The following is a 55,189-nucleotide window of genomic DNA, read 5'->3' as shown; positions in this document are numbered from 1 at the left end:
CGTCCGTGCGCCAGCCGCTCGAGGACGTGGCGGTCGAGATCGTGCGCAACCTGCGCGCGCTGCTGTCGCACCAGCCGGTGGAGACCCGGGGCGTGCTCCTCGAGCCGACGCTGGCGATCCGCGAGTCGAGCCAGCCGGCCGGGCCGGTCGTCGCTCAGTAGCGGCGCCACCAGAGGTTGACCGCGTAGTCGACCTCGGTCCCGGAGTGCGAGGCGAGCGCGTCCTCGGCCGCCTCGGGCGGCAGCTCGATGCGGACGACGGACTCGAGGTCCTCGCGCGAGGCGAAGGACCAGCCCATGTCGATCGGGCGCCGCTGCCAGCCGTGCATCGACCAGAAGCGCTCGACCGCGTCGGGGTCGACCTCGGGGAAGCCGCGGCGGAACCACCGGCCGAAGGTGGACCGGGTCGGGTCGTTGTCGATCACGAACGCCGTGCCCCCGCGGCGTACGACCCGGTCGAGCTCACGGAGCCCGGGCTCGCTGCCGGGGCCGAAGAAGTAGGCCCAGCGGGCGTGCACGACGTCGACGGACGCGTCGGGCAGGGGCAGGGCCTGCGCACCGCCCTCGAGGACGCGGACGTGGGGGAGCGAGCGCGTACGACGACGGGCGAGCGCGACCAGGGGCGGGTGCGGCTCCACGCCGACCACCTGCGCCGCCGTCCGGGCCCACAGCGGGAGGTGGAAGCCGCTGCCGCACCCGACGTCGAGGAGGGTGCGCCCGGCCCAGTCGCCGATCTCGCGCATCGCGGTGGCGATGCGGTCGTGGGGGTCGGCGGCGCGGTTCTCGAGCTCGTAGAGCTCGGGGGTGTTCCAGATGTTCGGGGAGGGCCGGACGCTCGATCTCGACGCGCCCGTCACGGCCTCGTCCCTCGGCCGTGGGGCTTGCTCGACCTGGCCGAGCGCACGCGACGAGCTCGTTCCTCGCTCGCCGCTGCTCGTCTCAAATGCGGACGAGCCCGTTGGGGGTCTGGAGCTGGACGGCGACGATGCCGGGGGTGCCGTTGGGGGCGACCCACTCGACCTTCACGTCCTCGAGCGGCGCCTCGACGGTCTCGCCGAGCCACTCGCTGACCCGCTGCGGGTCGCCGGCGATCTCGAGGCAGTCGAGGGAGTACTCGCCGGTCGCGCCGTTGCTGGGGTGGAGGTCGGGGGAGGACTGCCACTGGATGAAGAACGGCAGCTGCGGGTCGGACAGCAGCCCGTTGACGCCGATCTGCTGCCAGAGCAGCTCGGTCCCGTCGGGACGGCGACGGTTGCCCTTGACCGCCTCGCGACCGAGCCGCGCCTCGATCTGGGTGATGTCGTCGACCGAGACGACCCAGCCCATCCAGCCGCCGCCGAGGGCCGAGCGGGCGCGGACGGCCTGACCGAACGGCGCCTTGTCGCTGGCCGGGTGGTCGAGGACCTCGACGATCTCCATGTAGATGTCGCCGACCAGCGGCAGGGTCATGTTGCGGGTGCCGAAGCGGGGATGGATCCCCCCGTCGACGAACTCGGTGCCGAGCAGCCCCCCGATGCGCTGGGCGGTGCTGGCAAGTCCATCAGGTCCGGCGGCGAAGCTGACGTGGTCCAGGCGCATGACCAGATTCTGGTCCGCGCTCGACGCGTCCGCGACACCGGGGTCGGATTTCTTGACGTCAAGACGTGCCGGCGAGCCTCAGCATCAGGTCGCGCACGTCCGTGGCGGGCACCGACCCGGCGACCGCGCCGGGGGTGCTGCACACGAGCATCGGGCCGAGCGTGGGGTCCTTGGGCAGTCGTCCGTGCGTGCCGCGCACCGGCGACGGGTCGAGGGGGACGACCTTCATCGCGTAGCGCAGGCCGGCCATCTTCTTCGCGAGGGTGAGGCCGGCCTTGAGCTTGACTGCCTTGTCCTCGGGGTCGAAGAACAGCTCGGCGGGGTCGTAGCCGGGCTTGCGGTGGATCTCCACCCCGCGCGCGAAGTCGGGAGCACGCGCGTCGTCGAGCCAGTAGTAGTAGGTGAACCACGCGGTCTCGTCGGCGACCAGCACCAGGTCGCCGGAGCGCTCGTGGTCGAGGCCGTACGCCGCCTGGGCGCTGCGGTCGAGCACCTGGTCGACGCCGGGAAGATCGGCGCAGATCCCGCGCACCGTCTCGAGGTCGGCGGGGTCGTCGACGTAGACGTGGGCGACCTGGTGGTCGGCGACTGCGAAGGCGCGCGAGGTCCAGGGGTCGAGGTACTCCATGCCGTCCTGCGTGTAGACCTCGAGGAGCCCGCTGCGACGGAGCATCCGGTTGACGTCGACGGGCTGGTCGGCGTCGGTGATGCCGTACTCCGACAGCACCAGCACGGTGACACCGGTGCGCTCGGCGTCGTCGAGGAGCGGGGCGAGGGCGGCGTCGATGTCGCTGGCGGCCTTCGCCGCCTCGGGTGCGTCGGGGCCGAAGCGCTGGAGGTCGTAGTCGAGGTGCGGGACGTAGCAGAGGGTCAGGTCGCTGCGCGGCATCAGCCGGCGGGTGGCCGCGATGATCCACTCGCTGGAGGCGATCGCGGCGGTCGGACCCCAGTAGGTGAACAGCGGGAACTCGCCGAGCGCGCCGACGAGCTCGTCGTGCAGCTCCGGCGGGCGGGTGTAGCAGTCGGGGGCCTTCTTGCCGTCGGCGTAGTAGATCGGCCGCGGCGTGACCGTGTAGTCGGTGGTCATGCCCATCGCGTACCACCAGCAGACGTTGGCGACGGTGTAGTCGGGACGCTCGCGCCGGATCGTCTCCCAGACCTTCTCTCCGTCGACGAGCTTGTTGTGCTGGCGCCAGAGGAACACCTCGCCCAGCTCGCGGAAGTACCACCCGTTGCCCACGGCGCCGTGCCCCGAGGGCGGCAGGCCGGTGAGGAAGGTCGACTGCACCGAGCACGTCACGGCGGGGAGGATCGGCTCGAGGGTGGCCTGGGAGCCCTGGTCGGCGAGGCGGCGCAGCCGCGGCATGTGCTGGAGCAGGTCGGGGGTGAGGCCGACGAGGTCGACGACGAGCAGCTTGGGGTGGGCCACGGTGGCGTCCTGTCTGGAATGGGGGCTGGAAGGGGGATCCGGGTGGGGGATGGGTTGTCAGTCGAGCGGGGTGAGGCCGAGCCCGACGAGCTCGTCGCGCACCCACGCCAGCTCGGCGGCGAGGCCGGCGGCGAGGGCGTCGTCGTCGGCGGGGGCGCCGTCGGGCAGCACGGACCAGGTGTAGGTCTCGACCTCGAGGTGGTCGGTGCGGGCGGTGTCGCCGCCGAGGAGGGCGGCGAGCGAGGCCCGCAGGTCGTCGCGGCTGTTGCGCAGCGGAGGGGCCGGGTCGGCGTGGACCGGCACGTGGAAGTGCACCCGCCACGGCGACCGGTCGTCGAGCGGCCGGCGGCCCTCGAGCGCGTCGGGCAGGTCGTCACGCGACGCGAGCCGCTGGCCCGCCCGCTGGCGCACCTGGTGCAGGAAGCGGTCCTCGGAGTACGACGTCAGCGCGGCGCGCGCCTCCGGGTCGGCCGGGTCGTCCACGACCAGGGCGGCGGCGGGCTGCACCTTGACGACGTCGAGACCGGCGGCGTCGAGCCGGGCGAGCGCGTCGGAGGCGTCCTCGAAGCCGACAGCGAGGTGGCAGAGGTCCAGGCAGACGCCGATGCGTTCGCGGTCGGCGGCGTCGAGCCGGTCGACCGCCTCGGCGATGGTCTCGACGACGCAGCCGGGCTCGGGCTCGAAGGCCACGCGCACCGTGCGGCCGGTCTCCGCCTCGACCTCGGCCAGCCCCTCGGCCAGCGCCTTGAGGTGCAGCTCGGCCTGGGCCTGGCGGTCGGCCAGCCACGGGGCGCGCCAGGCCAGCGGGAGCGTCGAGATGCTGCCGCGCGCGGCGTCGTCGGGCAGCAGCGCGGCGAGTACCCGCGCGACGTCGAGGGTGTAGTCGAGCCGGGCCCGCTCGGCCCAGGTCGGGTGGTAGACGCGCTTCTTGACGACCTCGTCCTGGAACGCGGCGTAGGGGAATGCGTTGAGGGTGACGATCTCCACGCCGTGCTCGTCGATCGCCTCGCGCAGCCGGGCGACGGCGTCGAGGTCGGAGGCGAGCCGCCGCGCGGCGGCCGCGGGGAGCCACATCCCGAGACCGACGCGGTCGGTCCCGAGGTGCTGGCGCAGCCGGTCGCCGTAGGTGCCCACCTGGGCGATGAGCCCGTCGACGTCCTCGGCGGGCAGCACGTTGGTGCCGTAGCCGAGGTGGACGACGGTGCCGTCGGGATGGCGCAGCCGCATCGTCAGTCCCGGGACCCGCGCAGGATGGAGTTGCCCTCGAAGGTCGCCGACGAATCGGGGGAGGAGTCGGCGTCGGCGCCCGCGTCGTCGGTGAGGTCGGGGTCGACCAGCAGCCGTCCGCTCTGGCCGAAGAACTCGATCGGGTTGCGCCACAGGACGCGGTCGACGTCGTCGGCGGAGAAGCCCGCCTCGAGCATCGCCGCGCCGGTCTTCGCGGTCTTGAGCGGGTCGCTGCGGCCCCAGTCGGCGGCGGAGTTCACCAGCACGCGGTCCAGGCCCCGACGCTGGAGGATCGCGACCATGCGGTGCTCGTCCATCTTGGTGTCGGGGTAGATCGAGAAGCCCATCCAGCAGCCGGCGTCGTCGACCTGGTCGACGGTGACCTCGTTGAGGTGGTCGACCACGACCATCCCGGGCGCGAGGCCCGACTCGGTGACCAGCTCGAGGGTGCGGCGGGTGCCTTGCTCCTTGTCGCGATGGGGCGTGTGGACCATCGCGGGCAGCTCGAACTCCACGGCCAGCTCCAGCTGCCGCACGAACGCCTTCTCCTCCTCGACCGTCATCGAGTCGAAGCCGACCTCGCCGACGGCGACGACGCCGTCCTTGGCGAGGTAGCGCGGGAGCACGTCGAGCACCTCGGCACACCTCGGGTCGTTGGCCTCCTTGGGGTTGAGCGCGATCGTGCAGTGGTGGGCGATGCCGAACTGCGCGGCCCGGAACCGCTCCCAGCCCACGAGGGCGTCGAAGTAGTCGGTGAACGAGCCGACGGAGGTGCGGGGCTGGCCCAGCCAGAACGCCGGCTCGACGAGCGCGCGGACGCCGGCGGCGTGCATCGCCTCGTAGTCGTCGGTGGTGCGCGACGTCATGTGGATGTGGGGGTCGAAGATGCGCATCAGGAGTCCTTCTGCCGGTTCTGCTCGGGGGAGGCGGCGCAGGCGTCGAGGACGACCTGCACGTCGAGGGGGACGTCACGCCCGGCGGCCTCGCGCTCGCGCTGGTAGCGCTGCACCATCTCCGCCAGCTCGCGGTCGGCGCGGCGAGCGAGCCCGGTGACCGAGGAGACCGGGACGCCGGTGAAGAGGCACTTGAGCACGCCCTGGCGCCAGGCGTCGGCGTCGAGCCGGTCGCTGTGGGGGCCCATGGCCGCGGCGACGAGGCGGGTGTCGTTGGTGCGCAGCGCGTCGAGGAGCAGGTCGGTCCCGTCGAGCTCGTCGTCGGCGCCGTTGAGGGCGTGCAGGACCGCGCGCTTCTCGTCGCTGTCGCCGTAGCGGTAGACCTCGCGCAGCTCGGCCAGCAGCGCCTCGGGGTCGAGCGAGCGCGCTGCGGACCGCACGAGCGAGACGCGTACGGCGTCCTCGAGCAGCACGCCGTCGGCGCCGGGCAGCGGGCCCCGCCCGGTCTTCCGCGCGGCGGCCGGGAAGACGCGGCCGAGGCGGGCCGGGTCGGCGGCGACCTCGTCCTCGAGGGCCCGCCACTGCTCATGCGCGCCCTCGTCGAGGGCGGCCTCGACGACGCTGGGGTCGGCGAGCGGCTGGATGGCTGTCACGGTCGGTCTCCTTCCGCGCCGATGCGCTCGAGCGACGCGCGCAGGGCGGTGATCTGTCGCGCGGCCACCGTCGGTGCCGCGTGTGAGTGGCGGGGGAGCTCCACGCTGGCCAGGCCGGTGAAGCCGGTGGCCAGGAGCGCGCGGAGGACGGCATCGAGGTCGAGGGTGCCGGTGCCGAGCTCGAGGTGCTCGTGCACGTCACGCACCATGTCGTCGACCTGCACGTTGCCGATGAGGGCGCCGGCGACGGCGACGGACTCCTCCGGGGTGCGCGGCTCGTTGCACACGAGGTGGCCCAGGTCGAGGGTCAGCCGGAGGTGGTCGGGCTCCCCGAGGCGGCGGCGCAGCTCGAGGGCCTCGTCGACCGTGTCGACGTGCATGCCCGGCTCGGGCTCGAAGCAGACGGTGACCCCGAGCTCGTGCGCGAGGTCGAGGACGGGGCCGAGGCCGTCGGTGAGACGGCGCCAGCCCTCCTCGGCGGCGGTCCCCTCGGGCAGCACGCCCGACCAGCACGACATCGCCTCGGCGCCGAGCTCCGACGCGATGCGCACGGCGCGGGTCAGCAGCTCGACCCGCGGGCCGCGGTCGCCGTCGCTGACCAGGGTGGGCTCGTGCTTGTGCCACGGGTCGAGGACGTAGCGCGAGCCCGTCTCGATCACGACCGCCAGGCCGTGGTCGGCGAGCGACTTCGCGGCGCGCGCGGTCTGGGCGACCGCGTCGTCGGCGAAGGGATCGAGGTGCGGCTGGTCGAGGGTGAGGGCCACGCCGTCGTAGCCGAGGCCGGCGATCACCTCGCAGGCGTCGGGGAACCGGTGGCCGGAGAAGCCGTTGCTGCCGTAGCCCAGGCGCAGCCCGCTCACGTCGGGCTCCACCGGCGCGAGAGGGCGCGGTAGGCGGGACCGGCGCCGACGACGGTCGCCGCGGCGACCAGTCGGCCGCGACGGGCCAGCCAGGCGCCCTGCAGGAGCGAGAACCCGCCGATCCCGGTGCGGGTGGCGGCGCGGGCGGCGTCCGCCGTCGGCTGCTGGGCGGCCCGGGCCTGGGCGCGGCCGACCACGACGGCGTAGGCCGCTGACAGGCCGACACCGCTCGCGCGGGCGAGGCGTCCGGCGTGCGGGTCGTGGAAGGCGGCGTGGGCCGTCGCGGCGGCCACCGCGAGGGTGCCGGCCGTCACCGCACCCGCGACCTCCGGTCGGGTGCCGTGGACCTCGCCGCGGCTGAGCCAGGTCAGGCCCGCGGTGTGCGCGGTCATCGCGAGGGCGGGCTGCCAGGCGCTCGCGGGTGAGGCGTGGGCACCGAGGAGGACGTCGAGGCCGCGGGTCGACGCCATCGCGAGGGGGCCGACCGCGGCGTCCTTCGCCGCGGCGTCGTAGACCGCCACCATCAGGGCGAGCGGAACGCCGACCGCGACGGCCGAGCGACCGCCCACGAGGGCGGCGATGCCGAGGCCGGCGGCACCGAGCCCGGCGGCCACGGCGAGGGCGGTGTCCGGGCTGACGCGGCCCGAGGGGATCGGGCGCTCGGGACGCTCCTCGGCGTCGACGTGGCGGTCGCACCAGTCGTTGAACGCCATCCCGGACCAGTAGAGGCAGGTCGACGCGAGCGGCATCGCCCAGCCCCGCCCGGACACGGCCGCGTGCGCCGCGCCGGACCACGCGTCACCGGGGATGGAGAACGCGGCGGGGGCCCGGGTCAGCTCGACGAGGTCGCCGACCCTCACGTCGTCACCCGGTCGGCGCATGCCGTCGACCAGGCGAGCAGGGCGTCCCACTGCTGCGCGAGTCGGTGCTCCTGCGAACCGATCGGCTGCTTGAAGAAGAAGCCGAGCGCGGCCAGCGGTCCGGTCTCCCCGACGGCCATCGCGCGCGCGGTGAGGCGGGCGAGGTCGAGCACCAGCGGCGCCGCGAGGGCCGAGTCGCAGCCCTCCCAGGTGAACTGCATCGTCATCCGGGTGCCGAGGAAGCCGTCGAAGCGGACGTGGTCCCACGCGGTCTTCCAGTCGCCGAGGTCCTCGACGTAGTCGATGTGCATCGGTCCTGGCACAGGGTGGCCGAGCATCGACTCGAGGCCCGAGCGCTTGGTGCTGGTCTTGCTCTCGCGGGCGGCGGGGTCGGCCAGCGTCGAGCCGTCGCCGCCACCGAGGAGGTTGATGGAGGTCCACGACCGCACGGCCAGCGACCTGCTGGAGAACATCGGCGCCAGCGCCGACTTCACGAGCGTCTCCCCGGTCTTGCCGTCGCTGCCGGCGTAGGGGAGTCCGCGCTCAGCGGCGAGCTCGCGCAGGGCGGGGACCTCGATGCCGGGGCTCGGGGTGAAGGCGACGTAGGCCGCCCCGGCCAGCATCGCGGCGCAGGCGTAGACCGAGCTCGGGGACAGCGGCGCCCGGCCGGCCGCCCACGCGGCCTCCAGGCCCTCCCACGTGTCGGCGTCGGTGCCGGCGTCGTGCGGCGGCTCGGTGCTCGAGACGTCGATGACGACCACGCGGTCGACGGCCGCGGCGAAGTCGCGGATGTCGGCCGCGAGACGCTCCACGTCGGCGCGCTGGTCGGTGGACTCGCCGTGGCGGACGCCCGGGCGGAGCCGGGCCTCGGTGGCGTCGAGCTCGGCACCCACCTGGTGCGCGAGGACGCCCGGTACGACGCCGCCGGCCACCAGGCGCTCGGCCTGCTTGACGAGCGGGAGGGTGTCGATGTCGTGCCCGCCCACGACGATGTCGCCGTAGGCCGGGAGGCCGCGCGCGTCGAGGTCGGGATGGGCGCAGACGCAGCCGGTCTCGTCGGTCAGGTGGGCCGCGAGCGCGCTGAGGCCGATGGTCGCGGTGGTCGCGAGCGAACCGCGCGCGCCGATGAACCAGATGCCGAGCCGGCCTGCGGGACCGGGATCTGGGGTCCGGGGGTTGGGGGAGGGTGCCACCTGTTGAAGGTAATGCACGTCACAACCACTTTCAACGCCGCGTCCGGCACTTTTGTGCGGCTTCGGTCAAAAGTGCTGCGGTGACGCGGGGTGCAACGCGAGCGCGGAACGCGAAACCACGTGGGCCTCGCAGTGACGGACCAGCTCGGCGTAGGCCTCGGCGCCCATCAGCTCGACCAGCTCGGGCTCGTGGGTGAGGTAGACCGGCTCGGGGGCGACGTGGGCCTCGGTGTTGCCCGAGCAGTACCAGTCCAGGTCGTGGCCGCCCGGTCCCCAGCCGCGCCGGTCGTACTCGCCGATGGAGACCTCGGTGTAGGCCGTGCCGTCCTGGCGCTCGACCTCGCGGAACTGGCGGCGGATGGGCAGCTGCCAGCACACGTCGGGCTTGGTCTCGAGCGGGTTGCGTCCCTGCCGCAGGGCCAGGCCGTGGAGCGCGCAGCCGGCGCCGACGTGTCCAGCATCGGTCGTGAAGTCGGTCCGGTTGTGGAAGACGCACGCCTGCTGCCCGTCCACCTCGACGACCCGCGTCTTGCGCTCCCCCTCGTCGTCGGTCTCGATCCAGTCGGCCTTGCGCACCGCCCGGCCGGGGTGGAGCTGCCAGTCGTCGGGGGTGAGCTCGGCGACGTGGGCCGCGACCCGCTTCTCGTCGTCCCGGTCGGCGAAGTGGGCGCCGAGGGTGCAGCAGCCGACGTCGGGGGCATCGGCGTAGATGCCCTGGCAGCCCTGGCCGAAGATGCAGGTGTAGGCCGAGGTCAGCCACGTCAGGTCGCAGCGGAAGACCTGGGAGTCGTCGGCGGGGTCGGCGAACTCGACGAACGCGCGGGGGAACACCAGGTCGACTTCGGGCACAGGGGAACCCTAGTAGTTTGGGTTTCATGCGCCTGGGCGTCCTCGACATCGGATCCAACACCGGTCACCTGCTGGTGGTGGACGCGCACGGCGGTGCGGCACCCCTGCCGGCCTCCTCGCACAAGCAACCCCTGCGCCTGGCCGAGCACCTCGACGAGGACGGCGCGGTGACCAAGGAGGGCCTCAAGGCCCTGACCGACTTCTGCGCCTCGGCGACGCAGATCGCCGAGGACAAGGGCTGCGAGGAGATGCTCGGCTTCGCGACCTCGGCGGTGCGTGACTCGGTCAACTCCGACGACGTGCTCGCGCACGTCGAGGAGAACAGCGGCGTCCGGCTCGAGGTGCTCTCGGGCGAGGACGAGGCGCGGCTGACGTTCCTGGCCGTACGCCGCTGGTTCGGCTGGTCGGCCGGCCGGCTCGCGGTCTTCGACATCGGTGGCGGCTCCCTCGAGATCGCCGGCGGCACCGACGAGGCCCCCGACGTCGCCTGGTCCCTCCCGCTCGGCGCGGCCCGGATCGCGAAGGCGTGGTTTGGCGGCGGCCGGCCCTCCGACGACGACGTACGCGAGCTCCGCAAGCAGGTGCGCGCCGAGATCGCCCGCGACGCCGGCCACCTGCTGCGACCCGGCGTGCCCGACCGGGCCGCGGCGACCTCTAAGACGTTCCGCTCCCTGGCGCGCATCTGCGGTGCCGCACCCAGCGGCGACGGCCCGCTCGTGCCGCGTGCGCTCGAGCTGGAGACGCTCTCGGGCTGGATCCCCAAGCTGATGGACATGTCGCCCGAGGAGCTCGCCGACCTCCCGGGGGTCTCGCCGAGCCGCACCCACCAGATCGTGCCGGGCGCGCTCGTCGCGGAGGCTTGCATGGACATCTTCGACCTCACCGAGCTGGAGATCTGCCCATGGGCGCTGCGCGAGGGCGTGATCCTCGAGCGCCTCGACCAGATCTCGGTCGTCACGAGGTAGGGCTGGCCATGTCCTCCTCGCGGTCCTCCTCGCGGTCCACCCCCCTGGTCGGGCTCTCCTCCGCCTCGGTCTACCCCGAGTCGACGGCGCACGCCTTCGGATGGGCCGCCCGGCTGGGCTACGACGCGGTCGAGGTGATGGTCGGCATCGACTCGCTCAGCCAGCAGGTCGACGCCGTCCGCAAGCTCAGCGACCACCACCAGGTGCCCATCTGTGCCGTCCACGCCCCCTGCCTGCTCTTCACCCAGCGGGTCTGGGGCACCGACCCGTGGGGCAAGCTGGAGAGGTCGGCCGAGATGGCCGACGCGGTGGGCGCCGACGTGGTCGTCGTGCACCCGCCGTTCCGGTGGCAGAAGGACTACGCCGCCGGCTTCGTGGAGGGCATCGCGTCGCTCGAGGCCCGCACCGGCATCGCCTTCGCGGTGGAGAACATGTACCCGTGGCGGGCGTCCTCGCGCCGCGGGATGGAGATGTACCTGCCCGGCTGGGACCCGAGCGCCGAGGACTACGCCAACACCACGATCGACCTCTCGCACGCCGCGATCGCGCGCAGCGACGTCATCGAGATGGCCGACCGGATGGGCGAGAGCCTCCGGCACGTGCACCTCACCGACGGCACCGGGTCGGCCAAGGACGAGCACCTCGTCCCCGGTCGCGGCGTGATGCGGGCCGAGGAGTTCCTGCGCCACCTCGCCGGCATAGGCTTCTCGGGCCACGTCGTGCTCGAGATCAACACCCGCCGGGCCGCCGGCCGCGCCGAGCGCGAGGCCGACCTGGCCGAGTCGCTGGAGTTCGCCCGCGCCCACCTCGCCGTACCCACGCCGTGAGCGCGCGCACCTCCCGCGGCCGCCGCCCCGGCGCACCCGACACCCGCGCCGAGGTCCTCGCCGCGGCCCGGGCGTCGTTCGCCGAGAAGGGCTTCCGCGGCACGACGATCCGTGCAGTCGGGGCCGCCGCGGGCGTCGACCCCGCGCTGGTGCACCACTACTTCGGCAGCAAGGACGACCTGTTCCTCGCCGCCCTCGAGATGCCTGTCGACCCGCGAGAGGTGCTCGCGCCGGTCGTGGCGCAGGGGCCCGACGGCGCCGGCGAGCGGCTGCTGCGGACCTTCCTGTCGGTCTGGGACGACCCGGACATGCAGGTGCGCCTGCTCGCCGTGGTCCGCTCCGTGCTCACCGACGACGGCGGCACGCTGCTCAAGGAGGGGTTCATCCCGGTGGTCGTGGGCCCGGTCCTCGCGCAGCTGGTGGCCGACCGGCCGGACGTGCGGATCCCCCTCGTGACCAGCCAGGTCGTCGGCCTCATCGTGATGCGCTACGTCATCGCCTTCCCGCCGATGGCGCAGATGCCGGCCGAGGACCTCGTCGCCCGCGTCGGGCCCGTGCTCCAGCACTACCTGACCGGCGACCTGCCCTAGTCGTCGTACGTCGCGAATGCTTGACGGCCCACGGGGCCGCGCGCACAATTCAACACATGGTGAAAAACGTCGTGGAGGTGCGTGACCTCGTCGTCGTGCGCGGCGAGCGCGAGGTGCTGCCCGGCATCTCGCTGGACGTCTCGGCTGGCGTCACCGGGCTGCTCGGGCCGAGCGGCTGCGGCAAGACCACGCTGATGCGGTGCCTGGTCGGCGCGCAGCGGGTGCGGTCGGGGACGGCCGCGGTGCTGGGGGAGCGGGCCGGGAGCCCGCCGCTGCGGACCCGGATCGGCTACGTCACCCAGGCCGCGAGCGTCTACGACGACCTCACGGTCGCGGAGAACCTCGCGTTCTTCGCCCGCGTGCTCGGGGTCGACCGCGCGCAGGTCGACGAGGCCGTCGCCGCGGTGGGCCTCGACGACCACCGCTCCCAGGTCGTGAGCCGGCTCTCGGGCGGGGAGCGCAGCCGGGCCAGCCTGGCGGTCGCCCTGCTCGGTACGCCGGACCTGCTGGTGCTCGACGAGCCGACGGTCGGCCTCGACCCGGTGCTGCGCCGCGACCTGTGGGACCTGTTCCACCGGATCGCCGACCGCGGGGCCGCCGTCCTCGTCTCGAGCCACGTCATGGACGAGGCCGAGCGCTGCCACCGGCTGCTGCTCATGCGCGAGGGCCGGATCATCGCCGACGGCTCGCCGGACGAGGTCCGCCGCAGCACCGGTGCGCCGGACATCGAGCAGGCGTTCCTCCACCTCGTCGAGGGACGGGGGGACGCCGCATGAACGGCAGCCTGATGACCCCGCGCGTCACGCTCGCGGTCGCCGGCCGCGTCCTCACCCAAATCCGCCGCGACCACCGCACGCTGGCGATGCTGCTGGTCGTCCCGTGCGTCCTCATCACGCTGCTGTGGTGGATGTTCGAGGACATCCCGGGCGACCTCTTCGACCGCTTCGGCCCGGGCCTGCTGGCGATGTTCCCCTTCGTCGTGATGTTCCTGGTGACGAGCGTGACGACCCTGCGCGAGCGCTCGTCCGGCACCCTCGAGCGGCTGCTCACGATGCCGCTGGGCAAGCTCGACTTCCTCCTCGGCTACGCCATCGCCTTCGGCCTGCTCGCCGCGGCGCAGTCGATCCTGGCGGTGGCCGTCAGCGTCGGGCTCCTCGGCCTCGACGTGCAGGGCCCGGTCTGGCTGCTCGGCGTCGTGGCGGTGGCCGACGCGGTCCTCGGCACGGCGCTCGGCCTGCTGGTGAGCGCCTTCGCGACCACCGAGTTCCAGGCGGTGCAGTTCATGCCGGCCTTCGTGCTGCCCCAGATCCTGCTGTGCGGGCTCTTCGTGCCGCGCGAGGCGATGCCGGACGTGCTGGAGGCGGTCAGCGACGTGCTGCCGATGTCGTACGCCGTCGACGCCATGCAGGAGCTCGTCGGGGCGGCCGACACGGCCGAGGTGTGGCGCAACGTGCTGGTCGTGGCCGGGTTCGCGCTCGGTGCGCTCGCGCTCGGCGCCGCCACCCTCAGGCGTCGGACGCCCTGACCCTGCTGAACAACCACGCGCCGGCGGCGAACAGGACGGCGAACATCGCGGTCAGCATCACCACGTCGGGGATCGACGCGGTCGCGCGGTCGGTCGCGACGAGGACCACGGCCACCACCCCGGCGACGACGGTGGCCAGCGCCGCGGCACCCAGGGCGAGCACCATGCCGCCGGGGCGGAACCGGGTCGCCAGCGCCACGACGAGCAGGACCAGCGGACCGCCGAGGTAGAGCCAGTCCTCGTCGCCCTCGCCGACGATGCCGAGGGCGCCGATGCCGAACAGCAGGAGGAGCACGGTGGCGACCGACTCGGCCAGCGCCAGGGCGTACCGCGAGGTGGGGGAGGCGAGGCTGGAAGTCATGGGACCGACGCTAGGAGAACACCGGCGGGGGAGGGGTGGAGGAGCTGTGAAGGTTCGGTGGAGGTCGGCGTAGCCTTGCCGCATGTCGTTGCTCCGCCAGCCGATCCTGCTCCTCGCCCGCAGCCAGGGAGTCAAGAAGCTCGTCTCGACGATGCCCGTCTCGAGCTCCATCGTGGCCGGCTACGTGCCGGGCGAGACCACCGCCGACGCGGTCGCGGCCACGGCCGGCCTGGTCGACGACGGCCTGCGGGTGACGCTCGACTACCTCGGCGAGGACACGACCGACGCCGCGCAGGCGGAGGCGACCGTCGCGGCCTACAAGGAGCTGCTGGCCGACCTGGCGGCCAAGGGCCTCGCGCCCCAGGCGGAGGTGTCGGTCAAGCTCAGCGCGATCGGCCAGTTCCTCCCCGACAACGGCCACAAGGTCGCGCTGGAGAACGCGCGCGAGATCTGCCACGCCGCCCGCAACGCCGGCACGACGGTGACCCTCGACATGGAGGACCACACCACCACCGACTCGACGCTCTCGATCCTTCGTGAGCTCCGCAAGGACTTCCCGGAGACGGGCGCCGTGCTCCAGGCGATGCTGCGCCGCACGGAGGCCGACTGCCGGGCGCTGGCCTACGAAGGCTCGCGGGTGCGGCTGTGCAAGGGCGCCTACATGGAGCCCGAGCAGGTCGCCTTCCAGGACCGCACCGAGGTCGACAAGTCCTACGTCCGCTGCCTCAAGGTGCTGCTCGGCGGCCAGGGCTACCCGATGATCGCCACCCACGACCCGCGGATGGTCCAGATCGCGTCGTCGCTGGCGAGCCGCTTCGGCCGGCGGCCGGGCACCTACGAGTTCCAGATGCTCTTCGGCATCCGGCCGGAGGAGCAGAAGCGCCTGGCGGCGGCGGGGGAGACCGTGCGCGTCTACATCCCCTACGGCACCGAGTGGTACGGCTACCTCATGCGCCGCCTGGCCGAGAAGCCGCAGAACCTCACGTTCTTCGTGAGATCGCTCGTCTCCAAGAAGTGAGCCCACAGCGTCCGCGACGCAGGAGCGGACGCGTCGTGGGCCAGATTGAGCAAGCACCGCGATCGAGGCACGAGATCGCGACGTGCGCGTCGAAATCGTCGCAGTAGGTTGGACCGCATGAGCACAGCGATCATCGGTGCCGGCGTCATGGGGGAGACCCTGCTGTCCGGGTTGGTGCGCGCCGGGCGCCGCGTCGACCAGCTGATGGTCGGCGAGAAGCGTGCCGAGCGGGCCCGCGAGCTCGAGGACCGCTACGGCGTCGCGGTCGTCTCCAACCGCGAGGCCGCCGCCAAGGCCGACACCGTCGCGCTGGTCGTGAAGCCGCAGGACATGGGTGACGTGCTCGAGGAGATCGCCCCCGACCTGCGTGCGGGCCAGCTGCTGGTGTCGCTGGCGGCCGGCATCACGACGGCCTACATCGAGTCGCGCGTGCCCGACGGCGTCGCCGTCGTCCGCGTCATGCCCAACACGCCCGCGCTCGTCGACGAGGGCATGGCGGCCATCTCGCCCGGCTCCCACTGCGACGAGTCGCACCTGCTCGAGGCCGAGTCGCTGATGGCCTCCACCGGCAAGGTGCTGCGCATCCCCGAGAAGCAGATGGACGCCGTGACCGCCATCTCCGGCTCCGGTCCGGCCTACATCTTCTTCGTCGTCGAGTCGATGATCGAGGCGGGCGTCCACCTCGGGCTCCCGCGCGCGACCGCGACCGACCTCGTCGTGCAGACCCTCGTCGGGTCCGCTGCGATGCTCCGCGAGACCGGCAGCCACCCCGTCGTGCTGCGCGAGCAGGTGACCTCGCCGGGCGGCACCACCGCCTCGGCGCTGCGCGAGCTGGAGGTGCACCGCGTCCGTGCGGCCTTCCTGGCCGCGATGGAGGCGGCCCGCAACCGCTCGCGCGAGCTCGCCGAAGGGTCTTGACGAGGACGGTCCATACCAGTCGCCGGTGCGGCTGTCTGATCGGTCACCATCGCGTGCCTGCGCCCCCTCCCGGTCAGAGGATGGAGGGGACCGCCCAGGTCGTTCCGCGGACCACGGAATCAGGTGATGGTCATGACCGCGGCAGCATCGGCACGCACACGACGCTCGGGGATGATCAGGGTGGCGCTCGCGCTGGCCCTGACCGGGGCCATCGCAGTCCTCGGCGGTGGTCTGTTGTTCCTCACGGCCGGCAGCGCCGGGTCGGTGCCGACCGCCGACGCGCCGTGCGTCCCGTCCGAGGCCTGGACCGAGACCACCGACCGACTGGGTGCTGCAGTCGCCCGGTGAGGGCTGGCGGCAGGTCGACGAGCGCACGGTCGTCGACGAGGCAGCCTGGACCGAAGAGGTGGTCGTGGGCTGGCAGCACTACTCGTGGACCGGTGGCCCGCTGCCGGCAGGCGTCGTCCCTGCGGTCCCGACCGGGCCCGACGACCCCGACTGGCAGGCCAACACGACGCACGAGCCGCACGTCAACAACCCCAACGTCACCTGGCTCGACGACACCGGGTGGGGCCTGCACTACACGAGCCACGGGAGCTCCGGCCGCGCCGACTGGTTCTACCTCGAGCGGCTGACCGAGGTGGTCGAGCACCCGGCGGTCACCCACCAGGAGTACCGCTACGCCTTCGACCACCCGGCCGTGGTCTGCCCGACGGAGCCTCCGACGACCGAGCCCCCGACGACCGAGCCCCCGACCACCGAGCCGCCGACGACCGAGCCGCCGACCACGCAGCCTCCGGTGACGCAACCGCCGGTCACGGAGGCTCCGCCGGCCCAGCCGCCCGAGGTGCTGCCGACCACGGCCCCTCCCTCCTCAGAGCCGGGCGAGACTGCGGTCGAGGAGCCGGCCGAGCAGGTCACGCAGCAGCCGGGCGCCCAGCCCGCCGCTGCCGGGGTGCGGGGCGTGCAGGCGTCCGAGCAGCCGGCTTCGTCGGCCCCGGTGCCGACCGCGGTCGACGCGGGACTCCCCGCCGCTCCGCGTGAGGGGACCGGGGCGGCGCGGCAGCTGGGTGTCGTGCTCGCGGCGATGGGGACGGTCCTGCTGGCCGCGGCCGGCGGAGTGCTGGTCAGGACCCGACAGGACTGACCATGCGACCGCTGAACGCCCGGGCCGCAGCGCGCTGGACCACGGTGGTCGGTGCGCTGCTGGCCCTGGGCGTGGGGACGACGATGGCGGTGACGACCCTGCGCGTGGAGCCGCCCCCGGCGCCCGGCAGCGCCAGCGCGTCCGGCCTGCCGTCGAGCATCGTGCCGCAGCGACCCCCGCCAACGCGTACGACGACCCACCGGCCCGGGCGTCCGGTCGAGGTGCGGCTCCCGAGCCTCGGCGTACGGGCCCCGGTCGTGGCGGTCGGCCTGGCCGCCGACGGGACGCTCGCCCCGCCCGCGGACCCGCGGCTCGTGGGCTGGTGGCGCGGCGGGGCCCGCCCGGGCAGCCGTCACGGGGCCGCGGTGCTGGCCGGGCACACCGTGCACGACGGGGGCGGCGTCTTCGACGACCTCGCCGCACTCGCGGCGGGGGACCTCGTCGAGGTGGCGACGGCCCGGCGCGCACTGGCCTTCACGGTCCGCTCCGTCCGCGACCTCGGGCGGGCCGAGCTGGCTGCCCGCGCCGCCCGGTTGTTCTCCGCCGTCGGCGCCCCCGACCTGGTGCTGGTGACGTGCACCGACTGGGACGGCGAGCGCTACCGGGGCAACACGGTGGTGGTCGCCCGCAGCCGGTGAGGGCAGGTGGGGGTAACGTCCGCCACATGGAGTGTGCGGGGCCAGCGTCCGTCGTGTTCGACCAGACGCTCTGCGAGTACAACTTCGGCCCTACGCATCCGATGTCGCCCGTGCGCGTCGACCTGACGATGCGGCTGGCCGACGAGCTCGGCGTGCTCGAGGGGATCCACCGCGTCGACGCGCCCGTGGCCACCGACGAGCAGATCCGCACCGTCCACGACCAGGGCCTCATCGAGGCAGTCACCCGGGCCGGTGCCACGCCCGGCTTCGAGGACGCCGCCCGTGGGCTCGGCACCGAGGACGACCCGGTGTTCGCCGACATGCACCTCGCCAGCGCCCACGTCGTCGGCGCCACCCTCGAGGCGTTCCGCCAGGTCTGGAGCGGGGAGTCGCTCCACTCGGTCAACATCGCCGGCGGGCTCCACCACGCCATGCCCGACAAGGCCAGCGGCTTCTGCATCTACAACGACGTGGCGGTGGGCATCACCCAGCTGCTCGCCGACGGCGCCGAGCGCGTGGCCTACGTCGACATCGACGTGCACCACGGCGACGGCGTCGAGCGGATCTTCTGGGACGACCCGCGGGTCCTCACCATCTCCCTGCACGAGACCGGCCAGATGCTCTTCCCTGGCACCGGCTTCCCGAGCGACACCGGTGGCCCGGGCGCGGAGGGCACCGCGGTCAACGTCGCGCTGCCGCCCGGCACCGCCGACGCCGGCTGGCTGCGCGCCTTCCACGCCGTCGTACCTCCGATCCTGCGCGAGTTCTCCCCGCAGGTCCTCGTCACCCAGCACGGGTGCGACTCCCACATGAACGACCCGCTGGCCCACATGATGCTCAGCGTGGACGGCCAGCGCGCGGCCTACCTCGCGCTCCACGAGCTGGCCCACGAGGTCGCCGGCGGGCGATGGGTCGTCACCGGAGGCGGTGGCTACTCCATCGTCGACGTCGTGCCCCGCGCCTGGACCCACCTGCTGGCCATCGTCTCGGGCAACCCGGTCGACCCCGCCCAGCCGACCCCGCCGGCGTGGCGGGCCTACGTCGAGGAGGTGCTGGGGGCGACCGCGCCGCACCGCATGACCGACGGCCGGACCCCGGCCTACCGCGACTGGTCCGGGGGCTACGACCCCGAGACGTGGCTCGACCGCGCCATCAACGCCACGCGCACCGAGGTGTTCCCGCTGCACGGCCTCGACCCCCTTCCCTGAGCCGTCGCGCCACGGGCACGGCGGTCGGAAGCAACCCGACACGCCGCAGTCCCACAAGTTTCTCTGGCGTTCCTCTTCCCCACGCGTCACGCGAGCCCTATTGTCAGCGAGAGCGGCACGCCTGTGACGCCGGTGCGGAAACCGGTGCCGTCGCCGCGCAGAAGGATCGGTGCACACCATGGCTGAGAACACCCCAGGCGACATGTCCGAGGCGCAGTTCCTGACCATCGCCGAGGTCGCGGCCAGGATGCGCGTCTCGAAGATGACGGTCTACCGACTCGTGCACGGCGGCGACCTGCCCGCCGTCCGCGTCGGCCGCTCCTTCCGGGTCCGTGAGGACGACGTCAACGAATACCTCCGCAAGAGCTTCTACAACGCCGGCTGACAGCCCTCGTCCGCGCCAGGGATCCACTGGTCCGACGCGATTCCGCGTCCCTCGCACCCGGCAAGTAGGGTGGGCGGGTCCGGCCGACGAACGTCGGCCGCAAGGAAAGGTCTGATTCGTGGGTTCTGTCATCAAGAAGCGGCGCAAGCGCATGGCCAAGAAGAAGCACCGCAAGCTTCTCAAGAAGACGCGCGTCCAGCGCCGCAAGCTCGGCAAGTAACACCCCTCGACCATGGGGCGGGTCGTGCTGGTCACCGGGATCTCCCGGGACATCGGACGACGATTCGCGCGCGCCGCGACCGGCGACCCGTCCATTGATCGAGTCATCGGTGTGGACGTGGTCCCGCCGCGCGGTGACATCGGCGACGTCTCCTTCGTCCGCGCCGACATCCGCAACCCCGTCATCGCGAAGGTCATCGCCAAGGAGGACGTCGACACCGTCGTCCACATGAGCGTGATCGCGACGCCCGGCTCCGCCGGTGGTCGTGGGACGATGAAGGAGCTCAACGTCATCGGCTCCATGCAGCTGCTCGCTGCGTGCCAGCGGTCGGCGACCGTCGAGCGGCTGGTCGTGAAGTCGACGACCACGGTCTACGGGTCCGGTCCGCGCGACCCGGCGATGTTCACCGAGGACATGGGTCCCAAGCGGCTGCCGTCCTCGGGCTACGCCAAGGACGTCTACGAGATCGAGGGCTACGTCCGCGGGTTCGCCCGTCGACGCCCCGACGTCGATGTCACGCTGATCCGGGCGGCCAACGTGGTCGGGCCCCACGTCTCGAGCCCGCTCACCAACTACTTCCGCCTGCCGGTGATCCCCCGGGTGCTCGGCTTCGACCCCCGGCTGCAGCTCCTCCACGAGGACGACCTGATGCGGGTGCTGCGTCACGCCGCGACCACCGGCATCGCCGGCACCTTCAACGTCGCCGGTGACGGCGTGATGACGCTGAGCCAGGCCGTACGCCGCCTCGGCACGCCGTCGGTCGCACTGCCGCGCTTCGCCGTCGGACGCCTCGGCTCCACCATGCGCCAGGCCCGGGTGTCGGACTTCTCCCCCGAGCAGCTGGGGTTCCTGACCTACGGTCGGGGTGTGGACACCACCCGGATGCGCACCGTGCTCGGCTTCGAGCCGCAGTTCACCACGGCCGAGGCGTTCGCCGACTTCCGCCGCTCGGTGACGCCCTCCGTCGAGGAAGGGGCCGGTCGTGCCTGAGGAAGCCCGCCGCCGCGACGGCGAGGACGCCGTCGTCATCCCGATCGGCACCGGTGGCCGCCCGGGCCGCGGCTCGGGCAGCGCCCGGCCGTCCTCGGCCGCGCGCAACCTGGCGCCCTCGTCGCGCAAGGCCTCGTCCGCCAAGCCGCGTCGCGCGGGTGCCACGGACGCACCTGGGAAGAAGGCCCGCGCCGGCAGCGGCCGAGCCACCGGATCCGCCGACGAGACGGTCGTGACGCCACCGACCGGCGGCGAGGCCGCGAAGCCCCCGACCACCGGCATCCCGGTCGCCGACTGGCTCGCGGCGGCGCAAGGAGCCGCCCAGGAGGTCTTCGGCGCCGACTGGGAGCGCCGCGCGGCCGAGCTGATGGCCTTCTGCCGCCGCCGCCTCGAGGGTGACTACGAGGTCGACGACTACGGCTTCGACCGAGAGCTGACCGAGCGGTTCTTCATGGCTGCGCTGCGGCCGATCGCGGAGAAGTGGTTCCGCCTCGAGGTCCGCGGACTGGAGAACATCCCCGCGGAGGGTGGCGCGCTCGTCGTCTCCAACCACTCCGGCACCATCCCCCTCGACGGCCTCATGACGATGCTGACGGTGCACGACCACGCCGGCCGCTTCCTGCGGCCGCTCGGCGCCGACCTGGTCTTCAAGCTCCCGGTGGTCAGCGCCCTGGCCCGCGCGGGCGGTGCCACGCTGGCCTGCACGGAGGACGCCGAGCGGATGCTTTCCGAGGGTCAGCTCGTCGGCGTCTGGCCGGAGGGCTTCAAGGGCATCGGCAAGCCGTTCAGCGAGCGCTACAAGCTGCAGCGCTTCGGGCGCGGCGGGTTCGTCTCCGCGGCGCTGCGCACCGGCGTTCCGATCATCCCGCTGTCCGTGGTGGGCGCGGAGGAGATCTACCCCCTCGTCGGCAACGTCCCGTCGCTCGCGCGGCTCCTCGGCGTCCCCTACATCCCGATCACGCCGTTCTTCCCGTGGCTCGGCCCGCTCGGCCTCGTGCCGCTGCCCTCGAAGTGGATCCTCGAGTTCGGCGAGCCGATCCGCACCGACGCCTACGAGCCCGGCGAGGCCGAGGACCCGATGCTGGTCTTCAACGTCACCGACCAGGTGCGCGAGACCATCCAGCACACGCTGTTCGACCTGCTGCGCGACCGCGGCGGCGTCTTCGGCTGAGCAGCGCCCGGCAGCTAGGGCAGGAGGCCGCCGGTCGCGTCGTCGAGCGTGCCGCCGGTCAGGCCGTCGACGGTGCCGGTCACCTCGCCGATGAGCCCGCCCGTGGCGTCGTCGGCGCCCGAGGTGAGGCCGCCGAGCGCGCCGCCGGTCGCGTCGTCGAGCTGGCCGGACAGGGTGCCGGTCGTGTCGGTGAGTCCGTCGGTGACGCCGTCGGTCGTGCCGGTCACGGTGTCGGTGAGGCCGTCGGTGGCGTCTGCGGCGTCGTCGGTGAGCTCCTTCACCGGCTTGGTCGGCTCGGGCTTGGCGGGACCGGTGCCGGTCGGGTCGGGGGCGAGCGAGGACGGGTTCGGCGCGAGCGTGGTCGACGGCAGGGTGGTCGGCACGACCTGCTGCGGGTCGAGCGCCTCGGGCACGGTGATGCCGGTGAGGTCCTGCCCCGAGATCGGCGCGCCCTCGAGGGTCAGCTGGTCGGTGTCGAGGCCGGCCAGCAGGCCGGTGGACGGCGCGCTGGTCAGCAGGAAGTCGGGCGTCGTGGTGATGCCGCCGGTGCAGCCGCGGCAGGCGCTGCTCACCTCGAGGTCGAGGTCGGCGAGCGTCCGGCCCGCGGCGAGCAGCTCGTCGCGTGCGCTCTCCGGCAGCTCGCCCTGGAGGCGCTCGAGGCGGTCCATGCTCGTGGCGGTGAAGTCGCGCGCCACCTGCGCGTCGCTGGCGTCGCCGGTGGCCTCGTAGGAGACGAGCAGGCTGCGCACGCCGTCGCTCGACTGGCGGGTGAAGGAGTCGAGCGTGTCGGGCACCAGCTGGTCGCGACCGGCGTCGTCGGCGGCCAGCTCCTCGACCTCGGTGAGGCGGGTCCCGGCCTGCGCCAGCAGGGTGCGACCGCGGTCGGCCTCGTCGGTGGCGAGGCGCACCTGCGCGGACTCGATGCCGCGCTTGACGCCGTAGAGCGACTCGCCGGGCAGGGCCGTCTGCGCCGCGACGGCCATGGTGGCCGCCGAGCCGGCGAGGGCGGCGGCGCCGAGGACGGCGCCGATGCGGCGCTGCCGGGTGCGCGACCGGGCGGGCATCGCCAGTCGCGACGGAGCCGCCGGCTGGCGCACCAGGGCGGTGTCGGCCTCCGCCATCAGGCGCTCGCGCAACGACGCCACGAACTCGGGCCGCGCGGTCACGGGCGGCACCGCCCGCAGGTCGGCCACGACCTCGAGCAGGTCGGCGTACGGCTCGGCGTCACGGCCCGCGGGCGGGGCCGAGGGGTCACGGGAGAGGAGTGCCTCGAACTCGTCGGCACGGCGTCGTGCCGAGAAGTGGGCTGTCATCGCGGTCGTCCTGTCTCACTGCTGGCGGGTGCTCCCACTGGGACGAACGAGCCAGACGAGGCAGGGGTTACGGGGTGTGTCACGCGTCTCTCAACCCCTCCGGCAGCAGCTTGGCGAGATTGCGTACGCCGCGCAGCTGGAGCTGCTTGACCGCGCCGTCGGAGCGGTCGAGGGCCTTCGCGGTCTCCGCGATCGACAATCCCTGAAGGAACCGCATGATGAGGCACTCGCGCTGCTCGACCGGCAGCTCGGTGAGCGCCTTGAGGAGCACCTCGTTGGTGAGGCCGGCGATGACCGCGCCCTCGGGGCCCTCGGTGGTGTCGTCGTGGGGGCTCATGTCCTCGGTGGTCAGCTCGAGGCGCGTGCGACCGGCCTTGAAGTGGTCCATCGTGAGGTTGCGGGCGATGGTCATCAGCCAGGCGCCGAAGTCCTTGCCCTGCCACCGGAAGCTGTTCATGCTGCGCAGCGCCCGGAAGAAGGTCTCCGAGGTGAGGTCTTCGGCGAGGGTCTGCGACCGCACGCGGTAGTAGAGGAAGCGGTAGACCGAGGCCTGGTAGTGGTCGTAGAGGAGGCCGAACGCCTCCTTGTCGCCGGCGCGGGCGAGCTCGACGAGCGCGATCAGCCGCTCGCGCTCGGCCTCGTCGACCTCCGAGGACGTCGCCCGGTCCTCGTCGCCCACGGCGCCGCCGGAGCCACCGGGTGAGGTGGTCCCACCTGACGTCGCACCCGGGGCGGCGGTCTCGGCGAGCAGCACGTGACCGGCCGGCACGAGCGCCGGCTCCATCGACAGCCCGAGGGCGGGCCGCGGCGCGAGGGCAGCGACGACCGCGCGCCGTAGCGCGTCCATGCCGTGCTCGAAGGCACGATCAAGGTCGTTCGTCGACCGCATGCGGTGTCCCCTCCCGGTTGCAGCATCATCCACGATAGGGGCCCGGGTCGGCCTTGTGAACCCGTGAGTAACTTCCAGTTACATCGTCAGGCGGGGTGGTCGCGCCGGCGCAGGCTGGCCCCGGCCGCGACCGCGCCCGTCACCGCGCCCGCGACGGCGGCGCCGAAGAGGCCGACACGAGCGGCCTTGCGCCCCGTGCGGTAGTCGTGGATGCGCCAGCCGCTGGCCCGGGCGTGGGCGCGCAGCCGGGCGTCGGGGTTTATGGCGCACGGGTCGCCGACGAGCGAGAGCATCGGGAGGTCGTTGCTGGAGTCGGAGTAGGCCGAGCAGCGGCCGAGGTCGAGGCCCTCGCGCTCCGCGAGGGCCTTGATCGCCTCGGCCTTGGCCGGCCCGTGCAGCAGGTCGCCGACCAGCTGCCCGGTGTAGACCCCGTCCACGTGCTCGGCGACCGTGCCCAGGGCACCGGTGAGGCCGAGCCGGCGCGCGATGATGCTGGCGATCTCGATCGGCGCCGCCGTCACCAGCCAGACCCGTTGCCCCTCGTCGAGGTGGAGCTGCGCCAGGGCGCGGGTGCCGGGCCAGACGCGGTGGGCCATCGCCTCGTCGAAGATCTCCTCGCCCAGCTCCTCGAGCTCGGCGGTGGTGTGGCCGGCGATGAACGACAGCGCGGAGTTGCGGGCCTCGGCCACGTGCTCGGGGTCCTCGACGCCGACGATGCGGAAGTAGGCCTGCTTCCAGGCCGCCGAGGCGATCTCCCTCGTGGTGAAGAACCGGCGACGGTGCAGCCCGCGCGCGAAGTAGAAGATGCTCGCGCCCTGCATGACGGTGTTGTCGACGTCGAAGAAGGCAGCAGCGGTGGGGTCGCTGGGCATCGTGAGGGCGCTCTCGACCTCCGCGGACGCCGCCGCGGCCTCGCCTGCGAGGGCCGAGCGCTGCTGCAGGTTGAGGCGCCGGGGTCGCTCGGACGGTGTCACCCGTCAAGCCTAGCCTCGCCCGCCTCCGACGCAGGCCGGCTGTGGAAGGATCGAGGCATGCCGCGCAACGACATCTCCGCGTTGGTGGCCGAGGCTGCCGACGACGTCCCCGACCGGCAGGCCCTCGTCGAGAGCGGCGGCCGCTCGCTCACCTGGGCCGGGCTCGAGGACGAGGTGAGCCGCCTCGCGACCGGCCTCGGGACGCACGGCGTACGCGCCGGGCAGCGGGTGATGATCGCCGTCGGCAACCGCATCGAGTTCGTCACCACCTACCTCGGCGTGCTCCGCGCCCAGGTCGTCGCCGTCCCGGTCAACCCGCGCTCCACGCCCGGTGAGCTCGCCCGGATGGTCGCGGACTCGGGCACCCGCCTCGTTTTCGCGGACGAGACCGCGCTCGACGCCGTACGCGCGGCGCTGGACGAGCTCGATCCCGACGTCGCCCGGCCGACGGTCGTCGTCACCGGCACCGCCCCCGGCGAGGGCGAGCTCGCCCTCGACGACCTCCGCGCGGACGTCGTACGACCCGTGCCGCCGCTGCCGGACCCCGAGAAGCTCGCCGCCCTGCTCTACACCAGCGGCACCTCTGGGTTGCCCCGCGCTGCGATGCTCAGCCACCGGGCGCTGCTCGCCAACATCGAGCAGGTCGCCGCAGTGCAGCCGCCGATGATGCACGGCGACGACGTCGTGCTGGGGGTGCTGCCGCTCTTCCACGTCTACGGCCTCAACGCCGTGCTCGGCGGCGTGCTCCGACATCGCGCCCGGTTGCTGCTGGTCGAGCGCTTCGACCCGCAGTCGGTGCTCGACCTCATCGACGACGAGGCGTGCAGCGTCGTACCGATCGCTCCGCCCGTCTTCGCCCACTGGCTCCCCGACGAGCACCTGCGCGAGCGGCTCGGACCGGTCCGGCTGGTGCTGTCGGGGTCGGCGCCGCTGGAGCCCGAGGTGATCGAGCAGTTCACGTCGATCACCGGCATCCCCGTGCACCAGGGCTACGGGCTCACCGAAGCGTCGCCCGTCGTGACGAGCACGCTCTGCAGCCACGAACCGCGGGCCGGATCGGTCGGCGCGGCGCTGCCGGGCATCGAGCTGCGCCTGGTCGACGAGACGTGGGGGCAGGTCGAGGGGGAGGACCCCGGCCAGATCCAGGTGCGCGGCGACAACCTCTTCAGCGGCTACTGGCCCGACGGTGCCGACGGCCCGGACGCCGACGGCTGGTACGCCACCGGCGACGTCGGCTTCCTCGACGCGAGCGGCGACCTGTTCCTCGTCGACCGGGTCAAGGAGCTCATCATCGTCAGCGGCTTCAACGTCTACCCGACCGAGGTGGAGGACGTGATCCGGGAGGTCGACGGCGTCGCGGACGCCGCCGTCGTCGGCGCGCCCGACGAGGAGACCGGAGAGGCGGTCGTGGCCTACGTCGTGCCGGTCGGCGGCGTCGCGGGCGGTCGCACCCACCTCGAGGACGCGGTCCGCGCCCATGCCGTCGTCCGCCTCGCGCGATTCAAGCGGCCGGCCCGCATCGAGGTCGTCGACGAGCTGCCCCTCACCGCCACGGGCAAGGTGCAGAAGGGCCGGCTGCGGGGGCTCGAGCGACGTCGCGTGCAGGGGCTGCTCCCGTGAGCACCCCGACGGGCAGCGCCCGGGTCACGCTCTACACCCGCCCCGGCTGTCACCTCTGCGACGCCGCCCGGGAGGTCGTCGCCTCGGTGTGCGACGACCTGGGGGAGTCCTTCGAGGAGGTCGACATCACCACCGACGACGAGCTCGAGGACCGCTTCGGCGAGGACATCCCGGTGACCTTCGTCGACGGCCGGCAGCACGACTTCTGGCGCGTCGACGAGACCCGGCTGCGCACCGCGCTGGGAGCGTGACGGCCGCGTCATCCTCCCGGGGATGCCGCCGGCGCCGTGACGCGTTGGAGCAGGGGTGAGGCTCTCCCTGCTCGACCGCTCCAGGACGCGCGCCGGCGCGTCCGACGCCGCCGCCCTCGAGGCCACCGTGGCCAGGGCCGTGCACGCGGAGCGCGTCGGCTACGACCGGTTCTGGGTCGCCGAGCACCACGCCGTGCCCGGCATCGCCTCGGGGACGCCGGCCGTCCTCCTCGCCGCCATCGGCGCGCGGACCGACCGCATCCGGATCGGCTCGGGCGGGGTGATGCTGCCGCTGCACCAGCCGCTGGTGGTCGCCGAGCAGTTCCTGGTGCTCGACGCCCTGCACCCGGGGCGGGTCGACCTCGGCCTCGGCCGGTCGCACGGCTTCACGCCGCCCGTGCGCCGCGCGCTGCGTCGCGACCACGAGGACGGCGACGGCTTCGAGGACGACCTCGTCGAGCTCCGGGGCTACCTCGAGGGCACCGCCGAGGTGACCGCCCGCCCGGCCACCGGCAGCCCGGTGCCGATGCACCTGCTCGCCACCGGACACGGGCTCGAGGTCGCGGCGCGGCTGGGCCTGCCCGTCGTCGTGGGTGGACCGATCCTCGGCTCCGACGAGCTCGCCGGTGCGCTCGCCCGCTACCGCCGGTCGTTCGTGCCGCACGCGGGGAGCGCCCCGCGGGTGACGATCTCGCTGGACGCGCTCGTCGCCGACGACGACGCCACCGCGCGCGAGCTCGCCCTGCCCGAGGCCTGGGCGATGGCGGTGTCGCGCCAGACGGGGGAGTTCCCGCCGCTCGAGAGCGTCGCGGCCATCCGTGACGCGACCTGGTCGGGGCAGGTACGACGACGGGTCGAGGCCTCGCTCGACCGTGCGGTCGCCGGCAGCCCGGCGACGGTGCGCCGCCGCCTCGAGGCCATGGCCGAACGCACGGGAGCCGACGAGCTGCTGGCGAGCACCTCGACCCACGACCGCGACGCACTCCTCGCCTCGGACCGGATGCTCCGGGAGGTCGTGGGGTGACGGGGTGAGCGACGTCGCGGGGGGTCAGGTGGGGTCGGGAAGCAGGAACGACCCCGTCACGATCCACCAGGCGGCGTCCAGTGCCATGACCGCTCCGGCGACCGCGAGTGCGGCGGTGCCCAGGTGCGCCAGGAAGGGGCGGGCCCGGGGCATGAGGTCGCGCAGCCACGTCACTGCGCGGTCGTGCCTCCGCAGGGTGATGGCGACGGCCAGCGCGACGAGCGGCAGCTGGCTCACGACGATCCACGTCGCGTGCGCCGCGACGACGGCGGGAACCGGCTCCCCGCGCCCGGCGATGACGACCAGGCCGACGAACGTGGGGTCGAGCGGGGCCGAGAGCGCGAACAGGACGCCGCCTCCCAGCAACGCCGTACCTGTCCGGCCCTTCTTCGCTGGCCGCGGCGGCCGGACCTCAGGCCGACGGATCCGCAACGCTGCCCAGCCGAGGAGCGCGACGGCGAGCAGGGCCTCGATCGTCGCCCCCAGCCAGTCGGGCGGCAGCGCAGAGGCCCAGTCGAAGTCCTGCAGCCGCTGACCGAGAGTCAGCGAGAGGGCCGTGCCGAGGAGCGCGGTGCCAGCGACGACGATGGCCGTGAAGATCAGCACCGTCCGCTCGCGACCACCTGCGGCGAGGGCACCCAGCGCCAGCAGCAGGCCGGCAGGATCGATCCCGGCGACCCCGAGCGCCACGGCGGTGACGAGCAGCTCGGGCACGACCCGAGCGTACGGAGTGGCGGGTCGTGCCTCGGGGCCCTTCCGGTTTCGGTGGGGTCAGGGCATGCCGGTGGCCCCGCTACCTGGTGGGTGGCGGGGTGCGGGGCGGGGTCATCGTCGGCGGGGGCGTGGGATGCCGGGCGGATCCAGCGCTGCGGCTGGGTCGAGCGCGCTGGTCGGGGAAAGCGTAGTGGCGCCCGTCACGAGATCCCGTTCCGGCTCGATGCGTTCGGTGCCGGTGTGGTCGCGGCGGTACCGGTGCCCGTGCGGGCTGGTCCACTCGAAGGTGCCGGGCGCGACCATCTCGTAGCGCCAGGCCGAGTGCGTCTTCAACCGGTGGTGGAACCGGCACAGGCAGGCCAGGTTCCACGTGGCGGTGGGTCCGGGCTGTTCGCGTCCTTCTGCGGCGGCGTCGGGGTCGTGCGGGATGACGTGGTCGATGTCGGCTCGCCGCGCCGGGCGCGTGCACCAGGGGAAGACGCAGGTGCGGTCTCGGAGAATCACCTGCTCGCGCAGCCTGTCGGGCACCTTGTAGGCCTCGGTCGCCAGGTCGGCGTTGAGGTCGATGACGGGCTTGATGGTGACCCTGGTGCGGGTGTCGGCGCACCACGACTTGATCTGGTCGAGCAGCACCAGCCGCTGGCCTTCCTCGAGCCGGCCGGTGGGCCCGAACACCGTCGACAGACCGTCGAGGGTGGCGTCGAAGTGGGCGTGCAGCACGACTTCCCGCGCGGCCGGCAGCCCGTCGGGGACGGCGCCCGTGGCGCTGTCGCTGTCGGTGTCCGTGCTGCTGTCGGGGTCCGTGCTGGTGCCGGTGGTCTGGGCTGCGGTGCCGGTGCCTCGGGTGTGGAGGTCGAGGGCGGTCTGGGTGCGGGCCAGGTCCCCGAGAGCCTTCGCGCGTCGGACGTTCAGCGACTCCGTGGAGCCCAGTGCCTTCAACGTGGCCGCACCGTGGACGAGGGCGCGGTCGACGTCGAGGGCGTCGGCGATGCCGAGCTCGGCCTCCATCCGCATCGTGCCGGCGTAGTGCACGTCCTGGGTGTCGATGCTGGCGTGGCGGGGGTCGACGTAGAGCCAGCCGTCCTCCGGATCCTTCGTCGGGTCGGGGGCGGCGAGGTCGTAGCGCTTGATGGCTTCGGCGACGAGCCGGTCGAGCTGGGCGGGGCCGACCTTCCCGGCCACGACGGCGACCTGCGCGTCGACGAACGCCGCAGCCTCACGGGTCAACGACGGGGAGGAGTGGATGGTGGTCTCCGCGACCAGCCGGGCCCGCCACGCCGGCACCCGGCCGGCGTGCACCTGCGCCCACAGGCGGGGCAGGCGGTGCCGCAGCTCGAGGGCGTGGCCGATGAGCTTCTTCGCCGCCGTCGTCGAGATCCCGAGGACGCTGCCGAGCTCGGCGACGCAGAACTCCGCCACCAGCGGGCACCCCTCACCCGCGATGGGCTCCTCATGCTCACGACCGCCAGCAGGGAGAGAGAACACGGCCGCTTCGTGGATCGACTCCGGCGGGTGCAGGTCCGCCCACTGCGCAGCGATCGTGAGAAGGTCGGCCGCAGCCCGGTCCTCGGTCGCCTTGCGGTCGCGGGCGAGCGCGAGCAGGTCACGGGCGGTGAGGTCCTCGACCTCACCTGCTCCGGGCCCTGCCAGCACTTCGATCATGTGTTCGACCCTACGCTCGACCACCGACAACGACCCCCTGTGATGTCTCAGGACATCGGTGACACTTCCGGGGGTTTGGGGGGCATGCCCGGAGGTCTGCCGTTGCCGACGTAGGTCACTCCTGGTGCTGGACGGGTGTGCTCGATGAGGATCTCGCCGTCCAGATCGGTGATGGTGAGGTCGTTGCCGTCCATGACGACCAAGACGTGGGCGAGTCCGTAGCGGCCGCCGATGAGGTAGGTGACGGAGTCCAGCCTGAAGGTGCCCGCGGTGCTGAGCCTCTTCAGCACGGTGTCGGCGGGTAGATTCGGGGGTTGTTGCACCCGGGGCCGTCGGAACGCGTCGCTCACCGGTGGCTCGCGACGTGGCCGGTCGGGCTTGGGGCGTGGTGGATCGGCCTTCGCGGTGGCCTGCCATGCAGTGTGCGGGGTGACCCGACCCGGCAGCCCCTGATGAGGACGCTGGGTGTTGTAGATGAGGTCGAACGCGTCGACCTGTGCCTGCAGTTCGGCCAGCGTGCTGGCCAGCGGCTGCTTGTCGAGGTAGCGGAACAGGGTCTGGTGGAAGCGTTCGTTCTTGCCTTGGGTGGTCGGCTTGTAAGGCTTGCCGGTGAGCGCCTCGACACCCAGCGAGGAGACGTGCTCCACGAGCTGGCCCAGGTGACCGCGACGTGAGGGATTGAGCGCCGCCCCGTTGTCGGACAGCAGCCGCTGTGGCACACCGTGGGCAGCCACGGCCTTATCGAACACGACGATCGCGTCCGCCGCGTTCTCGCTCCGCGCGACGTGTGAGGCCACCGCATAGCGGGAGTGGTCATCGACGAGCTGGAAGATCACCCAGCTCCGCCCGCCGGTCAGGACGTACTCGGTGGCATCGAGCTGCCAGCACGCGTTCGGTGCCGGGTAGACGAACCGACGCCATGCCGAGCGGGGCTTCTTGCGCGGCTCGAATCGAGCCACGCCGGACTCGCGGAAGATTCGGGCCAACGACGCAATCGAGGGCACCGGGGTCAGGCCCATCGTCTGCATCTTGTCGTGCACGCTGATCGGGCCATGGTCCAACCCAGAGGACTCCAACGCGGCTCGCACGTCGAGGGCTTGCGCCTTGACCCCCTCAATCAGCCTCGACGGACTGGTCCTCGGCCGTCGGGTCCGAGGCTCGAGCACCGCCGCCGGCCCATCCTCACGAGCGCGCCTGCGTAGCTCGTAGAACGTCTTGCGGGAGATGCCGTGCTCGGCACAAAAGGTCGACACCGCACCGCGCGGCGCATCATCAGGCCACTGCGAGATCGCCAGACGGACACGGGGATCGAGGGGTTCATTCGCTGCCACCGACGCAGACTCAGGGCAGAAGTGTCACCACCAACACCATCCGAAGTGTCACCGATGTCCTGATACAGATTCGTCACCGATGTCCTGAGACATGACAGCCGACAACGACCCCCGATGGCGGGCAGGGCTGTGGACGAGTGCTCGCCGGTGTTTCGCACTGGTTTGGTGCCAGGACTTCGTCCCTCTCAACCAGCGAGGGTGGCGGGTGCTGGGTCTCGATACGCCCGCTCGTTCCTCGCGGGCTACTCGACCAACGGGGAACCAGAGGGGGCCGGGGTCTCGATACGCCCGCTCGTTCCTCGCGGGCTACTCGACCAACGGGGAACCAGAGGGGGCCGGGGTCTCGATACGCCCGCTCGTTCCTCACGGGCTACTCGACCAGCGAGGGCGGCTGCTCGACCGGCGGGGTTGGCGGGTCTCGATACGCCCGCTCGTTCCTCGCGGGCTGCTCGACCAGCGAGGTGAACGGACTGCTCGACCAAGGAGGCTCGCGGGCTGCTCGACCAAGGCGCCAGTACGCCCTCCGGGACCGTTCGCGCAAGTCGAGGGACCCCCGCTTCGGGTGGGTCTTCTCACATGTGCTAGCCGCCGCTCCTGCCGTTTTGTTCTCCCGTTCACAAACTCCTACAGTGGCGAAGTCACGCGAGGTTCGCGGGACTGGAAAGAAGCAGCTGTGACCGCACGGACCCCCGACTCTGCCCGGGACATTCCCGAGGCGACTGTCGCTCGGCTTCCCGTGTACCTGCGTGCCCTGACCGGCCTGGCCGAGGGCGGCACGACCACCTGCTCGAGCGAGGAGCTCGCCGCGACCGCGGGCGTCAACAGCGCCAAGCTGCGCAAGGACCTGTCCTACCTCGGCAGCTACGGCACGCGCGGCGTCGGCTACGACGTGGAGTACCTCCGCTACCAGATCGCCCGCGAGATCGGCGTGACGCAGGACTGGCCGGTCGTCATCGTCGGCATCGGAAATCTCGGTCACGCGCTCGCCAACTACTCCGGCTTCCGCAGCCGCGGCTTCCGGGTGGTCGCGCTCCTCGACGCCGACCCCGACCGCCACGACGAGGTGGTGGCGGGTCTCGACGTGCGCTCCTTCGAGGACCTCGAGGCGATCGTGAAGGAGGACGCCGTGTCCATCGGTGTGATCGCGACGCCCGCCGTCGCCGCCCAGTCCGTCGCCGACCGGATGGTCGCCGCCGGCATCACCAGCATCCTCAACTTCGCCCCGACCGTCCTGACCGTGCCGGACGGTGTCGACGTACGGAAGGTGGACCTCTCCATCGAGCTGCAGATCCTCGCCTACCACGAGCAGCGCAAGTCGATCGCTCCCGGATCGGAGGTCGTGTCGTGAGCGTCCTGGTCGTGGGCATCTCCCACAAGTCCGCGCCCGTCGAGCTGCTCGAGAAGCTCGCGCTCGACGGTGAGGGCACCACCAAGCTGATCGCCGACGTGATGGGCGGGGACCACGTGTCCGAGGCGACGGCGATCGTGACCTGCAACCGCCTCGAGGTCTACGCCGAGGTCGACCGCTTCCACGGCAGCGTCGAGGACCTCTCCGGCCTCCTCGTGGCGCGCGCCCAGCAGAGCACCGAGGCCCTGCTGCCGCACCTCTACGTCCACTACGACGAGGGCGCGGTCTCCCACCTCTTCCAGGTCGCCGCCGGCCTCGACTCGATGGTCGTCGGCGAGGGCCAGATCCTCGGCCAGACCCGCGAGGCGCTGCGCGTCGGCCAGGAGCACGGCACCGTCGGCCCGGCGCTCAACACCCTCTTCCAGCAGGCGCTGCGCGTCGGCAAGCGGGCGCACGCCGAGACCGACATCGACCGTGCGGCCCCGTCGCTGGTCACCGCCGCCCTCGAGCGCAGCACCGTGCCGGTCGACGGCGCGAAGGCGCTCGTGATCGGCGCCGGCGCGATGGCCTCCCTCGCGGTGGCCCACCTGTCGCGCAGCGGCGCCGCCAGCATCTCCGTGCTCAACCGGACCGCCGCCCGTGCCGACCGGCTGGCCGACGAGTACGCCGCCACGTCGGTGCCGCTCGACCGGCTGGTCGACGAGCTCGCCACCGCCGACATCGTGATCTCGTGCACCGGTGCCCCGGAGCCGCTCGTGCGCCTCGGGGACGTGGTCACGGCGCGGGGGAGCAGCGACCGGCCGCTGACCGTCATCGACCTGGCCCTGCCGCACGACGTCGACCCGTCGCTGGCCGACCTGCCGGGCGTCGAGCTGATCAACCTCGCCGGCCTCGCCGACGAGCTGCGCGGCCTCGAGGCCACCGCGGGCGTCGACGACGTACGCACCATCGTCGGGCAGGAGATCAGCGCGTTCCTGGCCGTACGACGCCAGGCGAGCGTGACGCCCACCGTGGTCGCCCTGCGCTCGATGGCCACCGCGGTGGTCGACGCCGAGATGGAGCGGCTGTCCGCGCGTCTGCCGGGTCTCGACGACGCCATGCGCGCGGAGGTGCTCCAGACCGTCCGTCGGGTGGCCGACAAGCTGCTCCACGAGCCGACCGTCCGGGTCAAGGAGCTGGCCGACGCCGAGCCCGCCGTGTCCTACACCGCTGCCCTGGCCGAGCTCTTCCGCCTCGACCCCGACGCGGTCGACGCCATCTCACGGGCGGAGGGCCAGCCATGAGCACCCCCGCGACCACCCGTCCCCTACGCCTCGGCACCCGCGCCTCCGCTCTGGCCACGACCCAGTCCGCCATGGTCGCCGACCTCGTCCGCGAGCGCCTCGGTCGCGAGGTCGAGCTGGTCGAGGTCTCGACCGAGGGCGACCGCAGCGCCGCCCCGCTCGCCCAGCTGGGCGGCACCGGCGTCTTCGTCAGCGCCCTGCGCGACGCGCTCCTCGACGGCACGGTCGACTTCGCGGTGCACTCGCTGAAGGACCTGCCGACCACCCCCGCCGACGGCATCGCGCTGGCCGCGATCCCGCCTCGGGAGGACCCGCGCGACGTCGTCGTCGCCCGCGACGGCCTGACGCTCGGCGAGCTGCCCGTGGGCAGCCGCCTCGGCACCGGGTCGCCGCGCCGCGTCAGCCAGCTCGCCGCCCTCGGCCTCGGCCTGGAGCTGCACGGCATCCGCGGCAACGTCGACACCCGGATCCGCAAGGTCCGCAGCGGCGAGGTCGACGCGGTCGTCCTGGCCCGCGCCGGCCTGGCGCGCCTGGGCCGCCTCGACGAGGTCACCGAGGTCCTCGACCCCCTCCAGATGCTGCCCGCGCCCGGCCAGGGTGCGCTCGCCGTCGAGTGCCGCTCCGGCGACACCGAGCTCGTCGCGGCGCTGGCGCGGCTGGACGACCCCGCCACGCGCGCCGCCGTCACGGCCGAGCGCGCGGTGCTGTCCACCCTCGAGGCCGGCTGCTCGGCCCCGCTGGGTGCCCTCGCCGACGTCGTCGAGGGCGAGGACGGTGAGGAGCTGTGGCTGCGCGCCGTGGCCCTGTCGGAGGACGGCGGCCTCTCGGTGCGGATGAGCACCACCGGCCCCGTCGCCGAGGCCGCACAGATCGGAACACGCCTCGCGAGCGACATGCTCGCCGAGGGAGCAGCAGACCTGATGGAAGCACCACCAGTGAGGAATCAGCACGCATGACGCGAGTACAGACCCCCCAGGCCAGCACCGCGCCCACCCCGGCCCAGGGCTGGGTGTCGTTCGTCGGCAGCGGACCCGGTGACCCGGGACTGCTGACGGTGCGAGCCGTGGAGCTCCTCCAAGGTGCCGAGGTGATCGTGACCGAGGCCCCCGAGCACGTCGCCCTGGTCCGCCAGGTCCTCGGCCTCGTCGAGGGCCCCGACGGCCTCGTCGGCGGTCCGGAGATCGTCGACGGCGGCTTCGGCGAGGACGGCCAGCCCCTGACCCACGCGGCCCGCGCCAAGGTCGTCGTACGCCACGGCAAGAAGCAGCGTGTCGTCCGCCTGATGACCGGCGACCCGTTCCTCTACGCCTCCGGCCCCGAGGAGGCGCAGGCCTGCGTCAAGGCGGGCGTCGGCTTCGAGGTCGTCCCCGGTGTCTCCTCGGTGAGCGCGGTCCCGGCCTACGCCGGCATCCCGCTGACCACCAAGCGCCACAAGGAGATGGCCGTCGTCACCTGCGGGGACAAGGTCGACTGGAGCGCCTACGCCGACGACCGCACCCTCGTGCTGCTCTCCGGCGTCGGCAGCATCGGCGAGACCGCCGCCGCGCTGGTCGAGGCCGGCCGCTCGCCCGAGACGCCGGTCGCGATGACCCGCGTCGGCACCACGACCGAGCAGCAGACCCTCATCTCCACCCTCGCCGACGTGGCGGCCGACGCCCGCGCGGCGCGCATCGCACCGCCGGCGATCATCGTCATCGGTGACGTGGTCGACCTGCGCCAGACGCTGTCGTGGTTCGAGACCAAGCCGCTCTTCGGCTGGCGCGCGCTGGTGCCCCGCACCAAGGAGCAGGCCGGGTCGCTGTCGCGCCGGCTGCGCGAGTACGGCGCCGTGCCCGAGGAGGTGCCGACCATCTCGGTCGAGCCGCCGCGCAACCCGCTCCAGATGGACAAGGCCGTCCGCGGCCTCGTCGAGGGCCGCTACGAGTGGATCGCCTTCACCTCGGTCAACGCGGTCAAGGCCGTGCGGGAGAAGTTCGAGGAGTACGGCCTCGACGCCCGCGCGTTCTCCGGCCTGAAGATCGCGGCGGTGGGTGACAAGACCGCCCAGGCGATCGCCGACTGGGGCCTGCGCGCCGACCTCGTCCCGTCCGGCGAGCAGTCCGCCGCCGGCCTGCTCGAGGACTGGCCGCCCTACGACGAGGTGCTCGACCCGATCAACCGGGTCTTCCTGCCCCGCGCCGACATCGCGACCGAGAACCTCGTCGCCGGCCTGGTCGACCTCGGCTGGGAGTGCGACGACGTCACCGCCTACCGCACGGTGCGGGCCACCCCGCCGCCGGCGCCGGTGCGTGACGCCATCAAGACCGGCAAGTTCGACGCGGTCGTCTTCACCTCGTCCTCGACGGTCCGCAACCTCGTCGGCATCGCCGGCAAGCCGCACCCGTCGACGATCATCGCCGTCATCGGGCCGCAGACGGCCAAGACCGCCGAGGAGCACGGCCTGCGGGTCGACGTGCTGGCCCCCACGCCCGACGTGGAGGTCCTCGTCGACGCGCTCGCCGACTTCGGTGCGTCGCGACGCCTCGCCATGATCGAGGCCGGCGAGCCGGTGACGCGCCCGAGCGAGCGCACCGCCTCGGGTCGCCGCAAGGCCCGCGCCAAGTAGCAGCCCGCGCGCGCCGCGTAGCCGCCCCCGAGCGGTGAGTGAGGGGGATTCCGGACGCCCGGGATCCCCCTCACTCACCTCCGGGGTACGCGACGCGCCGATGTCACCCGACGAGCGGTGTGACAGGGGGACTTCCGGGACCGGGAATCCCCCTCACGCACCGCTGGGGGAGGATGGATGCCGTGACCGAGGAGACGCACGTCCAGGGCCCGACCATCCGACCCCGGCGGCTGCGGCGCACCCCAGCGCTGCGCCGCATGGTCGCCGAGACCCACGTGGTGCCCAGCTCGCTGGTCCTGCCGGTCTTCATCCGTGAGGGCCTCGCCGAGCCGCACCCCGTCTCCTCGATGCCCGGTGTGGTCCAGCACTCCCGCGACTCCCTGAGGCGGGCCGTCACCGAGGCCGCCGAGCTCGGCCTCGGCGGGGTGATGCTCTTCGGCATCCCCGAGCACAAGGACGCCACCGGCTCCGGCGCCATCGACCCGGCCGGCGTGCTCAACCTCGCCATCACCGACGTCGTCGCCGAGGTGGGCGACCAGCTCACGGTCATGTCCGACCTGTGCCTCGACGAGTTCACCGACCACGGCCACTGCGGCCTGCTCACCCCCGACGGCGAGGTCGACAACGACCGAACCCTGGCGGCCTACGCCGAGATGGCGCTCGCGCAGGCCGCCGCCGGTGTCGACATGGTCGGCCCCAGCGGCATGATGGACGGCCAGGTCGCCGTCGTGCGCTCGGCGCTCGACGCCGCCGGGCACAGCCACGTGTCGGTGCTCGCCTACTCCGCGAAGTACGCCTCCGCCTTCTTCGGCCCCTTCCGCGAGGCGGTCGACTCCTCGCTCGTCGGCGACCGCCGCACCTACCAGCAGGACCCCGCCAACGCGCTCGAGGGCGTCCGTGAGGTGCTGCTCGACGTGGCCGAGGGTGCCGACATCGTCATGGTGAAGCCGGCCCTGCCCTACCTCGACGTCGTACGCCGCGTGCGTGACGCCGTCGACGTGCCGGTCGCCGCCTACAACGTCTCCGGCGAGTACGCCATGCTCGAGGCCGCGGCCGCCAACGGCTGGATCGACCGCGAGGCCGCCATCATGGAGACCCTGACCTCGATCCGCCGCGCCGGCGCCGACGTCATCCTCACCTACTGGGCCTCCGAGGCCGCCCGCCTGCTGCGCCGCTGAGTGCGCCCGGCCGCCGCCCGGTCAGGGGTTCATCAGGTCGGCGATGCAGGCGTTGAGGGCCGGCACGTCGAGCGCGGAGATCCCGCTGGCCAGGCACTGGGCCTGGGCCTCGGCGAAGGTCAGCGTCGCGGTGATGGTGTTGGTCGGCAGCGGCGGCAGCGTCGTGGTGAGCGTCTGCGACGGAGTGGTCGGGTCGATCGTGGGCACGACCGTCGGGTCCTTGGTCGGGTCCTTCGTGGGGTCCTTGGTCGGCGACGGCGACGGTTCCTGGGTGGGGCTGGGCGTCTGCGTCTGGGTCGGCGTGGGGGTCGGGGCCTGGGTGGGCGTCGGGTCCTTGGTCGGCGAGGAGTCGCCGTCCTTGCCGCCGCCGCCGTCGTCCTTGCCGCCGCCCTTGCCCCCGTCGTCGCTCTTCACGCCGGCGCCTGCGCCCTTCCCGCCGCCGGTGCCGGACGAGCCGGTGGGTGCGGGGGAGATCACGCCCGAGGTGAGGGTCGAGGTGGGCACGGCGCTGAAGTCGCCGTCCAGGTAGGCCTGCATGATCTCCAGCACCAGGTCGACGTAGGCGTTGGAGTGGTTGTAGCGGTAGACCGACGCCCGTTGGCCCTGTTCCGAGGACAGGTCGTCGTCGCCGGAGCACAGGTAGACGGCGGTCGCGAGGGCCGCGTCGTCGATGTCCTGCGGGTCGCGGGTGCCGTCGCTGTCGCCGTCGACGCCCACGACCGACCACGTCGAGGGGATGAACTGCATCGGTCCGACGGCCCGGTCGAAGCGGGTGTCGTCGTCGTACTGGCCGGCGTCGGTGTCGAGGATGCGCTGGGTGTCGTTCTTGCCGTCGAGCGCGATGCCGAAGATGCCCGGGCGGGCGACGCCGCGCTCGTCGAGGGCGTTGCCGCCGAAGCGGCCGTGGTCGGACTCGACGCGACCGATGGCGGCGATGAGCTCCCACGGCAGGTTGCAGCCCTTGTCGGCCTCGTTGATGACGGCCTCGGCGCGCTGGTAGGCCGACAGCGCGGCCTGGGGGATGTCGCTGGCGGAGCCCGGGGTGAGCGCGGCGGCACGGGTGACCGGGTCGCCCACGGTGGCCGGTGCCTCGATCGCCGCGGCCGGCAGGACGGTGCCGTCGGGGAGGGTCTGCGAGCCGTCGGGGTCGGCGCTCGCCGGGTCGACGCCCACGCCTGCGAGGTTGGCCGTCCACGCCGCGGAGAGGACCGCCAGCGGGATGATGGCGATCGCTCGGTGCAGTCGCGCGGAACTCGACATGTCGTGCTCTCCCCTTGGTCGGCGTGGGGTCCTCGTACCCCCTCGGGGCACGTCCACACCTCGTCAACGACGATTCGTCACCCCAAGTTACGCGCGAGTCGCCTGTGCGCCAACCCACAACGGGGGGAGCTGCGCGCGCACCGACTGGGGACTCTTTGCACTCCTGCGTGACAATGACCCGGTGACCTCCGCGACCATCCCCACGACGACCGCGGCCAGCGAGGCCTGGTTCGAGCGCGCCCGGGCCGTGACGCCCGGCGGCGTGAACTCGCCCGTCCGCGCGTTCACCGCGGTCGGCGGCACGCCGCGCTTCATCGCCTCGGCCTCAGGCGCCTGGCTCACCGACGTCGACGGCAACGACTACGTCGACCTGATCTGCTCGTGGGGGCCGATGCTGCTCGGGCACGCGCACCCCGACGTGCAGGCGGCCGTCGCCGGCGCCGTGGCCCGCGGTACGTCGTACGGCACCCCGACCGAGCCCGAGGTCGAGCTCGCCGAGGAGATCGTCGCCCGCACGCCGGTCGAGCGGGTCCGCTTCGTCTCCTCGGGCACCGAGGCGACCATGTCGGCGATCCGCCTCGCGCGCGGCGCGACCGGCCGCGACCTCGTCGTGAAGTTCGCCGGCTGCTACCACGGCCACGTCGACCCGCTGCTGGCCGAGGCCGGCTCCGGGATCGCGACGCTGGCGGTGCCCGGCACCAGCGGCGTGCCCGCGACGTCGGCCGCCGAGACGCTCGTCCTGCCCTACAACGACCGGGCCGCCGTCCAGGCGGCCTTCGAGGCCCACGGGTCGCGCATCGCGTGCCTCATCACCGAGGCCACCCCGGGCAACATGGGGGTCGTGCCCCCGGCGCCGGGCTTCAACGCCTTCCTCGCCGAGACCTGCCGCACCCACGGCGCCCTCTTCATCAGCGACGAGGTGATGACCGGCTTCCGGGCCACCGAGCAGGGCGGCTGGGGCCTCGACGGTGCCGTCGAGGGCTGGACGCCCGACCTGATGACCTTCGGCAAGGTGATGGGCGGCGGCTTCCCGGCCGCGGCGTTCGGCGGCCGCGCCGACCTGATGGCCCACCTCGCGCCCGAGGGCCCGGTCTACCAGGCCGGCACGCTCTCGGGGAACCCGGTGGCCACGACCGCCGGCCTCACCACCCTGAGGCTCGCGACGCCCGCGGTCTACGCACAGCTCGACGCGACCGCCCGCACCATCCGCGAGGCAGTGTCCGAGCACCTCCGGGCGGCCGGCGTCCCGCACGTCGTGCAGACCGCCGGCACCATGTTCTCGGTGTTCTTCCGCGACGGCGCGGTCCGCGACTTCGCCGAGGCGAGCCAGCAGGACACCGGCGCCTACGCCGCGTTCTTCCACTCGATGCTCGACCAGGGTGTCTACCTGCCCCCGTCGGCCTACGAGGCGTGGTTCGTCTCCGCGGCGCACGACGACCGGGCCGTCTCCGCCATCATCGACGCCCTGCCGGCCGCCTCGGTCGCGGCCGCCACGGCAGGAGGTCACTGACATGGGTGTCCAGACCATCGTCCACCTGCTGCGGCACGGCGAGGTGCACAACCCGGACGGCGTGCTCTACGGGCGGATGGACGGCTTCCACCTGTCCGACCTCGGCCAGCAGATGGCCCAGCGGATCGCCGACACGATCGGCGACCGCGACATCGCCCACCTCCGTACGTCGCCGCTGGAGCGCGCGCAGGAGACGCTCGCCCCGCTGGCGGCGCGGCTGGCGATGACGCCGCAGGTCGACCCGCGGGTGATCGAGTCGGGCAACAAGTTCCAGGGCGTCAACTTCGGCGCCGGCGCGAGGACGTTCCTCAAGCGTCCCGACCTGCTGCGCCACATGTACAACCCGTTCCGCCCGTCGTGGGGAGAGCCCTACGACGAGATCGCCGGCCGGATGGTGGCGGCGGTGCACGACGCGCGTGACGCCGCGGTCGGCCACGAGGCCGTCGTGGTGTCGCACCAGCTGCCGATCTGGACGACGCGGCTCTTCCTGGAGGGGCGCAGCTATCTCCACCACCCCAAGACCCGCCAGTGCACCCTGTGCTCGCTGACCAGCATCGTCTTCGACGACGACCGCGTGGTGCAGGTCCGCTACTCCGAGCCGGCCGGCGACCTGATCCCGGTGGCCGACCGCTCCGCCCCGTTCTCCGCCGGCGGTGCACCGCGGGAGGACCGGCCCTGACGCTCGCCCGCCTGCTCCGCGGCCCGGTCCTGGGTCTCGCCTGCCTGCTCGTGCTGGTGGGCTGCTCGAGCCTGTCCGGCACCGGCGACAAGGGCTACATCTCCGGCACCGGCGTGCCGACCGAGGTGGCGCCGGCCGACCGCGGCGAGCCCGTCGACCTCACCGGCACCGACCTCGAGGGCGGCGACGTGGACCTCGCCGACCTCCGCGGCGGGCCGGTCGTCGTCAACGTGTGGGCGTCCTGGTGCCCGCCGTGCATCAAGGAGCAGCCCGACCTCAACGAGGCGGCCGCCCTGCTGGGCGACGACGTGCAGTTCCTCGGGCTCAACATCCGCGACGCCTCGCAGGCCGACGCGGCGGCCTACGTCCGCGACCTCGACGTCCCCTACTCCTCGATCTACTCCGCCGACGGCTCGGCGCTGCTCCCGTTCGCCGGCACGCTGACGCCCCGGTCGATCCCGAGCACCGTCGTCCTCGACGCCGAGGGCCGGGTCGCCGCGTCCGTCAACGGCCGGATCCCGACCACGCAGACACTGGTCTCGCTCGTCGAGGCGGTGCTCGATGAGTGACTGGTTCCAGGCGACGGCTCTGTCCGGCTCGATGGTGTTGGCCCTGCCGGTCGCCCTCGCCGCCGGACTGATCTCGTTCTTCAGCCCCTGCGTCATCCCGCTCCTGCCCGGCTACCTGTCCTACGCCACCGGCATCTCCGGCGGCGACCTCGACCAGGCGCGCCGCAGCCGGATGGTGCTCGGCGCGACCCTGTTCGTGCTCGGGTTCTCGGTGGTCTTCGTGCTGCTCGGCAGCCTCACCGGCGCGGCCGGGGCGTGGCTGTTCACCCACACCCGCCAGCTCAACGTCGTCCTCGGCGTCATCACGATCCTGCTCGGCGTCGCGTTCCTCGGCGCCTTCGGCTTCCTCCAGCGCGACTGGCGCATCCACAAGGTGCCGGCCGTCGGCCTCGCCGCGGCGCCACTGCTGGGGTTCCTGTTCGGCGTCGGCTGGACGCCGTGCGTCGGCCCCACGCTCGCGGCGATCAACGTGCTGTCGGTCAACGAGGCCACCGCCGGCCGCGGGGCGCTGCTGTCGGCGGTCTTCGCCCTCGGCCTCGGCCTGCCCTTCATCGCCGCCGCGTTCGCCTACCGGCGGATGCTCGGCGCCTTCGCGGTCATCCGCCGGCACCAGCTGCTCGTCGTACGGCTCGGCGGCGTGATGATGATCCTCGTCGGCGTCCTGCTCGTCACGGGCTGGTGGGACCGCATCGTGCAGTGGCTCCAGCTGCAGGTCGTCCAGGGATTCACGGTGCCGGTGTGACCGACCTCAAGCCCGACCTCCGCCAGCGGCCGTCCGACGACCGCCAGGCGACCGCCCTGCCCGCCGACCTGACGGCCCGCGAGCTGGGGCGGTGGGCGTGGCGCCAGGTGACGTCGATGCGTACGGCGCTGGTGCTGCTCCTGCTCCTCGCGCTCGCGGCGATCCCGGGCTCGGTCATCCCGCAGGACAACATCGACTCCCTCGCGGTGTCGCAGTGGCGCGACAACCACCCGCGGCTCGCCCCGATCTGGGACCGGCTCGACCTGTTCGACGTCTACGGCTCGGTGTGGTTCTCCGCGATCTACATCCTGCTGATGATCTCGCTGGTCGGCTGCATCATCCCGCGCCTGTTCGTCTACGCGCGCGCCCTGCGCGCCAAGCCCCCGAGGGCGCCCCGCCACCTCTCGCGCCTGCCTGAGAGCACGTCCTACACGACCGACGAGGCACCCGACGTCGTGCTGGCCCGCGCGGCGCGCGTCGTGAGGGCGCGCCGCTTCCGCGTCCATCACGTCGAGGGGGAGGACGCGGTCGCCGCCGAGCGCGGCCACCTGCGCGAGGCCGGCAACCTGCTCTTCCACCTCGCCGTCATCGTCGTGCTGGTGGGGGTCGCCGCCGGCAGCCTGTTCGGCTACAAGGGCGGCGTCATCCTGCTCAACGGCGACGACTACGGCTTCTCCAACAACCTGACCCAGTACGACGACTTCGCGCCGGGCGCGCTCTTCGACCCCGACGTGATGGAGCCGTTCTCCTTCAGCATCACCGACTTCGACGTCGACTGGCTCACCGAGGGCAGCCGGGCCGGCATGGCCCGCGAGTTCGTCGCCTCGCTCGACTACGAGACCGAGCCCGGCGGCGAGACGAAGTCCTACGACCTCAAGGTCAACCACCCGCTGACCATCGGCGGCACCGACGTCTTCCTCATCGGGCACGGCTACGCACCGGTCATCACGATCCGCGACGGCGAGGGCGAGGTGGCCAAGAGCGGCCCGGTCGTCTTCCTGCCGACCAACGCGCAGACCTTCGAGTCCTTCGGCGTGGTCAAGGCGCCCTTCGCCCGCCCCGGGCAGATCGGCCTCGAGGGTGCGTTCTACCCGACCTTCTCGATGGGTCGCGACGCCAACGGCGACCTCACCATGCCGTCGTCGATCTTCGGCGCGCTGGGCGACCCGCTCATCTCGATGAGCCTGTGGACCGGCGACCTCGGCCTCCAGGACGGCTCGGCCTCGTCGGTCTACGTGCTCGACAAGGCCGGCGCGACCCAGGTGACGAAGGCCAACGGCCAGCCGTTCCGGATGGACCTGCGCCCCGGTGAGAGCGTCACCCTGCCCGACGACCTGGGCACGGTGACCTTCGAGGGCGTCCAGCGCTGGAACAAGATCCAGATCAGCCGCACCCCGGGCAAGCTGGTCGCCCTGGCCGGTGTCGTGCTGGCGTTGCTGGGCCTGCTGGGCTCGCTCTTCGTGCGACCCCGGCGCCTCTGGGTCCGCGCGCGGCGCCAGGACGACGGCACCACCCTGGTCGAGCTCGGACGGCTCGACCGGTCCTCGGGGGGCGACCCGGAGGACGGGGCGGCCGAGCTGGCCGAGGTCGTGGCAGCACTCCAGGACCCGACGGGCCCTGCGACGACGAGCAGCAACAAGGAGGAGCAGTCGTGACCGACGCACAGTGGGAGGTGTTCAGCTACCAGGGCGTGATCGCCGCCGCGGTGCTCTACTTCCTCGCGATGCTGGCCTACTTCGTCGAGCTGGCGAGCCTGCGGACGGCGACCAAGGAGGCGGAGCTCGCCACCGTCGCCGACCGTCCCGCGGGCGCGAGCAGCGCCGCCGGCGCCGCGCACCCGGGTGACGATCCAGCCGAGCCCAGCCGTCGTACGCAGGTGGCGGGTCGCCTCGGCCTGGTGCTGACCGTCTTCGCCGTGGTCGTCCACCTCGTCGCCCTGGTGGCGCGCGGCCTCGCCGCCGACCCCAACCGGGTGCCGTGGGGCAACATGTACGAGTTCACGATCTCCGGCACCTTCGTGGTGGCCCTGATCTTCGTGCTCACCGCGGTGCGCCTCGACGTCGAGTGGCTCGGCCCGCTGGTCTCGACGTTCGTCGTGGCCGCGCTGATGGCGGCGTTCCTCGGCCTCGACGACGCGGTGCTGCCGCTGCCCGACGCGCTGAACTCGCCCTGGCTGGTGATCCACGTCGTGTCGGCCGTGATCTCCACCGGCGCCTTCACCATCGGGGCCCTGCTCTCGGGGCTCTACCTCGTCAAGGAGCGCTCGACGGCGACCACCGGCTACCTCGCCCGGGTGCCCGAGCCCAAGGTGCTCGACCGGCTGTCCTACCGGATGCACGCCTTCGGCTTCCCGGTGTGGACCTTCGCCGTCCTCATCACCGGCCCGATCTGGGCGCACCAGGCGTGGGGGGCCTACTGGAACTGGGACCCCAAGGAGGTGTGGGCCTTCATCACGTGGGTGGTCTACGCCGCCTACCTGCACGCCCGCGCGACTGCAGGGTGGCGCGGCCGCAACGCCGCGGTGCTGGCGCTGGTCGGTGTCGCGACGCTGTGGTTCAACTTCATCGGCATCAACTTCTTCAGCTCCTCCAGCCAGCACTCCTACGCCGAGGGAGCGCGGCCGGAGAGGTCAGTCGTCCTCCGGCTTGCGGGGCCCGTCGAGGCCACGCAGGAAGTCGGGGTCGTCGTCGGGTCCGATCACCCGCGGGCGTGACGGACCGCCGCCGTCGAGGCGGCGCAGCGTCAGCCTGACGAGGAACCACACGACGACCGCGATGACGGCGACGACGAGCAGGACCTTCAGCATTCCTCCAATGTAGTGGGGGCCGCCTAGTCTTGTGGCGTGAAGGAGTTCGTCGTCTACACCGTCATGCGGGTCCTGCTGTTCCTGGCGTCGTTCGGCGTCGTCGTGGGCGTGATGGCCCTCGCCTTCGACGGTCGCTACAACCTGTTCTGGGCCGTGATCCTGGCCTTCCTGATCTCCGGCATCGCGTCCTACTTCATCCTCGACCGGCAGCGCGAGGCCTTCGCGCGGCGCGTCGAGGCGCGCGCTTCCCGGGCCGCTGCGGCCTTCGAGGAGCGCAAGGCGCGCGAGGACCGGGACTGAGGGCTAGAAGCCCGTCAGGCAGTACGCCGGCTCGCTGAGGTCGGCCATCGCCGCAAGACGGCGTACGGCGTCGTCCGTCCCGCCGATGCGTCCGGCGCGGGCGAGCTGGAGCACCGGCACGTTGCCGAGGTAGAGCGAGCCGAGCGTCTCGGCCGTGAGCCGGACGTCGGCCGCCTCGTCGGTCGGCGTGAGCGTGGCGACGCCGTCGGTGCAGCTCACGGCGAACCGCCCGCCCGCGTGGCCCTGCGGGTCGTCCACCTCGAGCACGACCGTCCCGTCCGCCGCCCACGGCCGCGCGGCGAGCGCCCGGGGGACGTCGAGGACCCGCAGCCACAGGAACTCCTGGACCTCGGTCGTCTTCACGCGGTTGAGGTCGGTGAGCGCCCACATCAGCGGGTCCTCGGGGTGGAACAGGTTGAAGGTGACCTTGGCGACCCGGTCCATTCCGCCCAGGAACGACCAGAGGGCGAGCTGGGCCTGCGGGGTGAGCGCCGCCATCTCGTCGACCTTGACCGTGGTGTCCTCCCCGGGCGTCCAGAGGACGAAGCCGTCGACGGCGCCGCTCGCGTCGAGGTGCACGGCGGCGCGGAGCTTGCGGTTGGTGCCGCCGCTGCGGGGGTCCCAGGCGGCGGTGTGCATGTCCTCGTAGGGGGAGGGCCACTCGACCGACCCGCGCTGGCGTGCGTGGAAGGTGTCGAAGACCGCCTTGACGTGCGGCCACGCGTCGGCCGGCTCGACCTGCTCGACGCGCCCCGGGTCGACGAAGTCGCGGAACCCGAAGCCGGCCGTGGTGTCGATGTCCACGCCCACGCGGAAGGTCGCGGGCCCGAAGCCCCAGCGGCCGTAGATGGTGGCCTCGGCGGCCGTGAGCGCGGCGATCGGCACGCCCGCGGCGACGGCGTCTGCGAGGTCGTCCTCGATGAGGCGGCGCAGCAGGCCCTTGCGGCGATGGGTGGCGCTCGTGGTGACGTCGGTGATCATCCGGAGCGGCAGCAGCTCGCGCCCCGCGTTGAGCGTCTTGTCGAGGCTGGCATAGGTGGCGACGGGCATCGGGCCCGCGCCGAACTCTCCCTCGGGGAGCCACGCGCCCCGCACAGTCACCCCGTCGGCGCGGTAGTGCCTCACCCACCGCTCGACGGTGTCGTCCTCGGGGCGGTCGTCGCGGAACCCGCGCAGGACCGCCTCGATCCAGCCGCGGCGCCGGGCAGCCGCCTCGTCGGAGTCGTCGGAGAAGTCGAGGATGTCGAAGTCGTAGTCCACCCGCTCACGCTAGTGAGCGCGGCCCGGGTGGGCCACGGCTTATCCGAGGATGAGAAGCGGCGCCGCGATCAGGACGGACCAGAGCAGCTCGGACGCGCCCGTGGCGGCCAGGACAGGGATGAGGGCCGGGCCGCTGGCACCGCCGAGGACGGCTCGGGTGGGGGGCAGCGCGCGGGCGAGGAAGGCCAGGCCGAGGAGCGCCCACCAGGTGGTGGCGACAGCCACGGCGACCACGGCCGCGGCGGCGACCAGCACCAGGAAGGCGTAGAGCGAGCGGGTGCGCTCGTCACCGAGCCGCACCGCGAGCGTCCTCTTGCCGGCGACGGTGTCGGTCGGGATGTCACGCAGGTTGTTGGCGACGAGGATGGCGCAGGCGAGCGACCCGACGCCGACGCCGGCGTAGAGGGCGGGCCACTCCCACGTCTCGGTCAGCACGTAGGTCGTACCGACCACCGCGACCAGGCCGAAGAAGACGAAGACCATCACCTCGCCGAGGCCGAGGTAGCCGTAGGGCTTCTCGCCGCCGGTGTAGAACCAGGCGGCGACGACGCAGACCAGTCCGACGGCGACCAGCCACCACGCCGTGGTGGCGGCGAGCACGAGGCCGGCGACGGCGGCGACCCCGAAGGCGGCGAAGGCGGCGGTCCTCACCGCACGCGGCGTGGCCGCGCCCGAGCCGACGAGCCGCATCGGCCCGACGCGGTCGGCGTCGGTGCCGCGGACGCCGTCGGAGTAGTCGTTGGCGTAGTTGACGCCGACCTGGAGCGCGAGGCTGACGACGAGGGCGAGCAGGGCCTTCCACCACGCGAGGTCGCCGAGGGGGAGGCGGTCGACGTAGGCCGCGACACCGGTGCCGGCGAGGACGGGAGCGACCGCCGCGGGGAGGGTGCGCGGCCGGGCGCCGGCGAGCCAGTCAGCGGTGGAGGTCACCGGTGGATTCTGGCAGGGGTGCCTCCGGCTCCATCGGCAAGGGCTCCTGGGAGACCGCGAGGTCCACGTGCTCCGGCTCGCTCGCCCGGGCGTCGGCCAGGACGTCGGCGGGCACGTGCTGCTCGAGGAAGCGCCGGCCGGCGTGCGCGGACCGGTGCAGGCCGGCCGCGGCGACGACGACGATCGCCGCGATGGTGAGCCAGCCGAGGGCGCCCCACTCCATCGCGAGGAAGCCGTAGGCCGCCGGCGCCCAGAACCGCCCGAGCGTGCCGCCGAGCTCGGAGACGCCCTGGTAGTCACCGCGACGACGGGGGTCCATCAGCTCCGCCTCGAGCGTCCAGCCCGAAGCGGAGAGGAAGAGCTCGGCCCAGGTGAGGACGACGTGGCCGAGGAAGAACAGCACGATCGTGAGCCAGCCGGTCGTCTCGTGCGTGGCGAGCGTGACGAGGCAGGTGAGGACGAAGAACAGCGTGGAGAGTCGTACGGCGCGCAGGGCCGTCTCGACGTTGCGGATGCCGCGCGAGGCGAGCCGGGGGAGCACGATGCACATGAGCGTGTTGGTGCCGAAGAGGACCGCGACGAGCACCTTGGGGGCGTCGGTCTCGGTGACCAGCCACACCGGGATGACGGTGTGCAGCAGCACCTGGTTGGTCCACATGACGCCGGTGAAGAACGTGACCGCGATCCAGTTGCGGTTGCGGATGGCGGGGATTCCTTCGGGCTTCACCCGTGGCTCGGAGCTGCGGACGTCGTGGGAGGCGTCCGGGAGGCGCGGGATCGCGGCGCTGTTGAGCAGGAACAGCACGGCGCTCACCAGCGGCGACCAGCGGAGCACGTCGGTGCCGAAGGCGATCGCGCCGCCGCCGAGGAAGGCGCCGATGCTGAAGCCGACGTTGAGCGCGGAGTAGAGGTAGGCGCGCGACTCGACGCGCTCCGCGGGCGGCAGGATGTCGATCACGTAGGCGCCGTGCGCCGTGCCACCCAGCGTGCCGGCGACCTCCATGGCGACGGCGAGCGCGACGTACTCGGGGAAGCTGTCGATGAACGGCCACGCCAGGAACAACGTGCCCTGCATCGCTGCCGACAGCGTCCACATCCGCTTGGGGCCGAAGTGGTCGACCAGCTTGCCCATCGGCACGGCGACGATGAAGCTCGCGATCGCGGCGATGGTGAGCCCGATGCCCACCTCGGCCAGGGAGAGGCCGACCACGAGGGTGAAGAACACCGCCGACCCCGCGAGGAACGCGCCGTCGCCGGAGGCGAAGAGCAGGGACTGGACCGACAGCCTCCGGGCGAGGGGGGACGGGGGCGTGGCGTAGTTCTTCAGGGCGGTGAGCATCGCCGGTCATTCTCGCCCGCCAGTCCGACAGCCGTCCTGCCATTTTCGGACGTCGCTCCCGTGCCGTGGGTCACCCGCGGCTTGGCGCAGAGCGGGGAGCTTCGTCCCGACATGTCGAGGACGACCTTCCCCACTGTCGGTCGGCGCCAGGAAGCCCGTCCGCCCGTGCCCTCCCCCGCGGAGTGGGATGACAGACCTCCGGACACGGCCGACACTGGCAGCCCGGTCACGACCCGCACGGGGTGCGACCACGCGCAGGGAAGGGACGATGGCGTGACGACGAAGAGCGACTTCTCCGAGGAGGAATGGGCCCGGATCGTGCGGGCGCCGTTCGTGGCCGGGCTGGCGATCTCCCTCGCGGACCCGGGCGGCCCCATCGAGGCCGCGAAGGAGACGATGGCCACGTTGAGGTCGGCCACCAGCCCGCCGAGTCGCGAGGAGCTCCTGGCCGACGTGGCGCTCGACGTCCAGGCCATGGCGCAGGAGCACCGTCATCCGCTCAAGGGCTACAAGCCCACGGGGCCGGTGGTCGGGGACGAGGTCGTCGCCGAGCTCCGTGAGGTGGTGGCGATCGTGACCGGCAAGGCATCCGCCGAGGAGACGGCTGCGTACGGCGCGTGGTTGCTGGCGAGCGCCCAGGCCGCGGCCACGGCCGCCAAGGAGGGCGGCTTCATGGGCTTCGGCGCGGAGCAGGTCAGCGCCGGTGAGCAGGCGATGCTCGATCGGGTCCGCGAGGCCGTCGGCACCTGAGGAGAGGCGCGAGGTGCGCCTCAGTCAGCGGCATGGGAGCCCGGGCAGCTGACCTCGAGTGCGGGGTTGCGCGCCGCGGCGCGGTAGGCCCCCAGGTCCCGCATGCCCCGCTGCCACATGTCCAGCCACATCTCGGTCGCCTTCTCGGGCGACAGCGTGCCCATCCGGAGCATGTCCATGTGTTGCACGTGCATGTCCCAGGTGCTGATCGACGTCCTGGCCGCCCGGGCGACGCCGAGCTCCGCATCGACGATGCGGGAGCACGAGCGAACCTCCGCGGGTGCCGGACCCAGCAGGTCAGGTGCGGGACAGTCGACGCCCGATCGCTCGAGTGCCTTCCACGCCTCACGGAAGTGGTCGACGTTGCGCTGGGCCCCCAGCCTCGTCCGGTCCCAGAAGCGCGTCGCCTGCTGGAGCGTGATCTCGCCGACCACGAGCTGGTTCATGGCCTCGACGTGCACGTCCCACTGGCGGAGGGCGGGCCGCGCGGCGTCGAGTGCGGCCTCGAGCCCTGCCGCTGCCTCGGAGCACCGCTCGGCGCGCGTGTCCGCCACCGCCGGCACCGGCGCCGCGCTCGGGCTGCTCCGCTGCTCCGGCTCTGGCTCGGATGCGACGGTGTTGTCTGTCGTCCCCGAGGGTGTGTCGTCGCTGTCGAGGACGCTCACCCACAGGAGCACACCCAGCAGGCCCAGCATGGTGCCCACCAGGAAGGTCAGGGCCAGCAACCTGGCCGGTGCGGTCGTTCCCCCGTTGCCCTGCATGCCATCTCCTCCAGAGAAAAGAGTCATCAGCACTTCTCTGGACGGTAGGTCGCCGTCGACGGTCCGGCTCTACCCAGTTGTGGGGAAAATGTGTCGTTGGACAGCCCTTGTCACGGCCTCTTGGGGTCGTCGTCGGAGGTGTCGGGATCGGTGCGGCCCTGAGCCATCCGTCGGGTGTCGCGCCTGATGCGCTCGGCCCGGCGGCGCTCGAAGAGCAGGATGGCCACGACCACGCCGACCATCACGACGACGGTCATGACGAGCCGGAAGGCGTCCATGCCTCCACCATCGCACGCAGCGGCAACCGGCCCGGGCGCCCGGGCGCTACGCGCCGGGGACCACCCGCATGTCGCGGTCGGCGCCGCCGTCGAGGGCACGGAGCGCCTCCTGGTAGGCCTCGCTGTCGTGGGCGGCGACCGCCGCCTCGACCGACGCGAACTCGATCACGACCGTGCGGGTCGCCTCGCCCTTCTCGAACGTCGCCTCCGGCACGCCGCGCACCAGGAACCGGCCGCCCGCCGCGGTCAGCGCCGGACCGGCGAGCGTGGCGTAGGCCGCCACCTTGTCGGGGTCGTGGACGGCCTTGTAGGTGGTGATCCAGTACGCGGTCATGGCGCGACCCTACGACGTACGACAGTCGGTCAGGTCGCCGAGCCGTGGCGGGCGAGGTAGCGCTCGGCGGCGCGGGCGGACGGGCCCATGGTGAGCGTCGGGACCACGACGATGACGGCGATCGTGATCCAGCCGAGCGACCCGTGCTCCATCGCCAGCCAGGTGAAGAGCGCCGGCGCCCAGACCGACCCGAGCGTGCCCCCGATGTGGGCTGCGCCCTGGTACTCCGCGCGCTGGTCGGCGTCGGTCAGCTCGGACATGAAGCCCCAGTGGCCGGCGGACTGGTAGAGCTCGGCGCCGGTCACGGTGACGTGGCCGAGCCAGACCAGCGCGATCGTCAGCCAGCCGACCGTGTCGTGGGTGACGAGCACGATCGCGCACGACAGCACGAAGAAGCCTGCGGAGATGTACGACGCCCGCAGCGACCGCGCCACCGAGTCGACACCCCGCGCGGCGGCGACCTGGAGGAGCACCGCCATCACCGTGTTGGTGCCGAAGAGCCACGCGAGCAGCACGCGGGGGGCGTCGGTCTCCTCGACCAGCCACAGCGGGATCACGATGTTGAGGAGGACCTGGTTGGTGCCGAGCACGCCGTCGCCGGTCATCAGCGCGAGGAAGGCGCGGTTCTTGAGGGCCGCGGGCTTGATGACCTCGTCGTCGGCGTGGGCGGGGGCCTTGGCGGGCGGCTCGGGCAGCCGGGTGATCCAGTAGGCGTTGCCCAGCAGGATGGCGCCGGTGAGGATCGGCACGGCGCGCACCACGTCGTCGCTGTTGGTGGCCAGCGCGAGGCCTCCGATGAGCGCCCCGACGGTGAACCCGATGTTGAGCGCGGCGCGCATGAAGGCCTGCGACTGGACCCGCTCCTCGCGGGTGAAGATGTCGATCGTGTAGGCCCCGCGCCCGCTCCAGCCGGCCTGGCTGACCACCTCGAGGGCCACCATCATCACGAGGTAGGCGGCGAAGCCGTGGATGAACGGCCAGACGAGGTAGAGCCCTGCGGTCAGGGCGGCGCTGACCGCCCAGATCCGCTTCGTGCCCACCCGGTCGGCGAGCTTGCCGGCCGGCACCGCGAAGAAGAACGACGTGATCCCGGCGACGGTCAGGCCGATGCCGACCTGGGCGGCCGACAGGCCCACGATCTGGGTGAAGAAGACCGCCGAACCGGTGATGAAGGTGCCCTCGCCGACCGCGAAGAGGATCGACTGGACCGACAGCGACCGCGCGAGCGGCGACGGCGGCAGCTGGCGTTGCCACCAGGACCGCGTGCCCGAGTCGCGCGTCTCCGTGTCGTCCATCGTGCTCATCGTGGCAGAGCCACTAGCGTTCGTCGTGTGAGTTTCCTGCGTCCGTCGGACGAGCCCTCCGTCGCCATCCGGCAGCTGTCGAGGTGGCTCGAGGCCGACGCCCCGCCGCCGCTGCTCATCGAGACCTCCGGCTCCACGGGCAGGCCCAAGGGCGTCGTCATCCCCCGCCGCGCGGTGCTGGCCAGCGTCGAGGCGTCCGCGCGCCGGTTGGGTGCCTCGGGGCGGTGGATGCTGGCGCTGCCGTCGTCGTACGTCGCCGGGGTGCAGGTCATCGTCCGCTCCCTGGTGGCCGGTCACGAGCCCGTCGTCGTGGACGGCCTCGACGTGGGCCGCGCGGCCGCCACGGACCACACCGACGTGCCGACCTTCGTGTCGCTCGTGCCCACCCAGCTGCACCGCATCATCGGCAACCCCGAGCAGGTCGCGGCCCTCGCGCGCTGCCACGCCGTGCTGGTCGGCGGCGGCGGGCTGGACCCGGAGGTGCGCAGGCGGGCCGAGGACCTCGGCGTCCGTGTCGTCGCCACCTACGGCTCCTCCGAGACCTCCGGCGGGTGCGTCTACGACGGCGTCCCCCTCGACGGCGTCGCGGTGACGATCGGCGCCGAGGGGCGGATCCGGATCGCCGGCCCCACCCTCTTCAGCCACTACGCCGACGACCCCTCGCTGACCGCCGAGTCGGTCGTCGACGGCTGGTTCCTCACCTCCGACGCCGGGCGCATCGACGAGGACGGACGGCTGCAGGTCCTCGGTCGCATCGACGACGTCGTCGTCAGCGGCGGCGTCAAGATCCCGGTGGCCGCCGTCGCCCGGCGCCTGCGCCAGCACCTCCTCGTGGAGGACGCCGAGGTCCTCGGGGTCCCGGACCCCGAGTGGGGCCAGCGGGTCGTCGCCGTGGTGGTCGGCAACGTCCGCGAGGGCGAGCTGCGCGACTGGGTCAGCCTGGAGCAACCCCGGTCGTGGGCACCGCGCGAGTTCCGCTGGGTCGACAGCCTGCCGCTGCTGCCCAACGGCAAGGTCGACCGGCAGGCCATCCGGGCCGCGCTGTGACGGACGACCTGCACGTCTTCGCCATCCCGCTGCGCACCCGGTTCCGAGGCATCACGGTGCGCGAGGGGGTGCTGCTGCGCGGCGCCGCCGGGTGGGGGGAGTGGTCGCCCTTCCTCGAGTACGACGACGCCACCGCGCGCCCGTGGCTCGCCTGCGCGCGCGAGACGGCCGACCTGGGGTGGCCGGCGCCGGTGCGCGACGTCGTACCGGTCAACGTCACCGTCCCGGCCACCGACCCCGAGCGGGCCCACGCCATCGTCACCGCCGGCGGCTGCCGCACGGCCAAGGTCAAGGTCGCCGAGCGCGGCCAGACGCTGGCCGAGGACGAGGCCCGCGTGGAGGCGGTGCGTGACGCCCTCGGGCCGGACGGCCTGGTGCGGGTGGACGCCAACGGCGCGTGGGACGTCGACGAGGCGGTGCGCGCGATCGCCGCGCTCGACCGCGCGGCCGGCGGGCTGGAGTACGTCGAGCAGCCGGTCGCGTCCGTGGAGGACCTCGCGGTCGTACGCCGCCGGGTGGCGGTGCCGATCGCCGCCGACGAGTCGATCCGCCGCGCCGACGACCCCTACCGGGTCCGCGACCTCGAGGCGGCCGACATCGCCGTCCTCAAGGTGCAGCCCCTCGGCGGGGTGCGTGCCTGCCTGCGCATCGCCGAGGACATCGGCCTGCCGGTCGTGGTCTCCAGCGCGGTCGAGTCGAGCGTCGGCATCGCCGCCGGCGTCGCCCTGGCCGCCGCACTGCCCGAGCTGCGCCACGCGTGCGGTCTCGCGACGGTCCAGCTGCTCACCGACGACGTCGTCGCCGAGCCGATGCTGCCGGTCGACGGGATGCTGCGGGTCACCCGGCCGGAGGTCGACGACGCCGCGCTCGCCCGACTGGGAGCCGCCGCCGACCGTGTCGCCCACTGGCGCGGCCGCCTCGCGTCCGTAGGGCAGGATCGGTCCTCGTGAACCCGTCGACCGAGCTGGCCAGGAGCGTCGTCACGGCGCTCCGCGGAGCGGGCGTGCGGGAGGTGGTCGTCGCTCCCGGCTCGCGCAACGCGCCGCTCTCGTTCGCGCTGTACGACGTCGCGCAGGCGGGCGGCCTGCGCCTCCACACGCGGATGGACGAGCGCACGGCGGGCTTCCTCGCCCTCGGCCTCGCCAAGGTGAGCAACCGCGCCGTCGCCGTCACGTGCACCTCGGGCACCGCCGTCGCCCACCTGCTCCCGGCCGTGATGGAGGCCGCCCACGCCGGGGTCCCCCTCGTCGTGGTGACCGCCGATCGCCCGGCACGTCTCCGTGGCACGGGTGCCAACCAGACCGCCGACCAGGTGGGGATCTTCAGCACGTTCGCGCCCACCCTCGACGTGGCCGAAGCAGACCTCGACCGCCTGCTCGCCTTCGTCCGCGAGCACGGCTGGGACCGGCCGGTGCACCTCAACGTGCAGCTCGACGACCCGCTCCTGCCCGACGACGACGGCTGGGACGGGGGAGAGGCGCCCGCGTGGGCGGTGCCCGCCGGCGGCACCCCGATGACGCGGCTCGTCCTCGACCCGGGCCCCCGCACCGTCGTGGTGGCCGGCGACGACGCCGGACCGCCCGCACGCGTGCTCGCCGAGAACGCCGGGTGGCCGCTCCTCGCG

The 55,189-nt window shown here is 72.8% G+C and carries 61 protein-coding genes (2 of these 61 cut by a window edge); 35 read left to right on the top strand and 26 right to left on the bottom strand.

Annotated elements, in window-relative coordinates; all coding sequences use genetic code 11:
• A protein-coding gene (locus tag NCI01_RS08205) for a LacI family DNA-binding transcriptional regulator (protein ID WP_254180987.1) crosses the window boundary here: on the top strand, window positions 1-161 show its end. Its footprint begins 910 nt before the window's first position; the window shows 161 of its 1,071 coding nt (coding positions 911-1,071); its start codon lies beyond the left edge, outside the window; it ends in the stop codon at window positions 159-161.
• On the opposite strand, the gene NCI01_RS08200 is transcribed toward NCI01_RS08205, so the two are convergent.
• The 10 genes from NCI01_RS08200 to NCI01_RS08155 form a co-directional block, all read right to left on the bottom strand.
• Window positions 155-856, bottom strand: a complete 702-nt coding sequence (locus tag NCI01_RS08200) for a class I SAM-dependent methyltransferase (protein ID WP_254180986.1) — start codon at window positions 854-856, stop codon at window positions 155-157. The two genes, NCI01_RS08205 and NCI01_RS08200, sit on opposite strands and share 7 nt — an antisense overlap.
• 82 nt (window positions 857-938) lie before the next feature.
• Window positions 939-1,577 (bottom strand): VOC family protein, encoded by a 639-nt coding sequence (locus tag NCI01_RS08195; RefSeq protein ID WP_254180985.1) that lies wholly within the window; start codon window positions 1,575-1,577, stop codon window positions 939-941.
• A 58-nt stretch (window positions 1,578-1,635) separates the two neighbouring features.
• Window positions 1,636-3,006, bottom strand: coding sequence for an alkaline phosphatase family protein (locus NCI01_RS08190; RefSeq protein WP_254180984.1), 1,371 nt, complete (start codon window positions 3,004-3,006; stop codon window positions 1,636-1,638).
• A 57-nt stretch (window positions 3,007-3,063) separates the two neighbouring features.
• The gene (gene eboE, locus NCI01_RS08185; RefSeq protein ID WP_254180983.1) at window positions 3,064-4,233 is read right to left on the bottom strand and encodes a metabolite traffic protein EboE; all 1,170 of its coding nucleotides are present in this window, start codon (window positions 4,231-4,233) and stop codon (window positions 3,064-3,066) included.
• A 2-nt stretch (window positions 4,234-4,235) separates the two neighbouring features.
• Window positions 4,236-5,126, bottom strand: a complete 891-nt coding sequence (locus NCI01_RS08180) for a TatD family hydrolase (protein WP_254180982.1) — start codon at window positions 5,124-5,126, stop codon at window positions 4,236-4,238.
• Window positions 5,126-5,779, bottom strand: coding sequence for an EboA domain-containing protein (locus NCI01_RS08175; protein ID WP_254180981.1), 654 nt, complete (start codon window positions 5,777-5,779; stop codon window positions 5,126-5,128). Before NCI01_RS08175 ends, NCI01_RS08180 begins: the two co-directional genes overlap by 1 nt.
• Window positions 5,776-6,639 carry a sugar phosphate isomerase/epimerase family protein gene (locus NCI01_RS08170; protein ID WP_254180980.1) on the bottom strand — a complete coding sequence of 288 codons (864 nt, stop codon included), beginning with the start codon at window positions 6,637-6,639 and terminating at the stop codon, window positions 5,776-5,778. The genes NCI01_RS08175 and NCI01_RS08170 overlap by 4 nt, the downstream gene beginning before the upstream one ends.
• On the bottom strand, window positions 6,636-7,499 hold the full coding sequence (locus NCI01_RS08165) for an SCO3242 family prenyltransferase (RefSeq protein WP_254180979.1): 864 nt from the start codon (window positions 7,497-7,499) through the stop codon (window positions 6,636-6,638). The genes NCI01_RS08170 and NCI01_RS08165 overlap by 4 nt, the downstream gene beginning before the upstream one ends.
• Window positions 7,496-8,692 carry an inositol-3-phosphate synthase gene (locus NCI01_RS08160; protein WP_254180978.1) on the bottom strand — a complete coding sequence of 399 codons (1,197 nt, stop codon included), beginning with the start codon at window positions 8,690-8,692 and terminating at the stop codon, window positions 7,496-7,498. The genes NCI01_RS08165 and NCI01_RS08160 overlap by 4 nt, the downstream gene beginning before the upstream one ends.
• A 66-nt stretch (window positions 8,693-8,758) precedes the next feature.
• Window positions 8,759-9,541, bottom strand: coding sequence for a DUF3109 family protein (locus NCI01_RS08155; protein WP_254180977.1), 783 nt, complete (start codon window positions 9,539-9,541; stop codon window positions 8,759-8,761).
• 26 nt (window positions 9,542-9,567) lie between these two features.
• Here NCI01_RS08155 and NCI01_RS08150 point away from each other — a divergent pair, with 26 nt between their 5' ends.
• The 5 genes from NCI01_RS08150 to NCI01_RS08130 are packed head-to-tail and all read left to right on the top strand — an operon-like array spanning window position 9,568 to window position 13,448.
• Window positions 9,568-10,506 carry a Ppx/GppA family phosphatase gene (locus NCI01_RS08150; RefSeq protein ID WP_254180976.1) on the top strand — a complete coding sequence of 313 codons (939 nt, stop codon included), beginning with the start codon at window positions 9,568-9,570 and terminating at the stop codon, window positions 10,504-10,506.
• An 8-nt stretch (window positions 10,507-10,514) separates the two neighbouring features.
• Window positions 10,515-11,333 (top strand): sugar phosphate isomerase/epimerase family protein, encoded by an 819-nt coding sequence (locus NCI01_RS08145; RefSeq protein ID WP_254180975.1) that lies wholly within the window; start codon window positions 10,515-10,517, stop codon window positions 11,331-11,333.
• A complete protein-coding gene (locus NCI01_RS08140; protein ID WP_254180974.1) occupies window positions 11,330-11,923 on the top strand; it encodes a TetR/AcrR family transcriptional regulator in 594 nt (197 codons plus the stop codon). Before NCI01_RS08145 ends, NCI01_RS08140 begins: the two co-directional genes overlap by 4 nt.
• Window positions 11,924-11,979: 56 nt before the next feature.
• A complete protein-coding gene (locus tag NCI01_RS08135) occupies window positions 11,980-12,699 on the top strand; it encodes an ABC transporter ATP-binding protein (protein WP_254180973.1) in 720 nt (239 codons plus the stop codon).
• On the top strand, window positions 12,696-13,448 hold the full coding sequence (locus NCI01_RS08130) for an ABC transporter permease (RefSeq protein WP_254180972.1): 753 nt from the start codon (window positions 12,696-12,698) through the stop codon (window positions 13,446-13,448). Before NCI01_RS08135 ends, NCI01_RS08130 begins: the two co-directional genes overlap by 4 nt.
• On the opposite strand, the gene NCI01_RS08125 is transcribed toward NCI01_RS08130, so the two are convergent.
• On the bottom strand, window positions 13,429-13,809 hold the full coding sequence (locus NCI01_RS08125) for a hypothetical protein (RefSeq protein WP_254180971.1): 381 nt from the start codon (window positions 13,807-13,809) through the stop codon (window positions 13,429-13,431). The two genes, NCI01_RS08130 and NCI01_RS08125, sit on opposite strands and share 20 nt — an antisense overlap.
• A gap of 82 nt (window positions 13,810-13,891) precedes the next feature.
• Between NCI01_RS08125 and NCI01_RS08120 the strand changes: the two genes are divergently transcribed.
• The 10 genes from NCI01_RS08120 (at window position 13,892) to NCI01_RS08075 (ending at window position 21,504) form a co-directional block, all read left to right on the top strand.
• Window positions 13,892-14,827: a proline dehydrogenase family protein gene (locus tag NCI01_RS08120; protein ID WP_254180970.1), complete on the top strand. Its 936-nt coding sequence runs from the start codon at window positions 13,892-13,894 to the stop codon at window positions 14,825-14,827.
• A 117-nt stretch (window positions 14,828-14,944) separates the two neighbouring features.
• Complete coding sequence (gene proC / locus NCI01_RS08115; protein WP_254180969.1) at window positions 14,945-15,745, top strand: pyrroline-5-carboxylate reductase; 801 nt, start codon at window positions 14,945-14,947, stop codon at window positions 15,743-15,745.
• Between the two features lie 132 nt (window positions 15,746-15,877).
• Window positions 15,878-16,093, top strand: coding sequence for a hypothetical protein (locus tag NCI01_RS08110; RefSeq protein WP_254180968.1), 216 nt, complete (start codon window positions 15,878-15,880; stop codon window positions 16,091-16,093).
• The gene (locus NCI01_RS08105; protein WP_254180967.1) at window positions 16,074-16,892 is read left to right on the top strand and encodes a hypothetical protein; all 819 of its coding nucleotides are present in this window, start codon (window positions 16,074-16,076) and stop codon (window positions 16,890-16,892) included. Before NCI01_RS08110 ends, NCI01_RS08105 begins: the two co-directional genes overlap by 20 nt.
• Before the next feature lie 2 nt (window positions 16,893-16,894).
• Complete coding sequence (locus NCI01_RS08100) at window positions 16,895-17,530, top strand: class F sortase (protein ID WP_254180966.1); 636 nt, start codon at window positions 16,895-16,897, stop codon at window positions 17,528-17,530.
• Window positions 17,531-17,556: 26 nt separating this feature from the next.
• Entirely contained in the window at window positions 17,557-18,738 is a 1,182-nt protein-coding gene (locus NCI01_RS08095; protein WP_254180965.1) for an acetoin utilization protein AcuC, read from the top strand.
• A gap of 178 nt (window positions 18,739-18,916) precedes the next feature.
• Complete coding sequence (locus NCI01_RS08090) at window positions 18,917-19,123, top strand: helix-turn-helix domain-containing protein (RefSeq protein WP_172257944.1); 207 nt, start codon at window positions 18,917-18,919, stop codon at window positions 19,121-19,123.
• A gap of 118 nt (window positions 19,124-19,241) precedes the next feature.
• Window positions 19,242-19,343, top strand: a complete 102-nt coding sequence (locus NCI01_RS08085) for a 30S ribosomal protein bS22 (RefSeq protein WP_008356322.1) — start codon at window positions 19,242-19,244, stop codon at window positions 19,341-19,343.
• 12 nt (window positions 19,344-19,355) lie between these two features.
• Window positions 19,356-20,333 (top strand): NAD-dependent epimerase/dehydratase family protein, encoded by a 978-nt coding sequence (locus NCI01_RS08080; protein ID WP_254180964.1) that lies wholly within the window; start codon window positions 19,356-19,358, stop codon window positions 20,331-20,333.
• The gene (locus tag NCI01_RS08075; protein ID WP_254180963.1) at window positions 20,326-21,504 is read left to right on the top strand and encodes a lysophospholipid acyltransferase family protein; all 1,179 of its coding nucleotides are present in this window, start codon (window positions 20,326-20,328) and stop codon (window positions 21,502-21,504) included. Before NCI01_RS08080 ends, NCI01_RS08075 begins: the two co-directional genes overlap by 8 nt.
• 14 nt (window positions 21,505-21,518) lie before the next feature.
• On the opposite strand, the gene NCI01_RS08070 is transcribed toward NCI01_RS08075, so the two are convergent.
• The 3 genes from NCI01_RS08070 to NCI01_RS08060 form a co-directional block, all read right to left on the bottom strand.
• Window positions 21,519-22,817, bottom strand: a complete 1,299-nt coding sequence (locus NCI01_RS08070) for a DUF5667 domain-containing protein (RefSeq protein ID WP_254180962.1) — start codon at window positions 22,815-22,817, stop codon at window positions 21,519-21,521.
• A 79-nt stretch (window positions 22,818-22,896) separates the two neighbouring features.
• Entirely contained in the window at window positions 22,897-23,706 is an 810-nt protein-coding gene (locus tag NCI01_RS08065; RefSeq protein WP_254180961.1) for a sigma-70 family RNA polymerase sigma factor, read from the bottom strand.
• An 86-nt stretch (window positions 23,707-23,792) separates the two neighbouring features.
• Window positions 23,793-24,680 (bottom strand): HAD family hydrolase, encoded by an 888-nt coding sequence (locus tag NCI01_RS08060; RefSeq protein ID WP_254180960.1) that lies wholly within the window; start codon window positions 24,678-24,680, stop codon window positions 23,793-23,795.
• 57 nt (window positions 24,681-24,737) lie between these two features.
• Here NCI01_RS08060 and NCI01_RS08055 point away from each other — a divergent pair, with 57 nt between their 5' ends.
• The 3 genes from NCI01_RS08055 to NCI01_RS08045 are packed head-to-tail and all read left to right on the top strand — an operon-like array spanning window position 24,738 to window position 27,575.
• A complete protein-coding gene (locus tag NCI01_RS08055) occupies window positions 24,738-26,300 on the top strand; it encodes a class I adenylate-forming enzyme family protein (RefSeq protein WP_254180959.1) in 1,563 nt (520 codons plus the stop codon).
• The gene (locus NCI01_RS08050) at window positions 26,297-26,551 is read left to right on the top strand and encodes a glutaredoxin family protein (RefSeq protein WP_254180958.1); all 255 of its coding nucleotides are present in this window, start codon (window positions 26,297-26,299) and stop codon (window positions 26,549-26,551) included. Before NCI01_RS08055 ends, NCI01_RS08050 begins: the two co-directional genes overlap by 4 nt.
• Window positions 26,552-26,606: 55 nt before the next feature.
• Window positions 26,607-27,575, top strand: coding sequence for an MsnO8 family LLM class oxidoreductase (locus NCI01_RS08045; protein WP_254180957.1), 969 nt, complete (start codon window positions 26,607-26,609; stop codon window positions 27,573-27,575).
• Between the two features lie 24 nt (window positions 27,576-27,599).
• Here the strand turns inward: NCI01_RS08045 and NCI01_RS08040 are convergent, their stop codons facing one another.
• The 3 genes from NCI01_RS08040 to NCI01_RS08030 all read right to left on the bottom strand — a co-directional run bounded on the left by NCI01_RS08040 (window position 27,600) and on the right by NCI01_RS08030 (window position 31,282).
• Complete coding sequence (locus NCI01_RS08040; protein ID WP_254180956.1) at window positions 27,600-28,289, bottom strand: hypothetical protein; 690 nt, start codon at window positions 28,287-28,289, stop codon at window positions 27,600-27,602.
• 111 nt (window positions 28,290-28,400) lie between these two features.
• Entirely contained in the window at window positions 28,401-29,951 is a 1,551-nt protein-coding gene (locus NCI01_RS08035) for an HNH endonuclease signature motif containing protein (RefSeq protein WP_254180955.1), read from the bottom strand.
• 47 nt (window positions 29,952-29,998) lie between these two features.
• Window positions 29,999-31,282, bottom strand: a complete 1,284-nt coding sequence (locus tag NCI01_RS08030; protein ID WP_443689963.1) for an integrase core domain-containing protein — start codon at window positions 31,280-31,282, stop codon at window positions 29,999-30,001.
• A 673-nt stretch (window positions 31,283-31,955) separates the two neighbouring features.
• Between NCI01_RS08030 and NCI01_RS08025 the strand changes: the two genes are divergently transcribed.
• The 5 genes from NCI01_RS08025 to hemB all read left to right on the top strand — a co-directional run bounded on the left by NCI01_RS08025 (window position 31,956) and on the right by hemB (window position 37,696).
• The gene (locus NCI01_RS08025) at window positions 31,956-32,630 is read left to right on the top strand and encodes a redox-sensing transcriptional repressor Rex (protein ID WP_254180954.1); all 675 of its coding nucleotides are present in this window, start codon (window positions 31,956-31,958) and stop codon (window positions 32,628-32,630) included.
• On the top strand, window positions 32,627-33,913 hold the full coding sequence (locus NCI01_RS08020; RefSeq protein WP_254180953.1) for a glutamyl-tRNA reductase: 1,287 nt from the start codon (window positions 32,627-32,629) through the stop codon (window positions 33,911-33,913). Before NCI01_RS08025 ends, NCI01_RS08020 begins: the two co-directional genes overlap by 4 nt.
• Window positions 33,910-34,869, top strand: a complete 960-nt coding sequence (gene hemC, locus NCI01_RS08015) for a hydroxymethylbilane synthase (RefSeq protein WP_254180952.1) — start codon at window positions 33,910-33,912, stop codon at window positions 34,867-34,869. Before NCI01_RS08020 ends, hemC begins: the two co-directional genes overlap by 4 nt.
• Complete coding sequence (locus tag NCI01_RS08010) at window positions 34,866-36,518, top strand: bifunctional uroporphyrinogen-III C-methyltransferase/uroporphyrinogen-III synthase (protein ID WP_254180951.1); 1,653 nt, start codon at window positions 34,866-34,868, stop codon at window positions 36,516-36,518. Before hemC ends, NCI01_RS08010 begins: the two co-directional genes overlap by 4 nt.
• A gap of 182 nt (window positions 36,519-36,700) precedes the next feature.
• Window positions 36,701-37,696, top strand: coding sequence for a porphobilinogen synthase (gene hemB, locus NCI01_RS08005; RefSeq protein WP_308213201.1), 996 nt, complete (start codon window positions 36,701-36,703; stop codon window positions 37,694-37,696).
• Window positions 37,697-37,717: 21 nt separating this feature from the next.
• Here the strand turns inward: hemB and NCI01_RS22135 are convergent, their stop codons facing one another.
• Complete coding sequence (locus NCI01_RS22135) at window positions 37,718-38,956, bottom strand: lytic transglycosylase domain-containing protein (RefSeq protein ID WP_302181759.1); 1,239 nt, start codon at window positions 38,954-38,956, stop codon at window positions 37,718-37,720.
• 181 nt (window positions 38,957-39,137) lie between these two features.
• On the opposite strand from NCI01_RS22135, the gene hemL reads away from it, so the two are divergent.
• The 6 genes from hemL to ccsB are packed head-to-tail and all read left to right on the top strand — an operon-like array spanning window position 39,138 to window position 45,169.
• A complete protein-coding gene (gene hemL / locus NCI01_RS07995) occupies window positions 39,138-40,466 on the top strand; it encodes a glutamate-1-semialdehyde 2,1-aminomutase (protein WP_254180950.1) in 1,329 nt (442 codons plus the stop codon).
• Between the two features lies 1 nt (window position 40,467).
• Complete coding sequence (locus NCI01_RS07990) at window positions 40,468-41,145, top strand: histidine phosphatase family protein (RefSeq protein WP_254180949.1); 678 nt, start codon at window positions 40,468-40,470, stop codon at window positions 41,143-41,145.
• Window positions 41,146-41,195: 50 nt separating this feature from the next.
• On the top strand, window positions 41,196-41,714 hold the full coding sequence (locus tag NCI01_RS07985) for a TlpA family protein disulfide reductase (protein WP_254180948.1): 519 nt from the start codon (window positions 41,196-41,198) through the stop codon (window positions 41,712-41,714).
• Entirely contained in the window at window positions 41,707-42,456 is a 750-nt protein-coding gene (locus tag NCI01_RS07980; protein ID WP_254180947.1) for a cytochrome c biogenesis CcdA family protein, read from the top strand. Before NCI01_RS07985 ends, NCI01_RS07980 begins: the two co-directional genes overlap by 8 nt.
• Window positions 42,453-44,111 (top strand): cytochrome c biogenesis protein ResB, encoded by a 1,659-nt coding sequence (gene resB, locus NCI01_RS07975; RefSeq protein ID WP_254180946.1) that lies wholly within the window; start codon window positions 42,453-42,455, stop codon window positions 44,109-44,111. Before NCI01_RS07980 ends, resB begins: the two co-directional genes overlap by 4 nt.
• Window positions 44,108-45,169, top strand: a complete 1,062-nt coding sequence (ccsB, locus tag NCI01_RS07970; RefSeq protein WP_254180945.1) for a c-type cytochrome biogenesis protein CcsB — start codon at window positions 44,108-44,110, stop codon at window positions 45,167-45,169. The genes resB and ccsB overlap by 4 nt, the downstream gene beginning before the upstream one ends.
• On the opposite strand, the gene NCI01_RS07965 is transcribed toward ccsB, so the two are convergent.
• Entirely contained in the window at window positions 45,086-45,262 is a 177-nt protein-coding gene (locus NCI01_RS07965) for a hypothetical protein (protein WP_254180944.1), read from the bottom strand. The two genes, ccsB and NCI01_RS07965, sit on opposite strands and share 84 nt — an antisense overlap.
• A 36-nt stretch (window positions 45,263-45,298) precedes the next feature.
• Here NCI01_RS07965 and NCI01_RS07960 point away from each other — a divergent pair, with 36 nt between their 5' ends.
• The gene (locus NCI01_RS07960; protein WP_254180943.1) at window positions 45,299-45,562 is read left to right on the top strand and encodes a DUF4229 domain-containing protein; all 264 of its coding nucleotides are present in this window, start codon (window positions 45,299-45,301) and stop codon (window positions 45,560-45,562) included.
• Between the two features lie 3 nt (window positions 45,563-45,565).
• Here NCI01_RS07960 and NCI01_RS22665 read toward each other — a convergent pair whose 3' ends face one another.
• Genes NCI01_RS22665 through NCI01_RS07945 form a run of 3 tightly spaced genes read right to left on the bottom strand, consistent with a single transcriptional unit; the run spans window position 45,566 to window position 49,091 of the window.
• Window positions 45,566-46,822, bottom strand: coding sequence for a GNAT family N-acetyltransferase (locus tag NCI01_RS22665; RefSeq protein WP_254180942.1), 1,257 nt, complete (start codon window positions 46,820-46,822; stop codon window positions 45,566-45,568).
• A 39-nt stretch (window positions 46,823-46,861) separates the two neighbouring features.
• A complete protein-coding gene (locus tag NCI01_RS07950; protein ID WP_254180941.1) occupies window positions 46,862-47,752 on the bottom strand; it encodes a 1,4-dihydroxy-2-naphthoate polyprenyltransferase in 891 nt (296 codons plus the stop codon).
• Window positions 47,736-49,091 (bottom strand): MFS transporter, encoded by a 1,356-nt coding sequence (locus tag NCI01_RS07945; RefSeq protein WP_254180940.1) that lies wholly within the window; start codon window positions 49,089-49,091, stop codon window positions 47,736-47,738. The genes NCI01_RS07950 and NCI01_RS07945 overlap by 17 nt, the downstream gene beginning before the upstream one ends.
• Before the next feature lie 273 nt (window positions 49,092-49,364).
• Between NCI01_RS07945 and NCI01_RS07940 the strand changes: the two genes are divergently transcribed.
• A complete protein-coding gene (locus NCI01_RS07940; protein WP_254180939.1) occupies window positions 49,365-49,841 on the top strand; it encodes a hypothetical protein in 477 nt (158 codons plus the stop codon).
• Window positions 49,842-49,861: 20 nt separating this feature from the next.
• Here the strand turns inward: NCI01_RS07940 and NCI01_RS07935 are convergent, their stop codons facing one another.
• The 4 genes from NCI01_RS07935 to NCI01_RS07920 all read right to left on the bottom strand — a co-directional run bounded on the left by NCI01_RS07935 (window position 49,862) and on the right by NCI01_RS07920 (window position 52,509).
• On the bottom strand, window positions 49,862-50,602 hold the full coding sequence (locus tag NCI01_RS07935) for a hypothetical protein (RefSeq protein ID WP_254180938.1): 741 nt from the start codon (window positions 50,600-50,602) through the stop codon (window positions 49,862-49,864).
• A 110-nt stretch (window positions 50,603-50,712) separates the two neighbouring features.
• Window positions 50,713-50,880, bottom strand: a complete 168-nt coding sequence (locus NCI01_RS07930; RefSeq protein WP_254180937.1) for a hypothetical protein — start codon at window positions 50,878-50,880, stop codon at window positions 50,713-50,715.
• 46 nt (window positions 50,881-50,926) lie between these two features.
• Window positions 50,927-51,214, bottom strand: a complete 288-nt coding sequence (locus tag NCI01_RS07925) for a DUF1330 domain-containing protein (protein ID WP_254180936.1) — start codon at window positions 51,212-51,214, stop codon at window positions 50,927-50,929.
• A gap of 29 nt (window positions 51,215-51,243) precedes the next feature.
• Complete coding sequence (locus NCI01_RS07920; protein WP_254180935.1) at window positions 51,244-52,509, bottom strand: MFS transporter; 1,266 nt, start codon at window positions 52,507-52,509, stop codon at window positions 51,244-51,246.
• Between the two features lie 36 nt (window positions 52,510-52,545).
• On the opposite strand from NCI01_RS07920, the gene NCI01_RS07915 reads away from it, so the two are divergent.
• The 3 genes in view from NCI01_RS07915 to menD are tightly spaced (each overlapping or abutting the next) and all read left to right on the top strand, a layout consistent with a single transcriptional unit that may run on beyond the window.
• Window positions 52,546-53,565: an AMP-binding protein gene (locus tag NCI01_RS07915; protein WP_254180934.1), complete on the top strand. Its 1,020-nt coding sequence runs from the start codon at window positions 52,546-52,548 to the stop codon at window positions 53,563-53,565.
• A complete protein-coding gene (locus NCI01_RS07910; protein WP_254180933.1) occupies window positions 53,562-54,515 on the top strand; it encodes an o-succinylbenzoate synthase in 954 nt (317 codons plus the stop codon). Before NCI01_RS07915 ends, NCI01_RS07910 begins: the two co-directional genes overlap by 4 nt.
• Window positions 54,512-55,189: the beginning of a 2-succinyl-5-enolpyruvyl-6-hydroxy-3-cyclohexene-1-carboxylic-acid synthase gene (gene menD, locus NCI01_RS07905; protein ID WP_254180932.1), read on the top strand. It continues 927 nt past the right edge of the window; 678 of the gene's 1,605 nt are visible here — the first part of the coding sequence; its start codon is at window positions 54,512-54,514; the stop codon falls past the right edge of the window. Before NCI01_RS07910 ends, menD begins: the two co-directional genes overlap by 4 nt.

It is taken from the genome of Nocardioides pinisoli (assembly GCF_024199985.1).
GTDB classification, from domain to species: domain Bacteria; phylum Actinomycetota; class Actinomycetes; order Propionibacteriales; family Nocardioidaceae; genus Nocardioides; species Nocardioides pinisoli.
This window is presented reverse-complemented; position numbering and strand designations above follow the sequence as displayed.

Coding starts and splice junctions, on each gene's coding strand:
- NCI01_RS08035 (WP_254180955.1), bottom strand. CDS start 29,951: ATGATCGAAGTGCTGGCAGGGCCCGGAGCAGGTGAGGTCGAGGACCTC.
- NCI01_RS07935 (WP_254180938.1), bottom strand. CDS start 50,602: ATGCAGGGCAACGGGGGAACGACCGCACCGGCCAGGTTGCTGGCCCTG.
- NCI01_RS08100 (WP_254180966.1), top strand. CDS start 16,895: ATGCGACCGCTGAACGCCCGGGCCGCAGCGCGCTGGACCACGGTGGTC.
- NCI01_RS22135 (WP_302181759.1), bottom strand. CDS start 38,956: ATGTCGAGTTCCGCGCGACTGCACCGAGCGATCGCCATCATCCCGCTG.
- NCI01_RS08125 (WP_254180971.1), bottom strand. CDS start 13,809: ATGACTTCCAGCCTCGCCTCCCCCACCTCGCGGTACGCCCTGGCGCTG.
- NCI01_RS08135 (WP_254180973.1), top strand. CDS start 11,980: ATGGTGAAAAACGTCGTGGAGGTGCGTGACCTCGTCGTCGTGCGCGGC.
- proC (WP_254180969.1), top strand. CDS start 14,945: ATGAGCACAGCGATCATCGGTGCCGGCGTCATGGGGGAGACCCTGCTG.
- NCI01_RS08070 (WP_254180962.1), bottom strand. CDS start 22,817: ATGACAGCCCACTTCTCGGCACGACGCCGTGCCGACGAGTTCGAGGCA.
- NCI01_RS07930 (WP_254180937.1), bottom strand. CDS start 50,880: ATGGACGCCTTCCGGCTCGTCATGACCGTCGTCGTGATGGTCGGCGTG.
- hemC (WP_254180952.1), top strand. CDS start 33,910: ATGAGCACCCCCGCGACCACCCGTCCCCTACGCCTCGGCACCCGCGCC.
- NCI01_RS08080 (WP_254180964.1), top strand. CDS start 19,356: ATGGGGCGGGTCGTGCTGGTCACCGGGATCTCCCGGGACATCGGACGA.
- NCI01_RS07965 (WP_254180944.1), bottom strand. CDS start 45,262: ATGCTGAAGGTCCTGCTCGTCGTCGCCGTCATCGCGGTCGTCGTGTGG.
- NCI01_RS08010 (WP_254180951.1), top strand. CDS start 34,866: ATGACGCGAGTACAGACCCCCCAGGCCAGCACCGCGCCCACCCCGGCC.
- NCI01_RS08145 (WP_254180975.1), top strand. CDS start 10,515: ATGTCCTCCTCGCGGTCCTCCTCGCGGTCCACCCCCCTGGTCGGGCTC.
- NCI01_RS08090 (WP_172257944.1), top strand. CDS start 18,917: ATGGCTGAGAACACCCCAGGCGACATGTCCGAGGCGCAGTTCCTGACC.
- NCI01_RS08110 (WP_254180968.1), top strand. CDS start 15,878: ATGACCGCGGCAGCATCGGCACGCACACGACGCTCGGGGATGATCAGG.
- NCI01_RS07920 (WP_254180935.1), bottom strand. CDS start 52,509: ATGGACGACACGGAGACGCGCGACTCGGGCACGCGGTCCTGGTGGCAA.
- NCI01_RS08130 (WP_254180972.1), top strand. CDS start 12,696: ATGAACGGCAGCCTGATGACCCCGCGCGTCACGCTCGCGGTCGCCGGC.
- NCI01_RS07980 (WP_254180947.1), top strand. CDS start 41,707: ATGAGTGACTGGTTCCAGGCGACGGCTCTGTCCGGCTCGATGGTGTTG.
- NCI01_RS07990 (WP_254180949.1), top strand. CDS start 40,468: ATGGGTGTCCAGACCATCGTCCACCTGCTGCGGCACGGCGAGGTGCAC.
- NCI01_RS08055 (WP_254180959.1), top strand. CDS start 24,738: ATGCCGCGCAACGACATCTCCGCGTTGGTGGCCGAGGCTGCCGACGAC.
- NCI01_RS08150 (WP_254180976.1), top strand. CDS start 9,568: ATGCGCCTGGGCGTCCTCGACATCGGATCCAACACCGGTCACCTGCTG.
- NCI01_RS08180 (WP_254180982.1), bottom strand. CDS start 5,126: ATGCGCATCTTCGACCCCCACATCCACATGACGTCGCGCACCACCGAC.
- NCI01_RS08065 (WP_254180961.1), bottom strand. CDS start 23,706: ATGCGGTCGACGAACGACCTTGATCGTGCCTTCGAGCACGGCATGGAC.
- NCI01_RS08095 (WP_254180965.1), top strand. CDS start 17,557: ATGGAGTGTGCGGGGCCAGCGTCCGTCGTGTTCGACCAGACGCTCTGC.
- eboE (WP_254180983.1), bottom strand. CDS start 4,233: ATGCGGCTGCGCCATCCCGACGGCACCGTCGTCCACCTCGGCTACGGC.
- NCI01_RS08195 (WP_254180985.1), bottom strand. CDS start 1,577: ATGCGCCTGGACCACGTCAGCTTCGCCGCCGGACCTGATGGACTTGCC.
- NCI01_RS08120 (WP_254180970.1), top strand. CDS start 13,892: ATGTCGTTGCTCCGCCAGCCGATCCTGCTCCTCGCCCGCAGCCAGGGA.
- NCI01_RS07925 (WP_254180936.1), bottom strand. CDS start 51,214: ATGACCGCGTACTGGATCACCACCTACAAGGCCGTCCACGACCCCGAC.
- NCI01_RS07945 (WP_254180940.1), bottom strand. CDS start 49,091: ATGCTCACCGCCCTGAAGAACTACGCCACGCCCCCGTCCCCCCTCGCC.